Annotated in this window: 54 protein-coding genes and 1 tRNA gene (1 of these 55 running past the window's edge); 36 read left to right on the forward strand and 19 right to left on the reverse strand. The window is 67.2% G+C overall.

Annotated elements, in window-relative coordinates:
* Positions 1 to 103: 103 nt before the first annotated feature.
* Positions 104 to 1,072: a Fe2+-enterobactin ABC transporter substrate-binding protein gene (gene fepB / locus POR01S_RS01525; protein ID WP_007160301.1), complete on the reverse strand. Its 969-nt coding sequence runs from the start codon at positions 1,070 to 1,072 to the stop codon at positions 104 to 106.
* A 274-nt stretch (positions 1,073 to 1,346) separates the two neighbouring features.
* On the opposite strand from fepB, the gene POR01S_RS01530 reads away from it, so the two are divergent.
* From POR01S_RS01530 to dhbA, 4 genes are read left to right on the forward strand one after another with little or no spacing between them, the layout of a single operon-like run.
* A complete protein-coding gene (locus POR01S_RS01530; protein ID WP_222932025.1) occupies positions 1,347 to 2,534 on the forward strand; it encodes an isochorismate synthase in 1,188 nt (395 codons plus the stop codon).
* Positions 2,531 to 4,156 (forward strand): (2,3-dihydroxybenzoyl)adenylate synthase, encoded by a 1,626-nt coding sequence (locus POR01S_RS01535; protein ID WP_042133306.1) that lies wholly within the window; start codon positions 2,531 to 2,533, stop codon positions 4,154 to 4,156. Before POR01S_RS01530 ends, POR01S_RS01535 begins: the two co-directional genes overlap by 4 nt.
* 8 nt (positions 4,157 to 4,164) lie before the next feature.
* A complete protein-coding gene (locus POR01S_RS01540) occupies positions 4,165 to 5,028 on the forward strand; it encodes an isochorismatase (RefSeq protein ID WP_007160298.1) in 864 nt (287 codons plus the stop codon).
* A gap of 11 nt (positions 5,029 to 5,039) precedes the next feature.
* The gene (dhbA, locus tag POR01S_RS01545) at positions 5,040 to 5,795 is read left to right on the forward strand and encodes a 2,3-dihydro-2,3-dihydroxybenzoate dehydrogenase (protein WP_042133308.1); all 756 of its coding nucleotides are present in this window, start codon (positions 5,040 to 5,042) and stop codon (positions 5,793 to 5,795) included.
* Between the two features lie 732 nt (positions 5,796 to 6,527).
* Here the strand turns inward: dhbA and rapA are convergent.
* Complete coding sequence (rapA, locus tag POR01S_RS01550) at positions 6,528 to 9,362, reverse strand: RNA polymerase-associated protein RapA (RefSeq protein WP_042133310.1); 2,835 nt, start codon at positions 9,360 to 9,362, stop codon at positions 6,528 to 6,530.
* Between the two features lie 105 nt (positions 9,363 to 9,467).
* Here rapA and POR01S_RS01555 point away from each other — a divergent pair, with 105 nt between their 5' ends.
* The 4 genes from POR01S_RS01555 (at position 9,468) to POR01S_RS01565 (ending at position 11,044) form a co-directional block, all read left to right on the forward strand.
* Entirely contained in the window at positions 9,468 to 9,725 is a 258-nt protein-coding gene (locus POR01S_RS01555) for a hypothetical protein (protein ID WP_007160295.1), read from the forward strand.
* A gap of 2 nt (positions 9,726 to 9,727) precedes the next feature.
* Complete coding sequence (locus POR01S_RS01560) at positions 9,728 to 10,312, forward strand: alpha-ketoglutarate-dependent dioxygenase AlkB family protein (RefSeq protein ID WP_042133312.1); 585 nt, start codon at positions 9,728 to 9,730, stop codon at positions 10,310 to 10,312.
* Positions 10,309 to 10,467: a hypothetical protein gene (locus POR01S_RS23785; protein ID WP_007160293.1), complete on the forward strand. Its 159-nt coding sequence runs from the start codon at positions 10,309 to 10,311 to the stop codon at positions 10,465 to 10,467. Before POR01S_RS01560 ends, POR01S_RS23785 begins: the two co-directional genes overlap by 4 nt.
* 130 nt (positions 10,468 to 10,597) lie before the next feature.
* Positions 10,598 to 11,044, forward strand: a complete 447-nt coding sequence (locus POR01S_RS01565; RefSeq protein WP_007160292.1) for an Hsp20 family protein — start codon at positions 10,598 to 10,600, stop codon at positions 11,042 to 11,044.
* A gap of 66 nt (positions 11,045 to 11,110) precedes the next feature.
* Here POR01S_RS01565 and POR01S_RS01570 read toward each other — a convergent pair whose 3' ends face one another.
* Positions 11,111 to 12,019, reverse strand: a complete 909-nt coding sequence (locus POR01S_RS01570) for a LysR family transcriptional regulator (protein WP_042133319.1) — start codon at positions 12,017 to 12,019, stop codon at positions 11,111 to 11,113.
* Positions 12,020 to 12,110: 91 nt separating this feature from the next.
* Here POR01S_RS01570 and POR01S_RS01575 point away from each other — a divergent pair, with 91 nt between their 5' ends.
* From POR01S_RS01575 to aroQ, 6 genes are read left to right on the forward strand one after another with little or no spacing between them, the layout of a single operon-like run.
* A complete protein-coding gene (locus POR01S_RS01575; RefSeq protein WP_042133320.1) occupies positions 12,111 to 13,061 on the forward strand; it encodes a ketopantoate reductase family protein in 951 nt (316 codons plus the stop codon).
* The gene (locus POR01S_RS01580; RefSeq protein WP_042133321.1) at positions 13,058 to 13,453 is read left to right on the forward strand and encodes a VOC family protein; all 396 of its coding nucleotides are present in this window, start codon (positions 13,058 to 13,060) and stop codon (positions 13,451 to 13,453) included. Before POR01S_RS01575 ends, POR01S_RS01580 begins: the two co-directional genes overlap by 4 nt.
* Before the next feature lie 8 nt (positions 13,454 to 13,461).
* The gene (locus tag POR01S_RS01585) at positions 13,462 to 13,920 is read left to right on the forward strand and encodes a MaoC family dehydratase (protein ID WP_027601849.1); all 459 of its coding nucleotides are present in this window, start codon (positions 13,462 to 13,464) and stop codon (positions 13,918 to 13,920) included.
* Positions 13,917 to 15,149, forward strand: coding sequence for a CaiB/BaiF CoA transferase family protein (locus tag POR01S_RS01590; protein WP_042133322.1), 1,233 nt, complete (start codon positions 13,917 to 13,919; stop codon positions 15,147 to 15,149). The genes POR01S_RS01585 and POR01S_RS01590 overlap by 4 nt, the downstream gene beginning before the upstream one ends.
* Positions 15,146 to 15,964: a shikimate dehydrogenase gene (gene aroE / locus POR01S_RS01595; RefSeq protein WP_042133324.1), complete on the forward strand. Its 819-nt coding sequence runs from the start codon at positions 15,146 to 15,148 to the stop codon at positions 15,962 to 15,964. Before POR01S_RS01590 ends, aroE begins: the two co-directional genes overlap by 4 nt.
* 8 nt (positions 15,965 to 15,972) lie before the next feature.
* A complete protein-coding gene (gene aroQ / locus POR01S_RS01600) occupies positions 15,973 to 16,419 on the forward strand; it encodes a type II 3-dehydroquinate dehydratase (protein WP_027599901.1) in 447 nt (148 codons plus the stop codon).
* Between the two features lie 306 nt (positions 16,420 to 16,725).
* Here the strand turns inward: aroQ and POR01S_RS01605 are convergent, their stop codons facing one another.
* Positions 16,726 to 17,247 carry a cupin domain-containing protein gene (locus tag POR01S_RS01605; protein ID WP_027601852.1) on the reverse strand — a complete coding sequence of 174 codons (522 nt, stop codon included), beginning with the start codon at positions 17,245 to 17,247 and terminating at the stop codon, positions 16,726 to 16,728.
* 88 nt (positions 17,248 to 17,335) lie between these two features.
* Here POR01S_RS01605 and POR01S_RS01610 point away from each other — a divergent pair, with 88 nt between their 5' ends.
* Genes POR01S_RS01610 through POR01S_RS01635 form a run of 6 tightly spaced genes read left to right on the forward strand, consistent with a single transcriptional unit; the run spans position 17,336 to position 24,746 of the window.
* Positions 17,336 to 19,558: an ABC transporter substrate-binding protein gene (locus POR01S_RS01610; protein WP_042133326.1), complete on the forward strand. Its 2,223-nt coding sequence runs from the start codon at positions 17,336 to 17,338 to the stop codon at positions 19,556 to 19,558.
* Positions 19,555 to 20,532 carry an ABC transporter permease gene (locus POR01S_RS01615; protein WP_042133327.1) on the forward strand — a complete coding sequence of 326 codons (978 nt, stop codon included), beginning with the start codon at positions 19,555 to 19,557 and terminating at the stop codon, positions 20,530 to 20,532. Before POR01S_RS01610 ends, POR01S_RS01615 begins: the two co-directional genes overlap by 4 nt.
* 5 nt (positions 20,533 to 20,537) lie before the next feature.
* Positions 20,538 to 21,995: an ABC transporter permease gene (locus tag POR01S_RS01620; RefSeq protein ID WP_042133329.1), complete on the forward strand. Its 1,458-nt coding sequence runs from the start codon at positions 20,538 to 20,540 to the stop codon at positions 21,993 to 21,995.
* Entirely contained in the window at positions 21,992 to 23,644 is a 1,653-nt protein-coding gene (locus tag POR01S_RS01625) for an ABC transporter ATP-binding protein (RefSeq protein WP_042133330.1), read from the forward strand. Before POR01S_RS01620 ends, POR01S_RS01625 begins: the two co-directional genes overlap by 4 nt.
* Entirely contained in the window at positions 23,641 to 24,177 is a 537-nt protein-coding gene (locus POR01S_RS01630; protein WP_042133332.1) for a GNAT family N-acetyltransferase, read from the forward strand. Before POR01S_RS01625 ends, POR01S_RS01630 begins: the two co-directional genes overlap by 4 nt.
* A complete protein-coding gene (locus POR01S_RS01635; RefSeq protein WP_052382609.1) occupies positions 24,174 to 24,746 on the forward strand; it encodes a GNAT family N-acetyltransferase in 573 nt (190 codons plus the stop codon). The genes POR01S_RS01630 and POR01S_RS01635 overlap by 4 nt, the downstream gene beginning before the upstream one ends.
* Positions 24,747 to 24,970: 224 nt before the next feature.
* Here the strand turns inward: POR01S_RS01635 and POR01S_RS01640 are convergent, their stop codons facing one another.
* The 11 genes from POR01S_RS01640 to POR01S_RS01690 all read right to left on the reverse strand — a co-directional run bounded on the left by POR01S_RS01640 (position 24,971) and on the right by POR01S_RS01690 (position 36,407).
* Entirely contained in the window at positions 24,971 to 26,182 is a 1,212-nt protein-coding gene (locus POR01S_RS01640; protein ID WP_027599894.1) for an MFS transporter, read from the reverse strand.
* Positions 26,183 to 26,573: 391 nt separating this feature from the next.
* Positions 26,574 to 27,089: a DUF4142 domain-containing protein gene (locus tag POR01S_RS01645; RefSeq protein WP_027599893.1), complete on the reverse strand. Its 516-nt coding sequence runs from the start codon at positions 27,087 to 27,089 to the stop codon at positions 26,574 to 26,576.
* A 123-nt stretch (positions 27,090 to 27,212) separates the two neighbouring features.
* Positions 27,213 to 27,968 carry a hypothetical protein gene (locus POR01S_RS01650; RefSeq protein WP_027601858.1) on the reverse strand — a complete coding sequence of 252 codons (756 nt, stop codon included), beginning with the start codon at positions 27,966 to 27,968 and terminating at the stop codon, positions 27,213 to 27,215.
* Positions 27,968 to 28,162, reverse strand: coding sequence for a hypothetical protein (locus POR01S_RS01655; RefSeq protein WP_007159025.1), 195 nt, complete (start codon positions 28,160 to 28,162; stop codon positions 27,968 to 27,970). The genes POR01S_RS01650 and POR01S_RS01655 overlap by 1 nt, the downstream gene beginning before the upstream one ends.
* 94 nt (positions 28,163 to 28,256) lie before the next feature.
* Positions 28,257 to 29,498, reverse strand: a complete 1,242-nt coding sequence (gene alaC / locus POR01S_RS01660) for an alanine transaminase (protein ID WP_007159024.1) — start codon at positions 29,496 to 29,498, stop codon at positions 28,257 to 28,259.
* A gap of 146 nt (positions 29,499 to 29,644) precedes the next feature.
* Positions 29,645 to 29,968, reverse strand: a complete 324-nt coding sequence (locus tag POR01S_RS01665; RefSeq protein ID WP_037006984.1) for a TM2 domain-containing protein — start codon at positions 29,966 to 29,968, stop codon at positions 29,645 to 29,647.
* A 98-nt stretch (positions 29,969 to 30,066) separates the two neighbouring features.
* Complete coding sequence (locus POR01S_RS01670) at positions 30,067 to 30,639, reverse strand: ANTAR domain-containing response regulator (RefSeq protein WP_027599890.1); 573 nt, start codon at positions 30,637 to 30,639, stop codon at positions 30,067 to 30,069.
* Positions 30,640 to 30,650: 11 nt separating this feature from the next.
* Complete coding sequence (locus POR01S_RS01675) at positions 30,651 to 31,847, reverse strand: CmpA/NrtA family ABC transporter substrate-binding protein (protein WP_042133337.1); 1,197 nt, start codon at positions 31,845 to 31,847, stop codon at positions 30,651 to 30,653.
* Between the two features lie 244 nt (positions 31,848 to 32,091).
* Entirely contained in the window at positions 32,092 to 34,470 is a 2,379-nt protein-coding gene (locus POR01S_RS01680; RefSeq protein ID WP_042133339.1) for a penicillin acylase family protein, read from the reverse strand.
* Positions 34,471 to 34,615: 145 nt separating this feature from the next.
* Positions 34,616 to 35,395 carry a hypothetical protein gene (locus tag POR01S_RS01685; RefSeq protein WP_042133341.1) on the reverse strand — a complete coding sequence of 260 codons (780 nt, stop codon included), beginning with the start codon at positions 35,393 to 35,395 and terminating at the stop codon, positions 34,616 to 34,618.
* 43 nt (positions 35,396 to 35,438) lie between these two features.
* Entirely contained in the window at positions 35,439 to 36,407 is a 969-nt protein-coding gene (locus POR01S_RS01690; RefSeq protein WP_042133343.1) for an alpha/beta hydrolase, read from the reverse strand.
* A gap of 135 nt (positions 36,408 to 36,542) precedes the next feature.
* Between POR01S_RS01690 and aroC the strand changes: the two genes are divergently transcribed.
* From aroC to POR01S_RS01755, 13 genes are all read left to right on the forward strand, one after another.
* Positions 36,543 to 37,634 carry a chorismate synthase gene (gene aroC / locus POR01S_RS01695; RefSeq protein ID WP_042133345.1) on the forward strand — a complete coding sequence of 364 codons (1,092 nt, stop codon included), beginning with the start codon at positions 36,543 to 36,545 and terminating at the stop codon, positions 37,632 to 37,634.
* A 14-nt stretch (positions 37,635 to 37,648) separates the two neighbouring features.
* Positions 37,649 to 38,812, forward strand: coding sequence for an MFS transporter (locus POR01S_RS01700; protein ID WP_042133347.1), 1,164 nt, complete (start codon positions 37,649 to 37,651; stop codon positions 38,810 to 38,812).
* A 123-nt stretch (positions 38,813 to 38,935) separates the two neighbouring features.
* Positions 38,936 to 39,550, forward strand: coding sequence for a methylthioribulose 1-phosphate dehydratase (locus POR01S_RS01705; RefSeq protein ID WP_027599883.1), 615 nt, complete (start codon positions 38,936 to 38,938; stop codon positions 39,548 to 39,550).
* A complete protein-coding gene (locus tag POR01S_RS01710; RefSeq protein WP_007159014.1) occupies positions 39,547 to 40,098 on the forward strand; it encodes a 1,2-dihydroxy-3-keto-5-methylthiopentene dioxygenase in 552 nt (183 codons plus the stop codon). The genes POR01S_RS01705 and POR01S_RS01710 overlap by 4 nt, the downstream gene beginning before the upstream one ends.
* Entirely contained in the window at positions 40,095 to 40,781 is a 687-nt protein-coding gene (gene mtnC, locus POR01S_RS01715) for an acireductone synthase (protein WP_042133349.1), read from the forward strand. The genes POR01S_RS01710 and mtnC overlap by 4 nt, the downstream gene beginning before the upstream one ends.
* Before the next feature lie 249 nt (positions 40,782 to 41,030).
* Positions 41,031 to 41,243 carry a PLD nuclease N-terminal domain-containing protein gene (locus POR01S_RS01720; protein ID WP_026083979.1) on the forward strand — a complete coding sequence of 71 codons (213 nt, stop codon included), beginning with the start codon at positions 41,031 to 41,033 and terminating at the stop codon, positions 41,241 to 41,243.
* 96 nt (positions 41,244 to 41,339) lie between these two features.
* Positions 41,340 to 42,191: a polyamine aminopropyltransferase gene (speE, locus tag POR01S_RS01725; protein ID WP_027599880.1), complete on the forward strand. Its 852-nt coding sequence runs from the start codon at positions 41,340 to 41,342 to the stop codon at positions 42,189 to 42,191.
* A gap of 104 nt (positions 42,192 to 42,295) precedes the next feature.
* Positions 42,296 to 42,637, forward strand: a complete 342-nt coding sequence (locus POR01S_RS01730; RefSeq protein WP_007159010.1) for a ribonuclease E inhibitor RraB — start codon at positions 42,296 to 42,298, stop codon at positions 42,635 to 42,637.
* Between the two features lie 257 nt (positions 42,638 to 42,894).
* A complete protein-coding gene (locus POR01S_RS01735; protein WP_007159009.1) occupies positions 42,895 to 44,304 on the forward strand; it encodes a circularly permuted type 2 ATP-grasp protein in 1,410 nt (469 codons plus the stop codon).
* 62 nt (positions 44,305 to 44,366) lie between these two features.
* Positions 44,367 to 45,320 carry an alpha-E domain-containing protein gene (locus POR01S_RS01740; RefSeq protein ID WP_007159008.1) on the forward strand — a complete coding sequence of 318 codons (954 nt, stop codon included), beginning with the start codon at positions 44,367 to 44,369 and terminating at the stop codon, positions 45,318 to 45,320.
* The gene (locus POR01S_RS01745; RefSeq protein ID WP_027599879.1) at positions 45,317 to 46,117 is read left to right on the forward strand and encodes a transglutaminase family protein; all 801 of its coding nucleotides are present in this window, start codon (positions 45,317 to 45,319) and stop codon (positions 46,115 to 46,117) included. The genes POR01S_RS01740 and POR01S_RS01745 overlap by 4 nt, the downstream gene beginning before the upstream one ends.
* 98 nt (positions 46,118 to 46,215) lie before the next feature.
* Complete coding sequence (locus POR01S_RS01750; protein ID WP_027601867.1) at positions 46,216 to 46,953, forward strand: proteasome-type protease; 738 nt, start codon at positions 46,216 to 46,218, stop codon at positions 46,951 to 46,953.
* Positions 46,954 to 47,486: 533 nt separating this feature from the next.
* Positions 47,487 to 47,576: transfer RNA gene (locus POR01S_RS01755), tRNA-Ser, on the forward strand.
* Positions 47,577 to 47,649: 73 nt separating this feature from the next.
* On the opposite strand, the gene POR01S_RS01760 is transcribed toward POR01S_RS01755, so the two are convergent.
* From POR01S_RS01760 to POR01S_RS01770, 3 genes are all read right to left on the reverse strand, one after another.
* On the reverse strand, positions 47,650 to 48,462 hold the full coding sequence (locus tag POR01S_RS01760) for an HDOD domain-containing protein (RefSeq protein WP_007158998.1): 813 nt from the start codon (positions 48,460 to 48,462) through the stop codon (positions 47,650 to 47,652).
* A 184-nt stretch (positions 48,463 to 48,646) separates the two neighbouring features.
* Positions 48,647 to 49,375 carry a UDP-2,3-diacylglucosamine diphosphatase gene (gene lpxH / locus POR01S_RS01765; protein ID WP_042133353.1) on the reverse strand — a complete coding sequence of 243 codons (729 nt, stop codon included), beginning with the start codon at positions 49,373 to 49,375 and terminating at the stop codon, positions 48,647 to 48,649.
* Positions 49,372 to 49,866: a peptidylprolyl isomerase gene (locus POR01S_RS01770; RefSeq protein ID WP_007158996.1), complete on the reverse strand. Its 495-nt coding sequence runs from the start codon at positions 49,864 to 49,866 to the stop codon at positions 49,372 to 49,374. The genes lpxH and POR01S_RS01770 overlap by 4 nt, the downstream gene beginning before the upstream one ends.
* Before the next feature lie 146 nt (positions 49,867 to 50,012).
* Between POR01S_RS01770 and POR01S_RS01775 the strand changes: the two genes are divergently transcribed.
* Positions 50,013 to 51,701, forward strand: coding sequence for a glutamine--tRNA ligase/YqeY domain fusion protein (locus POR01S_RS01775; RefSeq protein ID WP_042133355.1), 1,689 nt, complete (start codon positions 50,013 to 50,015; stop codon positions 51,699 to 51,701).
* Entirely contained in the window at positions 51,701 to 53,086 is a 1,386-nt protein-coding gene (gene cysS / locus POR01S_RS01780; RefSeq protein ID WP_027601871.1) for a cysteine--tRNA ligase, read from the forward strand. Before POR01S_RS01775 ends, cysS begins: the two co-directional genes overlap by 1 nt.
* Before the next feature lie 147 nt (positions 53,087 to 53,233).
* Here the strand turns inward: cysS and rhlE1 are convergent, their stop codons facing one another.
* Positions 53,234 to 54,550, reverse strand: coding sequence for an RNA helicase RhlE1 (gene rhlE1, locus POR01S_RS01785; protein WP_042133360.1), 1,317 nt, complete (start codon positions 54,548 to 54,550; stop codon positions 53,234 to 53,236).
* A gap of 138 nt (positions 54,551 to 54,688) precedes the next feature.
* Here rhlE1 and POR01S_RS01790 point away from each other — a divergent pair, with 138 nt between their 5' ends.
* Positions 54,689 to 55,910, forward strand: the 5' portion of a protein-coding gene (locus POR01S_RS01790) for a metallophosphoesterase family protein (RefSeq protein WP_052382610.1). Its footprint extends 671 nt past the window's final position; 1,222 of the gene's 1,893 nt are visible here — the first part of the coding sequence; it begins with the start codon at positions 54,689 to 54,691; its stop codon lies off the right edge, out of view.

The following is a 55,910-nucleotide window of genomic DNA, read 5'->3' on the forward strand; positions in this document are numbered from 1 at the left end:
GCGATCACCAAAACACCGATGTCTTGTAGGATCGGCCGCATCGGCGGACCGCCATGGCCGCTATCAGACTGCTCGCCTAGAAACCTCACAGTAACTGTTCTGTTCAGGGCTTGGCGTAGCGCTGCTCCAGACGATCCAGCAGCAGGTTGGCGCTGTAGGGGTCGAGACGGAAGGTCTCGGCGCCCAGGGCTTCCACGCGGTTATCCTTGACCGCCGGCAGGTGCGCCAGCAGCGGATTGCTGCGTACCGCCTCGGCTTCCTTGGCGTCCGCGGCGAACAGCAGGAAGGTCTGGCCGGTGAGACCGGTGGCGACGTTCTCGCCGGCCAGCTGGAGGATGTCGTGGCGCTGCCCCTGGCTATGGCCGGTCTCCAGCCCCGCTGGCAGTTTCGCCAGGGTGAAGCCCAGGCTTTCCAGCAACTGGCCCTGGGAGGAGGCGGCGGTCCAGAGATTGGCCTGGCGCGTCGCCGGGTTGTAGACGAAGGCCGACACCGGTTGCGGCGGCAGCTGCAGGCGCGCCTTGAGATCGGCGACGCGCCGGTCGAAGTCGCCGACCACCTTGCGGGCGGCGTCCTCGCGGCCGGTGGCCTGGCCGAGCAGTTCCACCACCTGTTGCCAGCTGCGATTGTCGTAACCCACCACCAGCACCGGGGCGATGGCCTTGAGTTGCTCGACCAGCCGCAGCGCCGAGTCGTTGCCGGCGGCGCTGACCAGGATTAGGTCCGGCGCCTCGGCGGCCACGGCTTCGGCATTGGCCTCGCCGATATACAGCCGCTTCACGTCGCGCTGCCTGGCGACCGCGCCCCACTGGCGCAGGAAGCCCTGGTCATCGGCGAATCTGTTGTTGGGCGAGGTGGCGCCGCTGGCCACCACCGGCGCGCCGATGGCGAGCAGGGAGCCGGTAAGGGTGACGCTGGTGGAGACGATGCGTTGCGGCTTGGCCGGCAGGGTCACCTGGCTGCCGTCGGCGCTGATCTGCCGCGGCCAGTCCGCCGCCTGAGCGGGACCACCCAGGGTCAGGGTGGCGACCGCCAGAGTGGTGAGAATGCGAAACACTGACAACAAGCTGAACATGGACGCCTTCCAGTTGTAAGATAATCACTCTCATTTTCAAAGAACCACCCCCTGGGCAGCAAGTCGTTCCTTTCCAGTAGCCGACAGGGCCAGGGCAGGAGCCGTGGATCCGGTACCTGCCGGCGCTCTGCCAAGTGGAGATTCACCTGAGATTTCAATGGGTTGCTGGCCATTCGGCGAGATCGTTCGGTCCCTAACGAATTGACTTTCCGGCAGGCAACCTTTAGCTTCTGCTTATTGATAAGCATTATCATTCGTGTAGAGGTCCATCGAAATGACGAGCAAGAGGGCTGAGGTGGTCGGCGGAGTCGTTGCCGATCGTCGGGAACAGGCCGCATTCCTGTTCCAGTCGGGTGATCGCGTCCTGCAGGGGCGGGGCATCTGTGCCCGGGTCGAGACACCGGCCAGTGGCGGCGCGCATCGGGACAGCCTGTTCCTACACGCCGTGGATGAGGCCTTCGCCCGTGCCCGCCAGGCCGGCATCGCCGAGCCGGTGATCATGGGTGCCATTCCCTTCGATACCACCAGGCCCTCCTGCCTCTATGTGCCTCGGGAGCATGCCTGGACTGCGCGCCCGGCGCCGGTCAGCAGCGCAGGGGTTGCCCCGGCGCAGGTGCGCGAGGTGCGCAACCTGCCCAGCGCGGACGGCTTCTGCCTGGCGGTGGAGGAGGCCATCGAGGCCTTCCGCCGTGGCGAGCTGAGCAAGGCGGTGCTGTCGCGCATCCAGGAGATCCGCCTGGCCGAGCCTGCCGACGTGGAGACCATCCTCGCCAATCTGGCGCGGCAGAATCCTACCGGCTATCAATTCCGCATCCCCACCGCCGAGGGCGGCGAGCTGGTCGGGGTCAGCCCCGAGTTGCTGGTGCGCAAACAGGGTGCCCAGGTCCATACCAATCCCCTGGCCGGTTCGGCCAGGCGCCGCGCCGATCCGCAGGAAGACCAGCGCGTCGCCCGCGAGTTGCTGGAGTCCAGCAAGGACCACTACGAACATCGTCTGGTGATCGAGGACATCCGCGAGCAGCTGGCGCCGCTGTGCAGCCGGCTGGACGTACCCGAAGGCCCCTCGCTGCTCAGCACCAACGCCATGTGGCACCTGTCCACCGCCATCGACGGCGAGCTGGCCGACAGCCGCACCTCGGCGCTGCAACTCGCCTGCCGCCTGCATCCGACCCCGGCGGTGTGCGGCTTTCCCACGGCCGCGGCGCGCCAGTTGATCCAGCGCATCGAGCCCTTCGACCGCGGCCTGTTCACCGGCATGGTCGGCTGGTGCGATGCCCAGGGCAACGGCGAGTGGGTGGTCACCATCCGCTGCGGCACGGTGCAGGGCGACTGGCTGCGGCTGTTCGCCGGTGCCGGCATCGTCGAAGCCTCCGACCCCGCGGCGGAGTGGGCCGAGGTTACCGCCAAACTGGGCACCATGCGTGCCGCCTGTGGATTGCTCGACGAGGAGAACCCCACGTGAGTCTGGAATTCACCCACTGGCCGGACGACCTGGCGGCGCGCTATCGCGCCCTGGGTTACTGGCTCGACCTGCCGATGACCGAGATCCTGGCGCGCAGCCGCGCGGCCCTGCCGGACGCGCCGGCGATCCTCTGCGGCGAGCGGCAGCTGAGCTATGCCGAGCTGGACGAGCGCTCCAGTCGCCTGGCCGCCCACCTGCAGGCCGCCGGGCTGCGCCGCCACGACACGGCCCTGGTGCAGCTGCCCAACGTGGCCGAGTTCTACGTGGTGTTCTTTGCCCTGCTCAAGGCCGGCATCGCCCCGGTCAATGCGCTGTTCAGCCACCAGAAGCTGGAGTTGCTCGCCTATGCGCAGCAGATCCAGCCCCGGTTGCTGATCGCCTGCAGCGAGCACAACCTGTTCCGCGACGACAACTTCCTCGCCGAGTTGCGCGACGTGGCGCCGGGCCTCGGCGAGGTACTGCTGGACGGCGCCGACGACGCGCGCAGCCTCCAGCAGCGCCTGGATACCCCGCTGGACGGTTTTCAGCTGACGCCCACCGCCGGTGGCGAGGTGGCCTTCTTCCAGCTATCCGGGGGCAGCACCGGCACGCCCAAGCTGATCCCGCGCACCCACAACGACTACTACTACAGCCTCAGACGCAGCGTCGAGATCTGCCGCCTGAGCCCGGCGACGCGCTTTCTCTGTGCGCTGCCGGCGGGCCACAACTACACCCTCAGCTCGCCCGGCGCGCTGGGCGTCTTCATCGCCGGCGGCTGCGTGGTCATGGCCCGCGATCCCGAGCCGCTGCGCTGCTTCGCGCTGATCGAACGCCATCAGGTGGACTGGGTGGCCCTGGTGCCACCGGCGGTGGCGCTCTGGCTGCAGGCCGCGGCCGCGCCCGAGCAGCGTGCGCGACTCGCCAGCCTGCGCGTGGTGCAGGTGGGCGGTGCCAGCTTCGCCGAAGCCCAGGCCCGCCGCGTGCCCGAGGAGCTGGGCTGCCAGTTGCAGCAGGTGTTCGGCATGGCCGAAGGCCTGGTCAACTACACCCGCCTCGACGACGAACCCGAGCGCATCTTCACCACCCAGGGCCGGCCCATGAGCCCGGATGACGAAGTGCGCATCACCGACGAGGACGGCAATCCCGTGCCCGACGGCGAGCCCGGCCTGCTGTCCACCCGTGGCCCCTACACCTTCCGCGGCTACTACCGCAGCCCCGAGCACAACGCCCAGGTGTTCGACGCCGAGGGCTTCTATTTCTCCGGCGACGTGGTCCAGCGCGATGCCGCCGGCGACCTCAAGGTGGTCGGGCGGGTGAAGGACCAGATCAACCGCGGCGGTGAAAAGATCGCTGCCGCCGAGATCGAGGGCCTGCTGCTGCGCCATCCCGGCATCACCCACGCGGCCCTGGTCGCCATCGCCGACGACTTGATGGGCGAGAAGAGCTGCGCCTGCCTGGTGGTGAGCGATCCGGCGCTCAAGCCGGTGGCGCTGCGCCGCTACCTGCGCGAGCAGGGCGTGGCCGAGTACAAGCTGCCCGACCGTTTCCAGTTCCTTGACCAGCTGCCGCTCACCGCCGTCGGCAAAATCGACAAGCGCCGCCTGCGCGAGCAGCTGCAGACCCCATCCACCGAGCGTTCCTAAGGTTTCCCATGGCTATTCCCCGTCTTGCCTCCTATCCCTTGCCCCAGCCCGACGGCTTCCCCGCCAACAAGGTGGACTGGACGCCCGTGGCCGATCGCGCCGTGCTGCTGATCCACGACATGCAGCGCTATTTCGTCGAATTCTATGGCGACGACAGCCCGCTGATCGATCAGGTGGTGGCCAACATCGCCGCCCTGCGCGCCTGGGCCGATGCCCAGGGCGTGCCGGTGGTCTATACCGCCCAGCCCACCGACCAGCCGCCGGCCGATCGCGCCCTGCTCAACGACATGTGGGGCCCGGGCCTGACCCAGGCCGATCCCGCGCTGCAGCAGGTGGTGGACGCGCTGGCGCCCAAGGCTGACGACGTGGTGCTGACCAAGTGGCGCTACAGCGCCTTCCACCGTTCCAATCTGCAGGACCTGATGACCGAATGGCGGCGCGATCAGCTGATCGTCTGCGGCGTCTATGCCCATATCGGCTGCCTGACCACCTGCACCGATGCCTTCATGAGGGATATCCAGGCTTTCCTGATCGGCGACGCCGTGGCCGACTTCAGCGAGGAAGAGCACCGCATGGCGCTGCGCTACGTGGCGACCCGCTGCGGCAGCACCCTGAGTACCGCCCAGGTCACCGGCGCGGGTGCGGCCGTGCTCGATGAAGCCTGGCTGCGCGCCCAGGTCCAGCCGCTGCTGGACGCCGATGATGAAGCACCGGCGCTGGACGACAACCTCACCGATTTCGGCCTGGACTCGGTGCAGGTCATGACCCTGGTGGGCGAGTGGCAGAAGCGCGGTCTGCCGGTGACCTTCGCCGATCTCGCCGCCCAGCCGACCCTGCAGGGCTGGCTGGACCTGCTGCGCGCGCGCGCCTGAGGAATCTGCTGATGACGCAACTGGATTTCACCGGCAAGCGCGTCTGGGTGACCGGCGCAGGGCAGGGCATCGGGCTGCAGGTAGCGCGGCGCTTCCAGGCGGCGGGCGCCGAGGTGATCGGCCTCGACCGGCAATTCGCCGAGGGCAGCTATCCGTTCCGCACCCAGCTACTGGACGTCGCCGACGCGGCCCAGGTGGAGGAAGTCTGCCAGGCGCTGCTGGCGGAAGAGCGCCGCCTGGACGTGCTGGTCAATGGCGCCGGCGTGCTGCGCCTGGGCACCAGCGACAGCCTGAGCCTGGACGACTGGCAGGCGCTGCTGGACGTCAACGTCTCTGGACCCTTCTACCTGTTCCGCCAGCTGGTGCCGCTGTTCAAGGCCCAGGGCCGGGGCGCCATCGTCAACATCGCCTCCAACGCCGCCCATGTGCCGCGCCTGCAGATGGCCGGCTACTGCACCTCCAAGGCGGCGCTGGTGTCCCTGAGCCACTGCGTGGCCCTGGAACTGGCCGGGTCGGGCGTGCGCTGCAACGTGGTCTCGCCGGGCTCCACGGCGACCCCCATGCTGGCCGGCATGCTCGGCTCGCCCGAGGGTTATCAACGCCTGGTGGACGGCCTACCGGAAGACTTCAAGCTGGGCATCCCGCTGCGCAAGATCGCCCAGCCCGACGAGATCGCCAACACCGTGCTGTTCCTCGCCTCGGACCTGGCCAGCCATATCACCATGCAGGACATCGTGGTGGACGGCGGCGCGACCCTGGCGGCGTGAGAGGTTTTCGTCGGTTGGGTTGAGCGCCAGCGAAGCCCAACACGGCGGGTTCGACTCCGCCTGTTGGGCTTCGACGATGGGGCTGTCTCAACCCAACCTACGGCTTGCCTCGCGACCGATCCCGGGCTTGCCGCGGCAGAAGAAGCTGAACGCCTGCTCTCATAGCCCCCTCTCCCCTCGGGAGAGGGTTGGGGTGAGGGCGCCCCTCGCTAGGGAGCCCAGTGGAAAAGACTGCGCCGTTTTCCACGCTACGTGGCCGAGCGGTGCCGTAGGTTGGGTTGAGCGCCAGCTAAGCCCAACGCGATGGGTTCGCCCCCGCCTGTTGGGCTTCGACGATGGGGCTGTCTAAACCCAACCTACGGCTTGCCTCGCGACCGATCCCGGGCTTGCCGGGGCGGAAAATCCTGAACGCCTGCTCGGATAGCCCCCTCTCCCCTCGGGAGAGGGTTGGGGTGAGGGCGCCCCTGGCTAGAAAGCCCAGTGGAAAAGGCTGCGCCGTTTTCCACGCTACGGACTCAAAGATACGGCGGTGAACCGGGGCTCGACCGCTGGCAGCGGGAGAGTAGCCAGGTTGGTCTGAGTGATAGCGAAGCCCAGGGTATTGTCATGAAACGCATCGCGGCCATGGGCCGCTCCTACAGTCTGTGCTCAACCTGTAGGAGCGGCCGCATCGGCGGACCGCCATGGCCGCGATTGGTATTGCTGAAGAGCTTCGCTAACGAAGCCCTCCACTCAACCCGCCACCAGCACCCGGATCGCTTCCAGGCGCAGCGAGGCCTTGTCCAGGTAGGTCAGGCCTTCTTCGCGTTGCTGGCGCAGGCGGTCGATCTCGTCCTGGCGGACGCTGGAATTGACCGCGCGCAGGGCTTCCAGGCGGGCGATCTCTTCGTCCATCCCCGACAAATAGGCCTGGCGGGCCTTGGCCACGCGTTCCTCGTGGCGGGGCAGGGCTTTGCCTTCGCCACCGCCGATCAGCTTGGCCAGGGAGTCGCGCTGGGCCTGGACGAACTTGTTGGCACTGGTGCGCGGCACGCTTTCCAGCTGATCGTTGAGGGTCTCGAAGGCCACCCGGGCAGCCAGGTCGTTGCCGTTGGCGTCCAGCAGGCAGCGGATCGCCAGCGGCGGCAGGTAGCGGCCCAGTTGCAGGGCGCGCGGCGCCACCGCCTCGCTGATGTAGATCAGCTCCAGCAGCACGGTGCCCGGCTTGAGCGCCTTGTTCTTGATCAGCGCCACGGCGGTGTTGCCCATGGAGCCCGACAGCACCAGGTCCATGCCGCCCTGGGCCATGGGGTGCTCCCAGGTCAGGAACTGCATGTCTTCGCGGACCAGGGCCACGTTGCGGTCGTAGGTGATGGTCACGCCTTCGTCGTCGCCCAGGGGGAAGCCGGCGTCGAGCATCTTCTCGCTGGGCTTGAGAATCAGGGCGTTGTCGGAATGATCTTCGCTGTCGATGCCGAAGGCGTTGAACAGCTCTTCCATGTACATCGGCAGGGCGAACTGGTCGTCCTGTTCGAGGATGTCCTCGACCAGTTGCTCGCCGGCACCGGCGCCGGATGAATTGAGTTCCAGCAGGCGGTCACGGCCATTGTGCAGCTCGGCTTCCAGCGTTGCGCGCGCCTGGGCGCCCTGTTCCAGCAAGGCCTGCCAGGTGGCGTCGTCGCCACCGGCCAGCTGCTCGTCGAGCTCGCTGGCGAAGCGCGCCTGCAGGGCGCTGCCGGTGGGCGAGGTGGCCAGGAAGGCGTTCAGCGCCTGGTGGTACCACTGGAACTGACGCTCCTGGCGGCTGCCTTCGAGGTAGGGCACGTGCAGCTGGATGGTGTGGCGCTGACCGATCCGGTCAAGACGGCCGATGCGCTGCTCCAGCAGGTCCGGGTGGGCCGGCAGGTCGAACAGCACCAGGTGGTGGGCGAACTGGAAGTTGCGGCCCTCACTGCCGATCTCGGAGCAGATCAGCACCTGGGCGCCGAATTCCTCGTCGGCGAAGTAGGCGGCGGCGCGGTCGCGTTCGAGGATGCTCATGCCCTCGTGGAACACCGTGGCCGGGATGCCGGACTTCAGGCGCAGGGCGTCTTCCAGGTCCAGGGCGGTTTCCATGCGCGCGCAGATGACCAGCACCTTGTGCGGCTTGAGCGCCTTGAGGGTGTCGATCAGCCACTCGACGCGGCCGTCGTGGCGCCACCAGCGGTCGTTGTCGTCTTCCGGGGCGAATTCGGTTTCCGGCTGCAGCGACTGGCCGGGCATGACGCCCTCGTCCAGGTAGGCATCCGGGAAGGGCAGGGCGTGGGCGTGCAGCTCGCGCTCGGGGAAACCCTTGACCGCGGCGCGGGTGTTGCGGAACAGCACGCGGCCGGTGCCGTGGCGATCCAGCAGCTCGCGCACCAGGCGCGCGCGGGCCTCGGCATCGCCGGCGGCGGCAGCGTTCAGCAGGGTCTCGCCTTCCTGGCCGAGGAAACCGCCGATGGCGTCCTGGGCGGCCGGGCTGAGGGCGCCGGCGTCGAGCAGTTCCTGCACGGCTTCGGCCACCGGGCGATAGTGCTGGGACTCCTGCTGGAAGGCGGCGAAGTCGTGGAAGCGGCTGGGATCGAGCAGGCGCAGGCGGGCGAAGTGGCTGTCCTGGCCCAGTTGCTCGGGCGTCGCGGTCAGCAGCAGCACGCCGGGGATGACCTCGCCCAGTTGCTCGACCAGGCTGTATTCGCGGCTGGCGCCCTCGGGGTGCCAGACCAGGTGGTGGGCTTCATCGACCACCAACAGGTCCCAGCCGGCGGCGAAGGCGGCATCCTGGGCCTTTTCGTCACGCACCAGCCAGTCCAGGGAGACCAGGGCGAGCTGGGCGTCCTCGAAGGGGTTGCCCTCTTCGCTGGCCATGAAGCGCTCGGCGTCGAACAGCGCCACTTCCAGGTTGAAGCGGCGGCGCATCTCCACCAGCCACTGGTGCTGGAGATTTTCCGGGACCAGGATCAGCACGCGGCTGGCGCGACCGCTGAGCAGCTGGCGATGGATCACCAGGCCGGCTTCGATGGTCTTGCCCAGGCCCACTTCGTCGGCCAGCAGGACGCGCGGCGCGACCCGGTCGGCCACGCTGCGGGCGATGTGCAACTGGTGCGGGATCGGCTGGGCGCGGGCGCCGCCCAGGCCCCAGAGGCTGGATTGCAGCAGGCGGTTGCGGTGCTCGTGGGTGTGGTAGCGCAGGCCGAACCAGGGCAGGGGATCGATCTGCCCGGCGAACAGGCGGTCGCTGGCCAGGCGGAACTGGATGAAGTTCGACAGCTGGGCCTCGGGCACGCTGCGTGCCTCGCGCTCGGCGGTGAAGCCGTGGTACGTCAGCAGGCCGTCCTCTTCGGAGACCTCGCGCACGGTGAGCTTCCAGCCCTCGAAATGGGTCACCTCGTCGCCCGGGGCGAAGCGCACCCGGGTCAGCGGGGCGTTGCGCTGGGCATACTGGCGCGTCTCACCGGTGGCTGGATAGAGCACCGTGAGCAGGCGGCCGTCCAGGGCCAGGATGGTTCCCAGGCCCAGTTCGGCCTCACTGTCACTGATCCAGCGTTGTCCCGGTTGATGTGACGCCATGTGGAAGCTTCTCCCCAGCTATCAAAAAGCCGGCTATTTTAGCGAAAGCGGAGTCAGAAGCCTAACGCGCTCTTTGCCGCAGTCCGCGAATTCGAGGTCCTCGTCATGATCCCCATCGTTCCGCCCCTGGGCGTGACCCCACCCAACCAGCTGGATCCGGCGCCCGTGCGCCCCGTGGTCGCGCCGGTGACGGCACCTGCCGAAACGGCGCACGCCCCGCTGGAGGACGAAGCGACCCTGGATCGCGAGGCGCGCCGCCGCCGCCGGCAGCGCGAAGCCCTGCGCCAGGGCCTCGGCGCCGAACGTGCCCAGGCCCTGGAAGAGCCGGAGCAGGTGGGCGCCCAGGTGGATCTGCGGGTCTAGCCATGCTCGAGCGCCTGGAGCTGGACGACGCCGAGCTGGCCTTCCACCCGCACTGGCTATCCCCGGAACGAGCCGATGCCTGGCTGCAGCAGCTGGACGCCGAAACCCCCTGGAGCCAGCCGCAGGTGCGGGTGTTTGGCCGCTGGCACCCGGTGCCGCGACAGGTCGCCTGGTATGCCGACCCCGGGGTGGTCTACGGCTACGCCGGCCTGGATCACGCCGCCTTGCCCTGGACGCCGCTGTTGCAACTCATCCGTGAAGCCGTCGAGGCGGCCTGCGGCCAGGCCTTCAATGGCGTGCTGCTCAACCGTTACCGCGACGGCCAGGATTCCATGGGCTGGCACAGCGACGACGAGGCCAGTCTCGGCACCAATCCGCTGATCGCCTCGCTCAACCTGGGCGCCGCCCGGCGCTTCGACTTCCGCCGCAAGGGCACCAGCCGCATCGGCCATTCCCTGGAACTGGGTCACGGCAGCCTGCTGGTCATGGCCGGCGCGACCCAGCATCATTGGCAGCACCAGATCGCCAAGACCCGCAAAGCCAGCGGGTTGCGGCTGAATCTCACCTTTCGCCGGATAGCGACATGAGCGACGACAGCAATCTCATCGACTTCACCACCGAGCGCGGCAAGCGCATCCACGACCTCAAGGAGCGCCGGCTGCAGGAGGTGCGCTCGGCCTTCGAGCAGGCGCTGCCGCTGACCGCCGCCAAGAAGAAAAAGCGCAAGCCGAAGAAGAAATAGCGGGCAGTACCGTTCGTCGGGATTCGCCCTTGAAATTTTGTGGGGGATTCCTATCTAGGTTCATGCGGGATGCCGAAGTCGGGTCCCGCAGGCAACACCGAAACTTGCTGAACCTATCAGGAGATTCACCATGAGCAACGTACTGTCCCTGGCCCCGCTGTTCCGTCATTCCGTCGGCTTCGACCGGTTCAACGACCTGTTCGAATCCGCTCTGCGCAACGACGCTGGCAGCTCCTATCCGCCCTACAACGTCGAGAAGCACGGTGACGACCAGTATCGCATCGTGATCGCCGCCGCCGGCCTCCAGGAAGATGACCTGGAGATCGAAGTCGAGCGTGGCGTGCTCACCGTCAAGGGTGGCCGGCGCGAAAACAGCGCCGAGAGCGTGACCTTCCTGCATCAGGGCATCGCCCAGCGTGCCTTCAAGCTGTCCTTCCGCCTCGCCGACCATATCGAGGTGAAGGGTGCCGATCTCAAGCACGGCCTGCTGAGCATCGAACTGGTGCGCGTGATCCCGGAAGAAGCCAAGCCCAAGCGCATCGCCATCGCCGGCCAGCGCCCGGCTCTGGACAACTGATCGTCCAGGCGTCCTGCCTAAAAGCCCCAGCCCCGTGCTGGGGCTTTTTCGTTTGCGGCCCCGGCGCTAGCGGCCCTGGCCGAAGAGCTCCAGCAGCACCCCGCGCAACCAGCGGTTGCCGGCGTCCTGGTGATAGCGCGCGTGCCAGTGCTGCCTGACCGCGAAGCCTTCGATCGGCACCGGGCATTCGTGGACCCTGAGGCCATAGGTCTCCGCCAGGGTGGTGCCGATGTGCCGCGGCAGGGTGACGATGAGGTCGGAGGTGCCGACCACCGCGCCGACGCCCAAAAAGCCCGGTAGCTCCAGCACGATGCGGCGCTGCACCCCGGCGCGTACCAGACCCGCTTCCAGCAGCTTCTGCCCGGTGCCGGCACTGACCAGCACATGGCCCTCCTCGGCGTAGGCCGTGGCCGTCAATCGCTCGCCTAGGCGCGGATGGCGGGCGCTGACCAGGCAGACCCAATCCTGGGGAAACAGCAGTTGCTGATAGAGGCTGCCGCCCAGCCAGGGAATGAAGCCGATCGCCAGGTCCGCCTCGCCGATCTCCAGGGCCTGCTCGGTATTGCCGTCGATCCGCGCGATCTCCAGCCGCACCCCGGGCGCCATCTCGCGCAACTGCGCCAGGATCCGCGGTAGCAGGGTGATGTGGCTGGCATCGCTCAGGCAGAGGCGAAACAGCCGCTGGGCGGTGGCGGGCTCGAAGGCGACCTCCCAGGCCACCAGCCGGCGTAGGGATTCGAGCACCTCGCGACAGGGGGTGATCAGGGCCTCGGCCTGGGGCGTGGGCTTCATGCCGCCAGGCGTGCGCACGAACAGCGGATCGCGCAGCTGCTGGCGCAACTTGCCCAGCCAGAGGCTGATGGTGGGCTGGCTCTGACCCAGCTGTTCGGCGGCCCGGGTCACGCTGCCGGTGCGATAGAGCACCTCGAACAGCATCAGCAGCTTGGGTTCGGGCAGGCCGTCCGTCGGCAGCATTATCAGCATTCCTGATGGGCAAATTGGACTCTTTGTATAGCTCAATAGCAGACGCGGGCCTAGGGTAGGGCGAAAACAAGGAGCCCGATCCATGAAAATCTGCATCCTCGGGGCCGGCGCCCTGGGCAGCACCTTTGGCGCCTGGCTGAGCGAGGCGGGGCACGAGGCCTGGCTGCTCAATCGGCCCAATGCCCATATCGCGGCGGTCGCCCGTGACGGCCTGGACATCGAGACCGCCGAGGGCCGTCGCCGGGTCCAGGTACGGGCGGCGATGAGCGCCGAGACGGTCGGGGTGGTCGACCTGGTGGTGGTGCTGGTCAAGTCCTTCGCCACGGCCGAGGCCATGCGCCAGGCGCTGGCGCTGGTCGGTCCCGAGACCCTGGTGCTGTCGCTGCAGAACGGCCTCGGCCACGAAGAGCTGCTGGCCGAGATCGTCGGCCCGGAGCGGGTGATCGCCGGCAAGACCTATGTCGGCGGGGTGCTGCTCGGCCCGGGGCGGATCCGCAGCGGGGTGGCCGGCAAGCAGACCCTCATCGGCGAACTCGACGGCCAGCTCACCCCACGGGTGCAAGCGGTCGCCGAGGCCTTTGCCGGCGCGGGGCTGGCCACCACGGTCAGCGCCAACATCCGCGGCACCCTGTGGGACAAGCTGCAGGTCAACGTCGCCACCGGGGCCCTCACCGGCATCACCCAGCTCACCTACGGGCAGCTCTATAGCGAGCCGCTCTTGCGCGACACCGCCTTGCAGGCGGTCGCCGAGGCCATCGCGGTGGCCCGCGCCGCCGGGGTCGAGCTGGGCCTGCAGGAACCGGAAGCCGCCTGGCAACTGGCCCGCGAAGGGCTGGCGCCGTCGTTCAAGACTTCCATGCTGCAAAGCCTGCAGAGGGGCTCCATCACCGAAATCGACTTCATCAACGGCGCGGTGGTGCGGCTTGGCCAGCAGTACCGCGTACCGACCCCGGTCAACGCCACGCTGGTCGCCTGCATCAAGGGCATCGAGCGCGCCCTGGCCGATCGACAACAAGAGGACGCCACATCATGAGCATTCCCAAGGCCTATCTGGAACACGTGGCCATCTGGGTGAAAGACATCCACTGGCACATCCGCTTCTTCCACGAGGTGTTCGGCATGACCCTGCGCGAGGTGCAGGGCACGGTCGAGGAGCCCACCCAGTACTGGACGCTGGGCGGTATGCAATTCATGAGCAAGTCGGATTTCGCCGGCCCCGAGGGGCGCCTGGGCCACCTGGGGCTGATGTGCGAGGACCTCGACGCCGCCCTGGCCGCCGCCCGGCGTTTCGAGGGTGTGGAGCAACTGCCCCAGGGCTACAACTGGCTGCGCCTGCCCGATGGCCTGGCGCTGGAATTCATCCAGGCCGTGCCGGCCCGCGCCGTGCACGACGCCCTGGCCGTCAACGCCCGTCAAGCCGAGTGACAGCGACCATGACCGTACAAGAAAAATATTTCGAGGACGCCCGCGAAGGCGACGAGGCGATTACCCCGAGCTACCTGGTCACCAAGGAACGCATCCTGGCCTATGCCGACCTGACCGGTGACCACACCCCGGTCCACGTCGATGAGGCCTATGCCAATGCCAGCCACTTCGGCGGCCTGGTCGCCCATGGGCTGATGGGGCTGTCCATCGCCGACGGCCTCAAGACCCAGTGCGACTATCGCTTCCTGCCGGGGATGTCGCTGGGCTGGACCTGGGACTTCCTCCTGCCGATCCGCGTCGGCGACGAATTGCACGTGAAGATGCGCGTCGGGTCAATGAGACCCAGCAAGAGCAAGCCGGGCTGGGGCATCGTGGTGCTGCCATCCGAGCTGATCAACCAGAAGGGCGAGGTGGTCCAGCGCGGCGAGCACCGCCTGATGGTGCCGCGGCGGGAGGGCGCCCTATGAGCCAGCCACTGCCGCTGCAAGGCCTGAGGGTCATCGACTACAGCCACTTCCTCGCCGGTCCCTATGTGGGGCGCTGCCTGGCGGCGCTGGGCGCCGAGGTGATCAAGGTGGAACGTCCCGGCAGCGGCGATGCCGGGCGCCAGCACGCCTTCGTCCTCGACGACCAGCAGAGCGGCTACTTCCTACAACTCAACATGGGCAAGCAGGGCGTCAGCGTCAACATGAAGGACCCGCGCGGCAAGGCCTTCATGCAGCAGCTCTGCGACAGCGCCGACGTCTTCATCGAGAACTACCGGCCCGGCGCCCTGGACAGGCTCGGCCTGGGTTACCAGGAGTTGTCCGCGCGCAATCCGCGCCTGGTGTACTGCTCGATTTCCGCCTACGGCCACACCGGGCCCGATGCCCATCGCGCCGGCTTCGGCCTGATCGCCGAGGCCAAGAGCGGCATCATGCAGATGGTCGGCACGCCGGGCGAGGCACCACCATTACTGCGCATCTCCCTGGGCGACATGTACACCGGCGCCCATGCGGTGGCCGCCATCAACGCGGCGCTGCTCGGGCGGGTCACCAGCGGCCGCGGCCAGCACATCGACATGGCGCTGTATGACACCCTGGTGTCCATGCACGAGTACGCCGTGCAGTGCTACACCCTGTCCGGCGGCGAGATCCTGCCGCAGCAGACCGGTCACGACATGCCCACCTCGACCCTCTATGGCGTCTTCCGCGCCCAGGACGGCGACCTGGTGATCGCCGCCCAGGTGGACGACTCCTGGAAGCGCTTCGCCGCCCTGATCGAACAGGACGCGGGCCAGCCGGGTTTCGGCAGCGACCTGCGCTTCCACACCTCCACCGGCCGCAACGCCCATCGCGAAGTTATCCTGCCCATCGTCAAGGCCTGGGTGGCGGCCAATCCGGTCGCCCGGCTGCTGGCGCTGCTCGACGAGATCGACGTGCCCTGCGCCAAGGTGCAGCGCATCGACGAGGTGATCGAGGATCCGCAGATCAAGGCCCGCGGCATGATCCAGGAGCAGCAGCACCCGCGCTTCGGCACCCTGCGCATGCCCAATCTGCCATTCCGCTTTTCCGACTGCGACACCACCATCCAGCAGGTGGCGCCGGATCTTGGTGAGCACAACGCCGCCGTGGCCCGGAGCCTGGGCTACAGCGCGGAGGAGATCGCCCAGTTGCAGGCCGATGGCGTGCTCTTCACCCAGGAGATGCCGGCATGACCGACCACTACGCGGTGATCGGCCGCCCGATCAATCACACCAAGTCCCCCCTCATCCATGGGCTGTTCGCCGCGACCAGCGGCCAGGACCTGGAGTACGGTGCCATCGAAGGCTCGCTGGAGGATTTTGCCGGTGACGTGGCGCGCTTTCGCGCCCAGGGCGGGCGGGGCATGAATGTCACGGCGCCCTTCAAGCTGCAGGCCTTCCAGCTGGCCACCGAGCCCAGCGAGCGGGCGCGCCTGGCCAAGGCGGCCAATGCGCTGAAGTTCGAGGGGGAGCGGGTGCTGGCGGAGAACTTCGACGGCATCGGCCTGCTGCGCGACATCGAGGTCAACCTCGGCCAGCCGCTGGCCGGCAAGCGGGTGCTGCTGCTGGGCGCCGGTGGCGCGGTCCGCGGCGCCCTGTTGCCCTTCCTCGCGGCCGGGCCGGCGGCGCTGGTGATGGTCAATCGCGATAGGCAGAAGGCCGCAGGGCTCGCCCAGGAGATCAGGCATCCGCTGCTGAGCGTAAGCAGCTACGAGGCCCTGCAAGGGGAGAGATTCGACCTGGTGATCAACGCCACCTCGGCCAGCCTGGTCGGTGAGCTGCCACCGGTCCCGGCCGACGTCTTTGCCCAGGCGGCGCTGGCCTACGAACTGGCCTATGGCAAGGGGCTGACGCCCTTCCTGCGCCTGGCTCAGGAACAGGGCGTGGCGCAACTGGCGGACGGCGTGGGCATGCTGGTCGAGCAGGCCGCTGAAGCCTTCGCCTGGTGGCGCGGCGTGCGCCCCGAGACCCGGCCGGTCATCGACCGGCTGACCCTTCCCCTGACATGAGCGATCCCATGAAGATCCTGATGCTGCACGGTATCAACCACAACATGTTCGGCAAGCGCGATCCGGTGCAGTACGGCACCGTGACCCTGGCCGAGATCGACGCCAGGCTGGCGGCCCTCGGTGCGGAATTGGGGGTGGAAATAGAGTCCTTCCAGAGCAACCACGAAGGGGCGATGGTGGAGCGCATCCACCAGGGCTACGAGGAGGGCGTCGACGGGGTGCTGATCAACGCCGGCGCCTGGACCCACTACAGCTACGGCATCCGCGACGCCCTGGCGATCCTTACCGTCCCGGTGGTGGAATTGCACATGTCCAACATCCATGCGCGGGAGAGCTTTCGCCATCACTCGGTGTTCGCCGAGATCGTGCTGGGGCAGATCGCCGGCTTCGGCGTGGACAGCTACCTGCTGGCACTGCGCGCGGCGGTGAGCGCGGCCCAGGCGCGTAGGGCCTGAGCCGCCGACTCCCACCCCGAGGAAAAGGGAGCGCTCCCACAGATCCCGCGTAGGGTGGAAAACCGCGCAGCGTTTTCCTCGCACCAAGGTGTTGGCTGAGGCCCTGCAGGCTATCGCGGCCATGGGCCGCTCCTACACTGTAGGAGCGGCCCATGGCCGCGATAAAGCAGGGTAGGGAGGCACCGCTTCTCTCGGCATGAGAATCAAGCCGATGCTCGCCACAGCCGGAGCAGGTATCGGGCGCCAATTGCAACTGGTTGAGAAGTCCCGCGTTGGCGCGGATGGAGGCGGGGAGTCGCAACGGATTCAAGGGCACTCGTCGTCCTTTTTGCGCGATATCGCCTCACCCGTATGCGGCCCCAGTTCCCGCTTGGGACAGTCCTGCCACTGCTTGTCCCCCAGACCGGCGGTGTATTCCGGATGCAGCGGATAGTGCAGGCGGTTGTCCGCCCGGCTGGTGTCGCCCACCACCAGCAACTCCACCGGCTCGTCGGTCTCGTTGATGAAGGTGTGGGCGACGCCATCCCCCGCCTTGAAACCCACCCCGTCGCCCGGCTTGAGGCGCTGGAGGTGACCGTCGATCCAGGCGGTGGGGTGGCCCGAGATCACATAGATGAATTCGTCTTCGGTGGCCTCGGCATGGGGCCGCGAGGTGCGGCGACCGGGTGGCAGCCATTCGTGGTGGATGCCCAGGCGGGCGAAGCCGAAGTGGCGGCCGAAGGCGGCACCCAGGGAAAAGCGCTCGTCACTGTCGGCATAGCCGGGGCCGTCGGGCGCCTGGAGCTGGGACCAGTGGACGATCTTGTCGAAATCTTTCCGGGATTGCATGGGGTGCTGCGCCTCGCGGGAAAATAGCTCAAGCTTAGCCGGTTAGGCGGACGCTGCCGCCTCAGGTCCCTTTCGGTGCAGGAACGCGATGCCCAGACTGTCCAGACAACTCCTCGCACTGCTGACCCTGGCGCTGCTCGGTGGCTGTTCACCCGATACGCCGATCAACAGCCCCTACCGCGCCGGAGCCGAAGGTCAGAATACCCTCTATACCGCCTTCACCACCCGCTCGCCGAAGTACCTCGATCCGGCCAGTTCCTATTCCGGCGACGAGACCAACTTCACCTACAACATCTATGAACCCCTCTACGGCTACCACTACTTCAAGCGGCCCTACGCGCTGATCCCCCGCGGCGCCGAGCGGGTGGTCACGCCTTACTACCTGGATGCCCAGGGCCGGCGCCTGCCGGACGACGCACCGGCCGCGCAGATCGCCGAGAGCGTCTACGACATCCCCATCCGCCGCGACGCCCGTTATGCGCCCCATCCGGCCTTCGCCCGCGATGCCCAGGGCCATTACCGCTACTTCCCGATCCAGCCCGCCGACCTGGCCGATCGCTACCAGATCCCCGACTTTCCCGAGACCGGCAGCCGCGCCCTGACCGCCGCCGACTACGCCTACGGCCTGCGTCGCCTGGCCAGTCCGCGGCTGGTCTCGCCCAGCTACGCCATCTTCGCCGAGCATCTGGTCGGCATGCAGGCCTTCGGGGACGGCCTGCGCGCCGCCGACAAGTCCCTGCGCGCCGGCCTGCCCAGGGGCGCGCCGCTGCCCTGGCTGGACCTGCGCCAGGGCGAGCTGCCCGGGGTCGAGGTGCTGGACGACCACACCCTGCGGCTGCGGGTGATCGGCAAGTATCCCCAGTTCAACTACTGGCTGGCCATGACCTTCGCCGCGCCGGTGCCCTGGGAGGCGGATCGCTTCTACAGCCAGCCGGGGATGGCCGAGCACAACCTGGGCTTCAACAGCTGGCCGGTGGGCACCGGACCTTATCGCCTGGCCGAGTCCATCCCCAATCGCCGCCATGTGCTGGAGCGCAATCCCAACTACCACGCCGATCCCTATCCCTGCGAAGGGGAGCCCGAGGATCGCGAACAGGGCCGGCTGGACGACTGCGGCAAGCCCATGCCGCTGATCGACCGCGCGGTGTTCAGCCTGGAAAAGGAAGGGGTGCCGCTGATGGGCAAATTCATCCAGGGCTACTACGACACCCCCCAGGTCGAGCGCGGCGAATATGGCGTGGCGCTGCGCACCAAGGCCGGTGATTCGGCCGATTCCGCCGAGCTCTACCGCGAGCGTGGCCTCAAGTTGCCCACCGCGGTGGAGGCGTCCAACTGGTACCTGGGTTTCAACTGGCTGGATCCGGTGGTGGGGCAGGGCGCAACGCCCGAGCAGCAGGTGCGCAATCGCAAGCTGCGCCAGGCACTGTCGATCGCCTTCGACTGGGAGAGCTACATCACCGTCTTTCTCAACGGCAACGGCCTGGTCGCCAATGGCCCTCTGCCGCCGGGCGTGCTGGGCTATGAAGCGCCGCCGGCCGGCAGCAACCCGGTGGTCTATCGAATGGTGGATGGCAAGCCCGAGCGGCGACCCATCGAAGAGGCCCGACAGCTGCTGGCCGAAGCCGGCTATCCCGATGGCCGCGATGCCAGCAGCGGGCGGCCGCTGATCCTGCAATACGACGCCCAGACCAGCGGCGACAGCGCCATGTTCGACTGGATGCGCCAGCAGACCGCCAAGCTGGGCATCCAGCTGGAACTGCGCGGCTCGGACTACAACAGATTCCAGGACAAGATGCGCAAGGGCGCGGCGCAGATCTTCTTCTGGGGCTGGAACGCCGACTATCCCGATGCCGAGAACTTCCTGTTCCTCTTCTACGGTCCCCAGGGCAAGGCCAAGCACGGTGGCGAGAATGCCGGCAACTACAGCAATGCCGAATACGACCGGCTGTTCGAGCAGATGAAGAGTCTCGATGACGGACCGGAAAAGGTCGCCCTGATCCGGCGCATGGTCGCCATCGTGCAGCAGGACGCGCCCTGGCTGTTCGGCTGGAATCCCCTGTCGGCCGGGGCCTATCAGCAGTGGGTCTACAACGCCAAGCCGACCCAGATGGTGCGCGATCAGCTGCGCTATCTGCGCCTGGACCCGGCGCTGCGCGAGCGCAAGGTGCTGGAATGGAACCGGCCGGTGCTCTGGCCGCTGTGGCTGCTGCTGGGGCTGGGGCTGCTGCTGATCTGGCCGGCCTGGCGCAGCCTCCGGCGGCGTGAGCGCCAGACCGCCTTTGGCGACGGCCACGGGGAGGGGCGGCCATGATCGGCTATCTGCTGCGGCGCCTGGCCTATGGCGTGCTCATCCTGATCGGCGTGAATCTGCTGACCTTTCTGCTGTTCTTTACCGTCAACACCCCGGACGACATGGCGCGCCTGGCCATCGGCGGCAAGTACGTCACCGCCGAAGCCATCGAGGACTGGAAGGCGGAGCACGGCTACGACAAGCCGCTGCTCATTAATACCACCCGTGAAGGAATGGAGCAGCTGACCGATACGCTCTTCTTCGAACGGTCGGCCAGTCTGCTGGTGTTCGACTTCGGCACCTCCGACAGCGGCCGCGACATCGGCCGGGAGATCGCCGAGCGCGCCGGCCCGAGTCTGGCGCTGGCGCTGCCGACCTTCGTGCTCGGCCTGGCGGCCAGCGTCGGCTTCGCCCTGCTGCTGGTATTCTTTCGTGCCAGCCGGCTGGACTTCTGGGGCGTGGTGCTCTGCGTGGTGCTGCTGTCGATCTCCTCGCTGTTCTACATCATCGCCGGCCAGTGGCTGTTCGCGAAGACGCTGCGCCTGGTGCCCTTTTCCGGCTATGAAGAAGGCTGGAATCTGTTGCGCTTCCTGGCCCTGCCGGTGCTGGTGGCGGTGATAGCCGGCCTCGGCAGCCAGGCCCGCTTCTATCGCGCGCTGTTTCTCGAAGAGATCGGCAAGGACTATGTGCGCACCGCCCGCGCCAAGGGCCTGGCCGAGCGCCAGGTGCTCCTGCGCCATGTGCTGCGCAATGCGGCGCTGCCTATCCTCACCGGGGTGGTCTCGGCCATTCCCTTGCTGATCATGGGCAGCCTGATCGCCGAATCCTTCTTTGGCATTCCCGGCCTGGGCAGCTACACCATCGACGCCATCAACGGCCAGGACTTCGCCGTGGTCCGCACCATGGTGTTCCTGGGGTCGGTGCTCTACATCGTCGGCCTGATCCTGGCGGACCTGTCCTACACCCTCGCCGATCCGCGTGTTCGCTTCAGGTAGCCGCCATGCCGAAATTCGTCTTGCTCTGGACCGACCTCGCCCTCTACCTGCTGGTGGCCGGCAGCCTGATCTACGCCTGGCGCGCGCGTCGCCAGCCGGCCCTGCGCGCCAGTTGGCGCCGGGTGCTGCAGGATGCCCCGGCGATGAGCGCGGCCGTGGTGCTGGCCAGCTTCGTCGCCATCGCCCTGCTGGATTCGCTGCACTACCGGCCCCAGTTACCCGCGACGCCTGGCGCCACGGCGCCGATCTACTCGCCCACGGTGCTCTCGGCCCTCGACGGCCTGCTGGCCGAGACCAGCCTGACCCAGCGCGAGAAGACCTATTCGGCGCCGCTCGCCACCCACCAGTTCACCAAGGAAACCCTGGGCACCAGCGCCGAGGGCGCGCCGCTGCGGGACTTCCCCCGCCTCAAGCATGCCGGCACCACGTTGCGCGATCCCGCTACCGAGTGGCGGGGCGATGTCCTCAAGCGGCTGACGTTGGGCCTGCTCGGCGGTCTGGCGCTGGCCCTGGCGACTGCCGCCCTGGCCGCGGCACGGCTGCGCGAGCCGGGTGGCTTAGCCAGCCGCTGCGGACTCATCCTCCGCGGCCAGACCGCCACGCCCTGGCGCGCCATCCTGCTGACCTGGCTGGGCGTCTGCCTGGTGTCCGGCAGCGTGATCGCCCTGGCCAGTGGTTACCACGTGCTGGGCACCGACGGCACCGGCAACGACGTCCTCTACCAGTCGCTCAAGAGCATCCGCACCGCCTTCGTCATCGGCAGCCTGACTACCCTGGCCATGCTGCCACCGGCCATCGTCTTCGGCCTGGCCGCCGGTTACTTCAAGGGCCGGGTGGACGACGTCATCACCTACCTCTACACCACCCTGACCTCCATCCCCGGGGTGCTGCTGGTAGCGGCCTGCGTGCTGATGATGCAGGTGTTCATCGACCGCCATCCGGAGCTGTTCGACACCGGCGCGGCGCGCGCCGACCTGCGTCTCTTCATGCTCTGCCTGATCCTCGGCCTCACCGGCTGGGCCGGCCTCTGCCGCCTGCTGCGCGCCGAGGCGCTCAAGCTGCGCGAGCTGGAATACGTGCAGGCGGCGCGGGCCTTCGGCGTTTCCCACTTCACCATCCTGCGCCGGCACCTGCTGCCCAACGTCTTCTACCTGGTGCTCATCACCCTGACCCTGGAATTTTCCAGCCTGGTGCTCTACGAGGCGGTGCTCTCCTACCTGGGCATCGGTGTCGATCCGACCATGAATTCCTTCGGCTCCATGATCAACGACGCCCGCACCGAGATGTCCCGCAGCCCCATGATCTGGTGGAACCTGTTCAGCGCCTTCGCCTTCATGCTGGCCCTGGTGCTGGCGGCCAACCTGTTCGCCGACGCCGTGCGCGACGCCTTCGATCCGCGCAGTCGCCGGCTGAGATCCGCCTGGCTCAGGCGCCTTCCCGGCCAGGGCGAGGTGCAGCCATGACCCCGGTGCTGGAGATCCGCGACCTGGAGATCCTGGTCGACGGCGAGGAGGGCACGCGCCAGGCGGTGCGCGGCCTGAGCCTGGCCATCGCCCGCGGCGAGACCTTTGCCCTGGTCGGGGAATCGGGCAGCGGCAAGAGCGTCACCGCGCTCTCGCTGTTGCGCCTGCTGCCGCCTTCGCTGGGTATCGCCCGGGGCGCGGCGCTGCTGACCGGCACCGACCTGCATCGACTGCCGGAAGGCCGCCTGCGCGAATTGCGCGGCGGGCGCGTCGGCACCATCTTCCAGGAGCCCGCCACCAGCCTGAATCCGGTCATGCGCATCGGCGAGCAGATCGAGGAAACCCTGCGCGCCCATACCGCGCTGCGCGGCGCCGCCGCCCGCGCCCGGGTGGTGGAATGGCTGCGGCGGGTGGGCATTTCCGAGCCGGAGCGACGGATCGACGACTACCCCTTCCAGTTCTCCGGTGGCCAGAAACAGCGCATCATGATCGCCCTGGCGCTGGCCGCCGAGCCGGATCTGCTGATCGCCGACGAGCCCACCACGGCGCTGGACGTCACCGTCCAGGCGCAGATCCTCGCGCTGCTGGCCGACATCCAGCGCGAACTGGGCATGGCCATCCTGCTGATCACCCACGACCTGGCGGTGGTGCGCCAGGTGGCCCATCACGTGGCCCTGATGCGCCACGGCGAGATCGTCGAGAGCGCGCCGGCGGCGGAATTCTTCCAGGCGCCCCGGCATCCCTATGCCCGCGAGCTGTTCGCCGCCATTCCCACCTTCGCCAAGCGCGGCCAGACCCTGGCAGGAGTACCCCGCACCTTGCCCGCGCGAACCCCGGGCGAGTGCTTGCTGGAGGTACGCGACCTGGCCGTGCACTATCCGATCCGCCGGGGCGCCTGGGGCCGGACTCGGGACTGGGTCAGGGCGGTGGACGGGGTGAGCTTCGACCTGCACGCCGGCGAGACCCTGGCCCTGCTGGGCGAATCCGGCTGCGGCAAGACCACCACCGGCAAGGCGCTGCTGCGGCTGCTCGACGGGCCGCGCATCGGCGGCAGTGCCCGCCTGGGCGGCGCAGAGCTGCTCACGGCCGATGGACGCACCCTGCAACGACTGCGCCGGCAGATCCAGATCGTCTTCCAGGATCCCTTCGCCTCCCTGGATCCGCGCATGCGCATCGCTGCCACCCTGGAGCAGGGGCTGCTGGCCCTGCGCCCGGAACTGGACGCCGCCGAGCGCCAGAGACGTGCCGCCGCCCTGGTGGAGCGGGTCGGGCTGCCGGGGGACACCCTGCAGCGCTTTCCCCATGAATTCTCCGGCGGCCAGCGGCAGCGCATCGCCATCGCCCGGGCGCTGATCGTCGAGCCGCGGGTGCTGGTGTGCGACGAACCCACCTCGGCGCTGGACGTCTCGGTGCAGGCGCAGATCCTCGATCTCCTGCGCGAACTTCAGGCGGAGCGCGGCCTGGCCTATCTGTTCATCACCCACAACTTTGGCGTGGTCGAGTACCTGGCCGATCGTATCGCGATCATGGACGGCGGTCGCATCGTCGAACAGGGCAGCGCCGAACGGGTGCTGCGCGCGCCCGCTCACGCCATGACCCAGCGCCTGCTGGCCGCCGTGCCGCGCCTGGAATTCGGGACCTCGCCATGAATTTTCCACCGCGCATCGCCCTGGCCGACTTCGAGCTGGTGTGGCCGCAACCGCGCCTGGCCGCGGCCTTCGCCGACGCCCTGAACTGGAGCTATGCCGAGCACCGCCGCTTCCTTGGCTGGGCGCGCGAACAGACCAGCGTCGCCCAGGCCCGCGACAGCCTGCTCGCGGCCCGCGGCGCCTTCACCCTCGCCCAGGGCGAGAAACGCTACTTCCTGGTGCGCGGTGACGAACTGCTCGGCTGCCTGGGGCTCACGCCACTAGACGGCGGGCGGCGCTTCGAGATCGGTTACTGGCTGCACAGCCTGCATACCGGGCAGGGCCTGATGACCGCCGCACTGCGGTATTTCGTCGAGCAGCGGGGCACGGCGGGGTTCTTTCTCACCACCTCGGCCGCCAATGACGCCAGTCAGCGCCTTGCCGAACGGGTCGGTTTCCGGCGCGTCCGGGTGTTGGAAAACGATCGGGAAGGTCCGGACGGACAGCGCTGCGCCACCTGGGTCTACGAATTGCCGCCGCAGGTGCAGCCATGACCGCCCTGAGCGTTCCGCTGCAGTATCCACCGCGCTTCGCCGTGACCGAGGCGGTGGAACTGATCGACCTGACCCTGGCCGATCCCGCCGCGGTGGCCGACTACTACCGACGCAATCGCCAGCACCTGGCGCTGTCGATGCCGCGGCGCTCCGATGCCTTCTATACCCTGGCGCAGTGGCAGGGGCAGTCTGCCGCCTACCGCGCCGGAGGACCGGGTCTGAGCGAGTTGCGCCTGGTGCTGCGAGCGGGCCCGCTGGTCATAGGCACGGTGAATTTCAGCCAGATAGTTCGAGGGGGTTTCCAGGCCTGCTACCTGGGCTACGGCCTGGATGCGGCCTGGCAGGGGCGGGGGCTGATGCGCCAGGCCGTACGCCTGGGGCGGGACTTCGTCATCGCCGAGCTGGGCCTGAACCGGATCATGGCGAACCATCTGCCGGAGAACGTCCGCAGCGCCCATCTGCTGACCGAGCTCGGCTTCGAGCGCGAGGGCCTGGCGCGGCGCTATCTGGAGATCGACGGGGTCTGGCGGGATCACGTGCTGACCAGCTACGTGCGTTCCGCCCCCTGAATGAAAACCGGCGGCCCCTGGCCGCTGGTTTTCATTCAGACCCTGTTCTAAGTCTTGCGAGCTAGCGACAAACAAGGCCTCGGCGGCCCCGCGAAAATGGCTGAGGAAGCGGATCGGACCCGCGCTCGGGTTTACGAGCGGTAAATGAGCATTCCGACCGGGCTGGCGACCCAGGGCATTTTCAACGCGGTTTGGCCGACGCGCAGCAGGCTTTGAATAGGGTCTCAGACCCGCGCTGCGGTAACGGCAGCCGAGCCCCAGGTGGTGCGCCAGCGGCGCTTGACGCTGAGCAGGCCGAACCAGGCGAGCACGCCGAGGGCGGCGAACAGCCAGAGGCCCAGTTGATAGTCGCCGGTAGCCTGCTTGACCGCGCCCAGGCCGGCGGTGAGGGCGAAGCCGCCGATGCCGCCCGCCATGCCGATCAGCCCGGTCATGACGCCGATTTCCTTGCGGAAGCGCTGGGGCACCAGCTGGAACACCGCGCCGTTGCCGGCGCCCAGGCTGAGCATGGCCACCACGAACAGCGCCAGGGCCGCCATGGCGCTGGGCAGGTGGAAGCCCACGGCGGCGATGCAGATGGCCGCCACGGTATACATGCCGAGCAGCGCGCGGATCCCGCCGATGCGGTCGGCCAGGGCACCGCCCAGGGGCCGCATCAGGCTGCCGCCGAAGACGCAGGCGGCGGTGTAGTAGCCGGCCACCACCGGCTCCAGGCTGTACTGGTCATGGAAGTAGCCGGGCAGGGTGCTGGCAAGGCCGAGGAAGCCGCCAAAGGTCACGCTGTAGAAGAACATGAACCACCAGCTGTCCTTGTCGTTCAGCGCACGACCGTAGTCCACCAGCTTCTTGGGCGCCGGCCGTTCCGGGGCGTTGCGGGCGCAGAGCACGAAGACCACCAGGGTCAGGATCAACGGGATCAGCGCGAAGCCGAATACGTTGGTCCAGCCAAAGGCCTTGGCCAGCGCCGGGGCGAAGAGGGCGGCGAACACCGTGCCGGAGTTGCCGGCGCCGGCGATGCCCAGGGCCTTGCCCTGGTGCTGCGGCGGATACCACTGGGAGGCCAGCGGCAGGGCGACGGCGAAGGAAGCACCGGCGAAGCCGAGGAACAGGCCCAGCACCAGGGTCTGCTCATAACTGTGCACACCGTGCTGCCAGGCCACCAGCAGCGCCAGGATCACCACCACCTGGCCGATGATGCCGGCGGTCTTGGGTGACAGCCGATCGGCGACGAAGCCCAGGATCAGACGCAGGACGGCACCGGCGAGAATGGGCGTGGCCACCATCATGCTGCGCTGCTGGGTGGTCAGCTGCAGGTCGGTGGCGATCTGCACGGCCATGGGACCGAGCACGTACCAGACCATGAAGCTCAGGTCGAAGTAGAGGAAGGCGGCGAACAGGGTCGGCGCATGGCCGGCTTTCCAGAAACTGGGACTCATGGAGGCACCTCGGGCACGTCACGGGCATGAAAAAGGCGCCAGTCACCCTTGCCCGTTGCCGGGAGGTGAACTGACGCCTTTGTCGGTTGGGTGACCGCCGTTGGCCACCCCTGCCGAGGTCTTTGCAAGAGCGAAGCCAAGTTGAGTGAGCCCAGTGTTAGCTGGGGATCGCGATATTGGTAGCGTCTGAATCGGTCAAGGCGCTGCACAAGAATTGAGCGCCGTCACGGCGGGTTGCCCCTTGTTGGCGCTTACGAAGTAGTGCGGGCCGGGTTCGGATCGCGGCCATGGGCCGCTCCTACAGGTACGGTAGCGGCCCATGGCCGCGATAGGCTGCAGGAAAAGGCCGTGGCGATCACTCGCCACGGCCTTTTCTATTGGGATGACGCTATTACTTCGCGTACTTGGTCTGCAGCGCCTTGGCTTCCTGGAGGTGGTGCTCCAGCTTCGGCAGGGTCTTCTCGGCGAAGGCCTTGAGCGCGGCGTCATCGCCGGTCTTGGCTTCGTTGCGGAAGATCTCGATGGTCTGCTCGTGGGCCACGACCTGGTTGTTGGCATAGGAGCGGTCGAAGGAGTCGTCACGCACCTGCAGGATCATGGCCTTGGCCTTGTCCATCAGCTCGGCGTCGGTGGAGACTTTCAGCTTCTTCTCCTGGGCCAGGCTCTTGAGCTGCTCGTTGGCCTTGGTGTGGTCGTCGATCATGCTCTGGGCGAAGGTCTTGATGTCCTGGGACTTGCTCTTGTCCAGGGCCAGTTTGGCCGCTTCGATCTCGGCGATGCCCTTGGCCGAGGCGTCGTCGACGAATTCGGCCGGAGACAGCTTGTCGGCGGCCTGGGCCAGGCCGGCACCGGCAGCCAGCAGGATGGCGAGGGACAGGCTGGAGGCTTTCTTCAGCATGGGCGTCATGGACGTGCTCCTGATTTTCTTGGGCAGTAAGGGAAGGGGCTCACCGCTGTGCGGTGAACGCGCCTGCAAATGGGACCTGCCCAAAAAGTCATACGTTCCCTGAAGAAAGTGCGCGAAGCCAGATCAGGCGCGGCTTACGCTTGAGCGAAACGCTTCATAGGCGTCGAAATCGAAGCGTGTTGCCGAGACGATCTGGCTCTGTTTCAGGGTCAGGTAGATGTCCTTGCCCTTGTCCGCATAGTGGGTGGTGAAGGTCACCCAGAGTTTGTCCTTGTCGCGGTAGCCGCTCATGATCGGCTTGATGCAGACGTCCTGGTCGGCGCCTTCCGTTTCGCTCGGCTCGCCCAGGGTGGTGATGCGACCGACGTACACCTTGCGCTCCTCCAGGGTCAGCATCAGCGTCTCCTTGTTGATGGAGGCGGTCATCAGCAGATCGTCCAGCGGACTGTCCTTGAGAATGCCGGCGAGGATGAAGGTGCGGTAGTTGTCCTCGCTCAGGCCGTACTTGTGCTTGATGGTCCAGCGCGCCTGCGTGGCCCAGGCCGTGGGAATCAGCAGGGCGGTCACCGTCACCAGCAGAATCCAGGCGGCCTGCAGCGGATCTTCCAGGGTGCCGGTGCGGCGCAGCAGCTCGGCGAGACCGGCGAAGTAGTCGAGGGAAAAAGTCCGCTCACCCCAGGACCAGCTGCGCCCCTGCACGATTTGCGCGACGCCCAGGTGCAGGATCACGGCGAGCAGGGTGCAGAACAGGCCGAAGCGCGCGCTCTGCAGATAGAGGTACTGGCCCTCGTAGCGATGCAGGCGGTAGAAGTACAGCGGATGCTTGTGGCAGACGAGAAAACCGCTGACCAGGATCGGCAGGAGCAGCAGCAGGAACATCAGCGGTTGATGAGCCGCCGGGCGCGGTCTAGGTCTTCCTTGAATTCGGGGGAGTCGAAGATCTCCGCCGGATCGATGCGCAGGGTACCGCGACCGACCACGCGCATGGACTTGTAGGAGTTGTTGATGCTCGCGGCCAGCTTGAGATCGTCCGCGGAGGGCGATTTGAGCAGATTGAACAGGCCTTTCAGCATGGCGATATCCCGGGAGGTCAATAGCGGCTTATAGCTTGGAACACCCGGACTGACAAGCATTCGCCGCGCCGCCGGTCGACGGCGCGGCGAAGACTCAGGCCGGCTCGACGCCGGATTTGCGCGCGGCCGCCTTGGGTAGCAGGCCGTCGGCACGGAACATCTGCTTGATGCCGCGCACCGCCTGGCGGATGCGGTCCTGGTTCTCGATCAGGGCGAAGCGCACATGGTCGTCGCCATAGTCACCGAAGCCCAGTCCCGGCGAGACGCAGACCTTGGCCTCGGCCAGCAGCTTCTTGGCGAATTCCAGCGAACCCAGGTGGGCATAGGGCTCGGGAATCTTGGCCCAGACGTACATGGAGGCCTTGGGGTTCTCCACCATCCAGCCGGCTTCATGCAGGCCGCGCACCAGTACGTCGCGGCGCTGCTGGTATTGCTGGGCGATGTCGCGCACGCACTGCTGGTCGCCTTCCAGAGCGGCGATGGCCGCCACCTGCAGCGGGGTGAAGGTGCCGTAGTCGTGATAGCTCTTGATGCGCGCCAGGGCGGCGACCAGCTCGGGATTGCCGACCATGAAGCCGATCCGCCAGCCGGCCATGTTGTAGCTCTTGGACAGGGTGAAGAATTCCACCGCGATGTCCTTGGCGCCGGGCACCTGCATGATGGAAGGCGCCTGCCAGCCGTCGAAGACGATGTCGGCGTAGGCCAGGTCGTGCACCACCAGCACGTTGTAGCGCTTGGCCAGTTCCACCACGCGCTCGAAGAAATCCAGCTCCACGCACTGGGCGGTGGGGTTGGAGGGGAAGCCGAGGATCATCATCTTCGGCTTGGGAATGCTTTCGCGGATGGCCCGCTCCAGTTCGGCGAAGAAGTCCATGCCCTGCACCAGGGGCACCGAGCGCACCTGGGCGCCGGCGATCACCGCGCCGTAGATGTGGATCGGATAACTCGGATTGGGCACCAGCACGGTGTCGCCGGCATCCAGGGTGGCCAGCATCAGGTGCGCCAGGCCTTCCTTGGAACCGATGGTGACGATGGCTTCGCTGTCGGCATCGATCTCCACCTGGTAGCGGTCGCGGTACCAGTGGGAGATGGCGCGTCTCAGGCGCGGAATGCCCTTGGAGCTGGAGTAGCCGTGGGTGTCTTCGCGCTGGGCGACCTGGCAGAGCTTCTCGACGATGTGCGGCGGAGTCGCCCCGTCGGGATTGCCCATGGACAGGTCGATGATGTCCTCACCGCGACGACGCGCGGCCATCTTGAGTTCGGCGGTGATGTTGAAGACGTAGGGGGGCAGGCGATCGATGCGCGCAAAGCGGCGCACAGGACTGGAATCAGTCATGCGTTCCTCGAAGTACGTAAGCGCCCGGAACCGTCCGAGCGACGTGGGTCACAGGAGGTGACCTGCAGCGGACAGTAGCCGCAGGTCGCTGCGCTTGTCGAGGAAAAAATCAGCGGGGCGCCGCCGGCGAGGCGCTCCGGTGCGGATCAGAGCGCGTGACCGGCCTGCAGCGCCGCCACTTCCAGTCGCGCCTGCTGGCGCGCCTTGTCCTGGTGCTGCTGGATCATGCCGGGGATGAGGAAGGCATCGATCAGGCACCAGATCCCCAGGATGATCCAGGGAATGAAGAAGGTGACCCAGCCGAGCAGCGAGAGCACCAGCATGATGGCGGCGGTACCGGTGCGGCCGAGGTAGAAGCGATGACCGCCGAGCATGCCGAGAAAGAACCAGATCAGGTAGGCGGCGCCGGTGGATTTGCGCGCGTTGGCGACCTTTTGTTCGACCAGCATTTCGGCTTGCAATGAGCTCATGACAGACGTCCTTTTCGAGGGTGAATATCCAGGGGGCGCGGATAGTGCCACACAAAGCGGAGCCAGACCATTTCCCGTGGCGGGCTCCTGGCGCCGGTTCAGCCGAGCAGTTCGCTCATGGCGATGATCTGGTCGGCCACCTGGATCAGCTTCTGCTGCTTGCTCATGGCCTGGCGGCGCATCAGGGTATAGGCCTCGTCTTCGCTGCAGCCCCGCATCTTCATCAGCAGCCCCTTGGCCTGGTCGACCTTCTTGCGCTCCAGCAACTGCTGCTCGCGGGCCTGGAGTTCGGCGCGCAGGGCCTGGTCGGTCTCGAAACGGGCGCGGGCCACATCGATGATGGCCTGCAGGCGACTGGTCTGGATGCCTTCGACGATATAGGCGCTGACGCCGGACTGGATGGCCCGGCGCATCACCGCCGGGTCATGCTCGTCGGTGAACATGACGATGGGGCGCGGCCGGTCGCGGGTGACCAGGCAGACCTGTTCCATGACGTCGCGCCCGGGTGACTGGGTGTCGAACAGGATGACGTCCGGCCGCAGGGCCTCGATGCGTGCGGGCAGGTCGATGGTCAGACCGGATTCCTCGATGACCTCGAAACCGGCTTCGATCAGCGCGGCCTTGAGACGGCCGACCTGCTTGGGGGTGTCGTCGATGAGCAGGATGCGCAAGGTCGTTCTCCCTAGTAGTCGCTGAGCGCGTGGATGGCGAAGCTGCGGGCGTAACCGGCCGGATCGCTGCCGTCCCAGGTGCGACCGTCGAACAGGGTGCTGCTGCGCCGGGTCGGCGGTACCGCCAGCCCCAGGTCGGTGGCGGCCTGCCGGTACAGTTCGGTGCACTGCACGGCCTCGGCGATGGCCAGGTAGTCCGGCTCCTCGCGCAACAGGCCCCAGCGGCGGAACTGGGTCAGAAACCAGAGGCCATCGGAGAGATAGGGCGGATTGACCGCGCCCAGGCGATGGAAGGCCAGGGGGTGCTGGTCTTCCCAATGGCCATCGAGGCCGTCCTCGTAGTGACCGAGAAAGCGCTGGGCGAGCAGCGCCGCGTCGGTGTCCACGTAGTCGGCGCCGCTGATCAGCTGGGCGGTGCCCAGGCGATTCTCGCGACTTTCCTCGATGAAGCGACTGGCGTCGAGCAGGGTGCGGATCAGCGCCCGGGCGGTATTGGGATAGCGCTCGGCGAAGTGGCCGGTGCAGGCCAGCACCTTTTCCGGGTGGTCCGGCCAGATCGCCTGGGTGGTGGTCAGGGTGAAGCCCTGGCCGCGCGCCACGGCGGCGGCGCCCCAGGGTTCGCCGACGCAGAAGCCGTCGACCCGGCCGGCGGCCAGGTGCTCGGGCATCTGCGGTGGCGGCACCAGCGCGGTGCGCACGTCCTGCAGGGGATGGATGCCCTGGGCCGCCAGCCAGTAGTAGAGCCAGAAGATATGGGTGCCGGTGGGAAAGGTGTGCGCCAGGGTCAGCGGTCTGGCGTCCGGCTGGCGGATCCGCTCCACCAGGGAGGCCGTGTCCCGGACGCCTTCCCGGGTCAGGCTACGCGCCAGATTGAGGCTCTGACCGTTCTGCGCCAGGCTCATGAGCACCGCCATCGGCGTGGCGGGCGCGCCGCCCAGGCCGAGATGGGCGCCATAGACCAGGCCGTAGAGGCAGTGCGCGGCGTCGAGCTGGCCGTTGAGCAGGTTGTCGCGCAGCGCCGACCAGGAGGGCTGGCGGTGCAGATTGAGCGTCAGGCCATGGGGTTCGCCAAAGCCCTGGGTCGCCGCCACGATCAGCGAGGCAGCATCGCTCAGGGGCAGGAAGCCCAGGTTGAGCTCCGGCTTTTCCGGGGCGTCCGAACCCGCGACCCAGAGGTGCGCGGCGTGGGGGGAAGGCTGGGCAGGCATGGTGTCTCCGGCAACTGACAGACGCCAGGGCGCCTCTCTGTGCACCGCTATGGGCGTCTCGACTAGGGCCTGCACCATTATGGTGACAGGCGCGGCACCATCAACGGGCGCTTTCATTGCCAGGGCGCCTGCGGGACAGCGCCTTTGCAGCGGTCCGCGGCGCGGCGAACGAGGGCGACGCCGGCTGAGGTCGGTCAGAAGCGGGGCAAAACCCGCGCCAAGTCGCGGGTTGCCGGCGGTGGGACTACTTCTGTGGAATCAGCAGCAGGCGGTCGCGCCCATAGACGCGCTCCAGATTCTGCGGCTGCAGCGGCAGGCTCTGGTATTGCCCGCGGGTCCAGCCCTTGCCCGGGGTGCCGACCTGGCTCGCCTGCAGCGGTTCGGCCAGGCCGAAGTCCACCACCAGGCGCAGCGCCGGCGCCAGCCAGACCCGGTCGTTGCCGCCCCAGTGACTGGCGGTCAGGTCCAGGGTCGAGCCGTCGCCACCATAGGCGTTGCCGTCCTGGCGGTGCAGGCGGCCCCATTGCCAGCTGGCGCGATCGCTACCCAGCCGGACTTCGCAGGTGGCGACGGCCGCGGCCAGGGCGCGGGCGAAGATCGCCGGCTTGTCTTCGTGGGCGGCGGTGCTGACGTCATCCCAGTAGGGACTGTCGTCACGCGCCAGGAGGTGATCGACGATGGCGTTGTAGCCGGTGTCGCTGAGGGTGGTGAAGGCCTGCCAGGCCGGACTCCTGGTGCCACCCAGCTCGTCGGCGAAGGTCTGTTCGGCCAGGGCCTGGAGAAAGGCTTCGTAGAGCGCCGCGTCACCGGAGCCGGCGGCCAGGCGGCCGTCGAAGCCCTGCAGACGCCGCAGGGCCTCTTCCGCCTGCGGGCGCTGGCCCGCCGAGAGGGCGGCGATGGCCTGGCGCAGCGGCGCGGCGAAGCCGGGGGAGTCGAGCTGGGTCTTGAGCTTGGCGGCCAGGGTGGTGGTCTGGTCCTGCTGCAGGGCCATGGCGTCGCGGCCATCGAGGCGCGCCGAACGGCCGGCCAGTTGCGCCAGGCGCTCCTGACGCTCGGGGCCCGACCAGTTGCTGGACAGCTGCATGCCGTAGCCACGCGGTACCACGCGCTGGTTGGCGGCGCCCAGCCAGCCCTGGGCCGGATCCTGGTCATAGGGGTGCAGCATGGGATCGGCGTAGCCATCCCGGGCGTAGCGCTCGTCCCAGCCGGGCGAGGGCAGCAGACCCAGGCCGCTGCGGCGGTTGGGATAGCGCCCGGTCACCTGCCAGCCGATGTGCTCGGCATCGGCGAACACCAGATTCCAGTCGCTGGCGCGCAGGTCGCGAGCCAGTTCGAAGGCGCGCTCCACATCCTTGGCGCGGGAGAGGTCGAAAAGGGCGTCCAGGCTCTTGTCGGCTTCCAGGCGACTGCTGCGCAGGGCCAGGCCGTAGCCGTTGGCGTCCGGCGCCAGGGCCAGATTCAGCAGCGGACCGCGGGGACTGGTATAGAGCGTCTCGCGCCGCGGCTTTTCACCGCGGACGAAAAAGGTCTCCACCCGCTCGCCGGCCGGCTGCCACTGACCGCCGCTCTGCACCTGCAGGCGACCGCCCTGGCGTTGCAGGCGTTCGAGGTAGAGGTCCTGGCTGTCGCCCATCAGGGTCGCGGCGCCCCAGGCCAGCTTGCCGTTGTAGCCGTCGAGCAGCAGTGGCAGACCGGGCAGGGTGGTACCCACGGCCTCGAAGCGCGGCGCCCTCAGGGTCACCAGGGTAAAGGGCGACTGGCCGACGGCACTGACCTTGTCCACCGCGAGCAGGCTGCGGCCGCTGCGGGTGTGCCCCGGGGTGGCCGCCCAGGCGGTACCGGTGGGGCCGCCGAAGGGCGCCTGCTCCGCCAGTTGCCGCTGGACCTGCAGCAGGGCTTCGAGCCCTGGCAGCTGGCCGCGCAGATTCAGGCCGCGCAGCTTGGCGGTCTCCTCGTCCGGCAGGGGTTCGTCCGGGTAGGTGGGCAGGAGCCAGGCCAGGCGCTCGGGACCGACCTGGGTGGCCAGGGCCAGCGCCGCGGTTTCCTTGCGCAGGTCCACCGCCTGGGCGAAGTTGAGCAGTTCGAAGAGCAGGGCGCTGTCTTCGGCCTTCCAGTATTCGGCGCGGTAGTCGTGGCCATCCAGCTGGACCCGTTCGCCGGCGCGATAGAGATAGGCGTTGACCCCCCGGGCATAGACCTCGAAGAAGGCCTTCATCCGTGGCGAGGCGTTGCCGTAGGCCACCTGGGCGGCCTTGCGCAGGTCCACCGCGCGCATGAACCTGTCGCTGTCCAGGCGGCTTTCGCCGTAGGCCTCGGCCAGCCGACCCTGGGCCAGCAGGCGCAGCTCGACCATCTGCGCCAGGCGTTCGCTGGCATGGACGTAGCCGAGGGCGAACAGGGCATCGTGAAAGGTGGTGGTCTCGATCAGCGGCTGGCCGTCGGCATTGCGGCGCACCGAGGCGGTCTGCGCCAGGCCGCGCAGCGGCAGGCTGCCCTTGAGTTGCGGCTGGCTGCGGGTCGGCTGCTCTTCGCCGAGGTACTGGCAGCCGGCGAGGGCGGTCAGCAGGCCGAGGGTAGCGAGACGCAGGGGCGCGCGCGGGCGAAACAGGAGAGGCGAGACCATGAACAGCGGACACTCCGGGCGGATGGATGCGAACGGGTGGCTACGTTAGCAGGGTCCGGCGGGGGAGCAAGCCTCGGGCGAGGGGTGGCGCCTGGGCGCTGCCGACAGGTCGTCGGCAAGGGTGCCTGGCGCGGCACCAGACCGCTCAGCGCAGCGCCATCCAGATCAGCAGCGCGGCCTGGAACAGGCAGAACACCGCCAGGCAGCCGATGGCGAAGCGCAGCGAGATGTCATCGCGGCGATAGAGGGCGATGCGGTCCTCCAGCTGGCGCAGACTGGCATCGCGCTCGTCGATCACCCGGTCGCACTGCTCCAGCAGGGTGGCACCGTCCAGCAGCGACAGCAGCTGCACCTTGTCGGCATTCCAGTCCTCGCGCAGCTGGCTGACCCGGGCGGCCCGGCAGAGCTGCTGACGCTCGTCATCCGCCGCCGTCTCGACGGTGAAGCCCTGGGCGCCGAGCACGTGGTCGCGGCGCTTGCGGCTGTCTTCGTCGAGGGCGTCGCGGCGCGCCAGGGGCAGGTCCTGCACCCGGTAGTGGCTCCAGCGCAGGCGTGCCCAGGCGGCCGCCCGCGCCAGTATAAAGCGTCCCAGGCCGCGTTCTTCCGGCTCGATCTGCAGACCGCGCTCCGGGCCGAGGCGGATTTCGCCTTGGCGATGGTCGACCCAGACCTCCAGCACGTTCACCTCGCGGTGCAGCAGCTGACCGGGAATCTGCACCGTCAGCCGCAGCAGGCTTTCCTCGTCACCATGGCGCTCGACCAGGCCGAGTTGCACGAAGCGCAGCGGGCGCGCGCCGACCCGGCGATCCGCCGGCTGCGGCATCAGCCGCAGCAGCTGAAAGCGCTCCGGCGGCAGGCTGGCCCAGGGATGGGGCTCGTTGGGTGCGGCCTCGACGGCCGGTGATGCGTGATCGGGGGTGTCCACGGACGGGCTCCAGCGGGTGCGCCGCCTGGGCGCCTTTGCTGGCTTATCGGCCGGCGCGCGAGGAACCTGAGCGCGCGACGAAGGCGGTCACGCGCTCGACCAGCGCGCGGGCCAGGGGCAGGTTGGGATCGTCGTAGCTGGGCAGTTGCGCCTGGAAGTCCGCCGGGGTGATGCGCAGCATGTGGTTCATGCCGGCAATGATGGCCAGTTCCGCATCCGGTTTGGCGCGCTGCAGGGCGCGGGCATCGTCGACCTCCACCTGGATGTCATGGGTGCCCTGGACGATCAGCGCCGGCGCGTGGATGCCGGCGAAGGCCCTGGCCGGATCCTGGCGGAACAGCGAGATCAGATAGGGCTGGACGCTGGGGCGGAACAGCACCAGCAACTCCTTCGGCACCTCGGGCACCGGGGTGCCGCGCAGCAACTGGTCGATGATCCACTGGGCGCTGGCCAGGCCGGCCGGCGACAGCTTGCCCGCCAACTGCTCGCGCAGCACCACGTCGATGGGCCGGCCGCTGCCGGCCAGGGTCACTACCCCGGCGACCGGCACCTGGTCGGCCGCCAGACTGGCGATCAGGGCGCCTTCACTGTGGCCGAGCAGGATCACCGCGGAAAAGCGCGGATCGGCGCGCAGCAGCCGGATCCAGCCGACCAGGTCGTCGACATAGCGCTCCACGCTGAGGCGACTCTCGTCCGGCTCGGCGCTGCGACTCTCGGCCACGCCGCGCTTGTCGAAGCGCACGCTGGCGATCCGCTGCCGGCCCAGGGCCTCGGCCAGCCGCTGCAGGGCCGCGTTGCGCGCGCCGGGGGCGTTGCCGTTGCGATCGATGGGCCCCGAGCCGGAAACGAAGAGCACCACCGGTTGCGGCCTGTCGCTACGGGGCAGGATCAGACTGCCCTTGAGTACACCGCTGCCGGTGTCGAGCTGGAGGGGACGATAGAGCACGGGATCGGCCGCCGTGGCGAGGGCGGGCAGGGCGAGGCACAGCAGCAGGGAGAACAGCAGACGCATGGCGAGAAGGGCACCGGAGAGTTGGGGTGTGGGGGCCTATCCCGCACACAATCCGTGTAAAAGACCACGGCGCGTGTAAAATCGCCCATTCCCAATTTGAATCTATACCTTTCACCCGTAGCGCGGAGCCCTCGCATGTCCGGCAATACCCTCGGCACGCTGTTTACCGTCACCACCGCCGGCGAAAGCCATGGCCCGGCGCTGGTCGCCATCGTCGACGGTTGCCCACCCGGACTGCCCCTGGACCTCGCCGACCTGCAGCGCGACCTGGATCGGCGCAAGCCCGGTACCAGCCGCCATACGACCCAGCGCCAGGAAGCGGACGAGGTGGAGATCCTTTCCGGGGTCTTCGAGGGCGTCACCACCGGTACCCCCATCGGCCTGCTGATCCGCAACACCGACCAGAAGTCCAAGGATTACTCGGCGATCAAGGACCTGTTCCGCCCGGCCCATGCCGACTACGCCTACCACCACAAGTACGGCCTGCGCGACTACCGTGGCGGCGGTCGCAGCTCGGCGCGGGAGACCGCCATGCGCGTGGCGGCAGGCGCCATCGCCAAGAAGTACCTGGCCAGCCAGGGCATCCGGGTGCGCGGCTACATGAGCCAGCTGGGTCCCATCGAGATCCCCTTCAAGACCTGGGACAGCGTGGAAGAGAACGCCTTCTTCAGCCCCGATCCGGACCGGGTGCCGGAGCTGGAGGCCTACATGGACCAGCTGCGCCGCGATCAGGATTCTGTGGGTGCGCGCATCACCGTGGTCGCCGACGGCGTGCCGCCGGGGCTGGGCGAGCCGATCTTCGATCGCCTGGACGCCGAGCTGGCCTATGCGCTGATGAGCGTCAACGCGGTGAAGGGCGTCGAGATCGGCGCCGGTTTCGCCAGCGTCGCCCAGCGCGGCACCGAGCACCGGGACGAACTGACCCCGGAAGGCTTCCTGTCCAACAACGCCGGTGGCGTGCTCGGCGGCATCTCCTCCGGCCAGCCCATCGTCGCCCACCTGGCGCTGAAGGCCACCTCCAGCATCACCACCCCGGGGCGTTCCATCGACGTCCACGGCCAACCGGTGGATATCATCACCAAGGGTCGCCACGATCCCTGCGTGGGCATCCGCGCCACGCCCATCGCCGAGGCGATGATGGCCCTGGTGCTGATGGATCACCTCTTGCGTCACCGCGCCCAGAACGCCGAGGTGCGGGTGGGCACGCCCGTCCTACCGCAACTCTGATCAGCGGACGGACGATGCCGGTTCCCTATTGGCGGCTGTCGGGCTTCTATTTCGCCTACTTCGCGCTGCTGGGGGCCACTGCGCCCTACCTGGGGCTGTACTTCCACCATCTGGGCTTTTCCGGTACCGCCATCGGCCAGCTGGTGGCCATCCCCATGTTGATGCGGGTGCTGGCGCCCAATCTCTGGGGCTGGCTGGCCGATCGCACCGGCCGCCGGCTGAGCATCGTCCGCCTGGGCGCCGCCTGCACCCTGCTGTGCTTTTCCGGCATCTACCTGGGCCAGGGCTTCGCCTGGCTGGCGCTGATCATGGCCGGACATGCCTTCTTCTGGCATGCGGTGCTGCCGCAGTTCGAAGCCATCACCCTGGCCCACCTGCGCGACCAGCCACAGCGCTATGGGCGTATCCGCCTCTGGGGCTCCATCGGCTTCATTGCCGCGGTGGCGGGACTCGGCTGGGCCTTCGAATACGTCAGTCTGGATCTCTACCCGGCCTATCTGCTGCTGGTGATGGCGATCATCCTGCTCGCCTCGCTGGCGGTGCCGGGGGTCAAGGTCGATCCGGGCCAGCGCCCCGAGGCGCCGGCCGAGCCCTTCCTGACCACCCTGCGCCAGCCACGGGTGCTGGCCTTCTTCCTCGCCGCAGCGCTGATGCAGCTGTCCCACGGTCCTTATTACACGGTCTTCACCCTGCACCTGGAAGACCTCGGCTATGGCCGCGGCGTCATCGGCCAGCTCTGGTCGCTGGGGGTGGTCGCCGAGGTGCTGATCTTCCTGGTGATGCCGCAGCTGCTGGCGCGGCTGGCGCTCAACACCCTGCTGGTAGCCGCCTTTCTCATCGCCGCCGGGCGCTGGTTGCTGCTGGGCGCCTTGGCCGATCACCTGGCGGTGCTGCTGTTCGCCCAGTTGCTGCATGCGGCCACCTTCGGCTGCTTCCATGCCGCCGCCATCCAGTTCGTCCAGTCCCATTTCGACCGCCGCCGCCAGGGCCAGGCCCAGTCGCTCTATGCCGCCCTGTCCGGGGCTGGCGGGGCGCTCGGCGCGCTGTATGCTGGCTATGCCTGGCAGGTGTCCGGTGCCCTTGCCGCCTTTGCCGGCGCCTCCCTGGCGGCGCTGGCCGGGGCCTTCCTCATCCTCTTGTCCGTTAGGTCCAGTACGAAAAGTGCCTGCGCTTGGTGATGCTTCGTTGAAAAACACTTCGGAATGCTCATTTACCTCTCGTAAACTCCGCTTCCTCAGCGTTTTTCGCCTCGCCTGACCGTCGCTCGGCGACTTTTCGTACAGAACCAAGGAGAACCCTCCATGATCCAGCAGCGTGAGCAACTGGCCCGGGAAATCATCGACGCCGGTCGCTTCCTCTATGGTCGCGGCTGGTCGCCGGCCACCAGCAGCAACTATTCGGTACGGCTGTCCGACAGCCGCCTGCTGCTGACCGTGTCCGGCAAGCACAAGGGCCAGCTGGAGCTGGACGACATCCTCGCCACCGATCTCGACGGTGCGCCGCTGGAGCCCAAGAAGCCCTCCGCGGAGACGGCGCTGCACACCCAGCTCTATCGCTGGCAGCCGGAGATCGGCGCCGTGCTGCACACCCATTCAGTGAACTCGACGGTGCTTTCGCGCCAGCTCGAAGGGGATCGCCTGCTGCTGGACGGCTACGAATTGCAAAAGGCCCTGCACGGCGTCACCACCCACGAGGTGCGGGTGGAGATCCCGGTGTTCGACAACGACCAGGACATCCCGCGCCTGGCCGACAAGGTGCAGACCTGGCTGAACGTGCATCCCGACTGCGTGGGGTACCTGATCCGCGGACACGGCCTCTATACTTGGGGCCCGCGCATGGCCGATGCCCTGCGCCACGTGGAAGCCTTCGAATTCCTCTTCGAATGCGAACTCAAGACCCGGAGCCTGCGTCCATGAGCCGACTGACCGTCTACCACGATGCCGAACCGCGCCAGCCGCTGAAGGTGATCAGCGATGGCGAGCACATCGCCGCCACCCTGGCCGAGGTCGGGGTGCGTTTCGAGCGCTGGCAGGCCACCGCCCCGGTGGCACCCGGCGCCAGCCAGGATGAGGTGATCGCCGCCTACCGGCCGGAGATCGATCGCCTCATCCAGGAGCGCGGCTACCAGACCGTCGACGTCATCAGCATGCATCCCGAGCATCCGCAGAAGGAGGCGCTGCGCGCCAAGTTCCTCGAAGAGCACCGGCACAACGAGGACGAGGTGCGCTTCTTCGTCGCCGGGCAGGGGCTCTTCACCCTGCACATCGACGATCACGTCTACGCCGTGCTTTGCGAGAAGGACGACCTCATCTCGGTGCCGGCCGGCACCCCGCACTGGTTCGACATGAGCGAGTCGCCGTCCTTTGTCGCCATTCGCCTGTTCGACAATCCCGACGGCTGGGTGGCCCACTTCACCGGCGTCGACATCGCCCAGCGCTTCCCGCGCCTGGAGGTCGAGGCGTGACGATCAAGGCCATCCTCACCGATATCGAAGGCACCACCAGCGCCGTCAGCTTCGTCTTCGACGTGCTCTTTCCCTATGCCCGCGAGCACCTGCCGGCGCTGGTGCGCGCCCAGGCCGGGGAGCCGGCGGTGGCGGAGCAGCTCGACGCCGTGCGCGCCGAAGCCGGCGAGCTGGACGCCGACGTGGAGCGGGTGATCGCCATCCTCCTGGAATGGATCGCCACCGACCGCAAGGCCACCCCGCTCAAGGCCCTGCAGGGGCAGGTGTGGGAGCAGGGCTATCGCGCCGGCACCCTCAAGGGGCACGTCTATCCCGACGCGGTCCAGGCGCTGCGCCAGTGGCACGCGGCCGGGCTGCCGCTGTACGTCTATTCCTCGGGCTCGATACAGGCGCAGAAGCTGATCTTCGGCTGCTCGGAGCACGGCGATCTCTCCCCTTTGTTTTCCGGGTATTTCGATACCCTGACCGGCGGCAAGCGCGACGCCGCGTCCTATGCGCGCATTGCCTCGGCCACCACCCACGAGCCGGCGGACCTGCTGTTTCTTTCCGACGTGGTGGAAGAGCTGGATGCCGCGCGCCAGGCGGGTCTGCCGACCTGTGGCCTGGTGCGTGCCGGTGGCCAGCTCGGCGATCATCCGTGCGTGGCGTCCTTCGCTGACATCGATCTCGCGGCCTTCGCCTGAGAGCCTGGACAAAGGCTGCTGCGCGTCGGCCAAACGGCGTTGAAAATGGCTTCGGAATGCTCATTTACCGCTTGTAAACTCCGCTTCCTCAGCCTTTTTCGCCTTGTTTGTCTCTAGCTCGCGAGCCTTTGCCCTGGCTCTGAATACCCTCGGCCGGCGCCGCTGCCAAGCGAGCCGGCCGAACTCGACGCCGCTCTTGCCAGTCCCAATTGACGAGACCTGTGTCCTCGCAACGGGAGTCGCGACATGATCAATTCCACCATTGGCGGTGTACTGGGCTTCATCGTCTTCCTGCTCGACATCTGGGCCATCGTCAACGTCATCCGCAGTGACAGCACCAGCAACGCCAAGATCGGCTGGACCGTGCTCATCATCGTGCTGCCGGTGATCGGCCTGATCGCCTGGGCGGCCGCCGGCCCGCGCGGCAATCGCTCGGCCACCGCGCCCACCCACAAGGGTTAGCCAGCACAACACTGGAGCCTGTCACATCCAGCTCTTACAATGCCCGGCTTTTGGCCGGGCATTGCTCGTCTCGGCCTGCCACCTGCGGAGATCGACATGAGCGACTACCTGGAAACCCTCTACGACGGCTATGGCCAGCGCTTCACCGTCGAGCGCATGCTGCACGAGGTGCGCACCGAGCATCAGCACCTGGTGATCTTCCAGAACGCCGTGCTGGGCAAGGTCATGGCCCTGGATGGCGTGATCCAGACCACCGAGGCCGACGAATTCATCTATCACGAGATGCTCACCCACGTGCCCCTGCTGGCCCATCCGGCGCCCAAGCGGGTGCTCATCATCGGCGGCGGTGACGGCGGCATCCTGCGCGAAGTGGCCAAGCACCAGGGGGTCGAGCACATCACCATGGTCGAGATCGACGGTTCGGTGGTGGAGATGTGCAAGGAGCACTTCCCCGGCCATTCCGCGGGTGCCTTCGAGGATCCGCGGCTGAATCTGGTGATCGACGACGGCATGAACTTCGTCGCCAACACCACCGAGCGCTACGACGTCATCATCTCCGACTCGACCGATCCCATCGGCCCGGCCGAGGTGCTGTTCTCGGAGAACTTCTACCAGGCCTGCCATCGCTGCCTGAACGAGGGTGGCGTGATGGTGGCCCAGAACGGTACCCCCTTCCTGCAACTGGACGAGGTCAGGACCACTGCCGGCCGGATGTCCGGGCTGTTCGCCGACTGGCACTTTTACCTGTCAGCGGTGCCTACCTACATAGGGGGCGTCATGACCCTCGCCTGGGGCAGCAAGGACGTGACCTTGCGTCGGCAAGATGCCGAAACCCTGGCGCAGCGCTACAGTGATACAGGCATCCAGACCCGTTACTACACCCCGGAGCTGCATGCTGCTGCCTTTGCTCTACCTCGATACGTGCTGGAGGCCATCGGCAAGGCGTAAGCCCTGGCGGTCGCGGCACCGTTCGAGTTTTCAGCCGCGACTCGCCGGACGTCGGTAGCTACGCTTCGGCGAGAAGATCATCCGAACCAGAGGAGGGTTGTCCTATGTCCTTGTCGTTTGCCGATGATGTGAGCTTGAACCTGCTGCAGCGGATGAAGGAGGGCGGCTTCGATTTCGCCCGCTTCCATCCAATCGACTTCTTCGCCATCTTCGCCGATGAAGGCAAGGCCCGCATCGCTGCGGACCAGTTTCACGGCGAGTCCCTCAATGCCCAGGTGATGCCGCACGAAGAGGGGGGTTGGCATCTGCAGGTCAGCAAGGTGATGTTCGCCACCCACGCCACCATCGACGATTTCGAAAGCGATCTGGAAGCGGTGGTGGTGCCCCTGGGCGGCCAGCTCGACGGCTGGGGCGTGACCCAGGAAGTCAGCCGCAGCTCTGCCTGATCCAAGCCCTGCCGAGGCGGCATCCCGCCGGGGATGCCCGTCTCACCCTCTGAAATCACCCCGCCGCTCAATCATCGCACTTTCCGCCCGCCGCACCGTCTTAGGCTCATGACGGAAACGTTGCGGTGCATGCGCACGCTTACGTGCCTGGCTTTGGTGCACCGCGCGACCCGATGCCGCGCAAGAGCTTGATCTACAAGCCTCTTGCGCTGGCACGCGGCTTGCGAAGCTGCACCGTGGGTGACAAGGAGATCGGCATGAGCCGCCAACTGTATAACGAGATGTATGACGTCCAGGCGCAATGCCGACCGCACTATGGTCGCTATGCGCAATGGCTGAGCGAGACACCCCCGGAACTCCTGGCCCAGCGGCGGCGTGAAGCCGACCTGCTGTTTCATCGCGCCGGTATCACCTTCACCCTCTATGGCGACGAGCAGGGCACGGAGCGCCTGATTCCCTTCGATGCGCTACCGCGGGCCATTCCCGCCAGCGAATGGCAGATCATCGAGCGCGGCTGCATCCAGCGCGTCCAGGCGCTGAATCTCTTTCTCCACGACCTCTATCACGACCAGCGCATCATCAAGGCCGGGGTCATTCCCGCCGAGCAGGTGCTGGCCAACGACCAGTACCAGCTGGCGATGCAGGGACTGGACCTGCCAAATGGCATCTATGCCCATATCGCCGGGGTCGACCTGGTGCGCGATGGCGACGGTGCCTACTACGTGCTGGAAGACAACCTGCGCACCCCCAGCGGGGTGTCCTACATGCTCGAGAACCGCAAGATGATGATGCGGCTGTTTCCCGAGCTGTTCACCCTGGAGCGCATCGCGCCCATCGACCACTATCCGAATCTGCTGCTCGACACCCTGCGCAGTTCCACCCCGGTCAACAACCCCACGGTGGCGGTGCTCACCCCGGGGCGCTTCAACAGCGCCTACTTCGAGCACGCCTTCCTGGCCCGGGAGATGGGCGTGGAGCTGGTGGAGGGCGCCGATCTGCTGGTGCGCGACGAACAGGTGTTCATGCGCACCACCTCGGGCTTCCAGAAGGTCGACGTCATCTATCGCCGCCTCGACGACGCCTTCCTCGATCCCCTGGCCTTCAATCCGGATTCCCTGCTTGGCGTCCCTGGCCTGCTGGCGGCCTATCGCGCCGGCAACGTCATCCTGGCCAATGCCATCGGCACCGGGGTGGCCGACGACAAGTCGATCTATCCCTATGTCCCGGAGATGATCCGCTTCTATCTCAGCGAAGAGCCGATCCTCTACAACGTGCCCACCTGGCAGTGTCGCAAGCCGGACGAACTGTCCCATGTGCTGGCCAACCTGCCCGAGCTGGTGGTCAAGGAAGTCCATGGCTCCGGCGGCTACGGCATGCTGGTCGGCCCCACCGCCAGCAGCATGGAGATCGAAGCCTTCCGCGCCCGGCTCAAGGCCAATCCCAGCGCCTACATCGCCCAGCCCACCCTGTCGCTGTCCACCTGCCCGACCTTCGTCGAGAACGGCATCGCGCCGCGGCACATCGACCTGCGGCCCTTCGTGCTGTCCGGTCGCAAGACGCGCCTGGTGCCCGGTGGCCTGACCCGGGTCGCCCTGCGCGAAGGTTCGCTGGTGGTGAATTCCTCCCAGGGCGGTGGCACCAAGGACACCTGGGTGGTGCAGGACTAGATCGCCACAGAACAGTGGCCGCCCCGGCGGCCTCGCAAGGACCTTTGAAAGGCGACCCCACCATGTTGAGTCGTACCGCTGCCGATCTGTACTGGATGTCCCGCAACCTGGAGCGCGCCGAGAATCTCGCGCGGATGCTGGACGTCAGCTATTCGCTGTCGATGATGCCGCAGAGCGGGCAGGGCGGAGGCCTGGACGAGCTGGCCATGCCGCTGCTCATCACCGGCACCCTGGATGACTACCGGGAAAAGCACGGCGCTCTGCACCCCGAGCGCCTGCTGCATTTCTTCGCCCTGGACGAGCGCAACCCCGGCAGCATCTATTGCTGCCTGCAGGCCGCGCGCAGCAATGCCCACGCGGTGCGTGGACGCATCACCGCCGACATGTGGGAGAACGTCAACTCCACCTGGCTGGAGATGCGCGAGATTGCCGTCACCGGTCTGATCCGCTTCGGCATCAGCCGCTTCTGCGAATGGGTCAAGGAGCGCTCCCACCTGTTCCGCGGCGCCACCGTCGGCACCATCATGAGAAACGACGCCTATCGTTTCATCCGCCTGGGCACCTTCGTCGAGCGCGCCGACAACACCCTGCGCATGCTCGACGCTCGCTACCAGGTACTGGGGGAAGAGGAGGCGGAAGCCATCAGCGACGCCTCCGCCCGCGGCTTCTATCAGTGGAGCGCCCTGTTGCGCGCCCTGAGCGCCTTCGAGGCCTACACCGAGCTCTATCGCGATGCCCTCAACGTGCGCAATGGCGCCGAACTGCTGCTGTTGCAGGAAGACCTGCCGCGCTCGCTGCTGGCCTGCGTGATCGAACTGCACCGGGTGCTGGCCAGTCTGCCCGGCGAGAACGGCCGCGAGGCCAAGCGCCTGGCGGCCGGTCTCGAGGCGCGGCTGCGCTATACCAGCATCGATGAGGTGCTCGAAGAAGGACTCCATGCCTGGATCGGCGACTTCATCGTCCATGTCCGCCAGCTCGGCAGCGCCATCAATACCGCTTACCTGGAGACCGTATGAGACTCGCGATTCATCACGAAACCCTGTATCGCTACGCCGACCAGGTACGCGCCAGCATCCAGTACCTGCGGCTCACGCCCCAGGACGACGCCCGTCAGCGGATCCTCGGCTGGGAGCTGGCCTTGCCACGGCCGGCGCGGGCGCAGCGCGATCCCTTCGGCAACATCCTGCATGTGCTGACCCTGGATACGCCGCACGACGCCATCACCATCACCGCCAGCGGCCAGGTGGAGATCGACGAGACCTTCGAGGCGGAACCCTGCCAGGCCTCGGCCTTTCCCTTCCTGCGCCAGACCCGGCTGACCGAGGCCGACGAGGCGCTGACCGCCTTCGCCCGCGAGGTCTGCGACGGTCGCCGCGATCGCGACACCCTTATCCAGCTGATGGAGCGCCTGCACGAGCGCATGACCTATGTGCCCGGCTCCACCGAGGTGGACGGCAATGCCGCCCAGGCCTTCGCCAAGGGCGCCGGGGTGTGCCAGGACCATGCCCATGCCTTCCTGGCTTGCGCCCGCAGCCTGGGGATCCCGGCGCGCTATGTGTCCGGCTATCTGTGCACCGACGACAGCGCGCACCTCTCCAGCCACGCCTGGGCGGAAGCCTGGCATGACGGCGCCTGGTACAGCTACGACGTCACCAATCGCCTGGCCCGGCCGGAGCGGCACCTACGGCTGGCCATCGGTCTGGACTACCTGGACGCCTGTCCCGTGCGCGGCATGCGCCGCGGCGGCGGGGTGGAGCACATGGAGGCCAGGGTGCTGGTCGAGCCCTTGCAGCAGGCGCAGCAACAGCAATAATCGGCGCTGCCCATAGCAGACGAAAAGGCGGCCAGGGGCCGTCTTTTCTTTTGCTGTCGGGCGCTGTCGCGTCGACCGCTTCATCACCCGAGGTTTGCATGACCTATTGCGTCGCCATGAAACTGCAGGATGGCCTGGTATTCGTCGCCGATTCCCGCACCAATGCCGGGGTCGATAACATCGCCACCTTTCGCAAGCTGCACCTGTTCCGTATCCCTGGCGAGCGCCTGATCGTCATCCAGTCGGCAGGCAATCTGGCCACCTCCCAGGCGGTGATCAGTCTGCTGCGACAGCGCCTGGACAGCGAGCAGGACAACCTGCACGGCGTACCCACCCTGTACGACGCCGCCCGGCTGCTGGGGCAGACCCTGCGCGAGGTCCTGCAGCGCGATGCCGAGGATGCGCCCAGCGGTCACGGCCTGGACCTGAGCTGTTCCTTTCTGTTGGGTGGGCAGATCCGCGGCGCGGAGCCGGAGCTGTTCAATCTCTATCCCCATGGCAACTTCATCAGCGCCACCGAGGACACGCCTTACTTCCAGATCGGCGAGAGCAAATACGGCAAGCCCATCCTGGATCGGGCGCTGACCTTCGCGACGCCGCTGGAAGAAGCCCTGCGCTGCGCGCTGCTGTCCTACGACGCCACCATTCGCAGCAACCTGTCGGTGGGGCTACCGCTGGATCTGGTGGTCTATCCGCGTGATCGACTGGCGCAGGTCAGCAGTCATCGGATCGACGAACAGGATCCCTACTTCCAGGCCCTGCGCAAGGGCTGGGGGGAGGGGCTGCGTGATCTGCTGGCAGCCTTGCCGGCAGCGCCTGCGGATTACTGGCGCTAGGGATCAGCCAAAGAACCGCGAGAGGTTGGGGATGACCAGCACGACGGTGGTGACGATGAGGACGAAACTCGCCTGACGCCACTTGGGGACGGGATTCTTGAACATGACTCGGGGCCTTTATTGTTAGCTGTTTAGAGCCTTTACGTCTTCAGCGGGAAGCGCTTGCGCAACAGCGGCATGCAGTTACTGATACCCGCAGGCTTGAGCACTATCCAGTAGCTATAGAACATAAATTTCAGTTTTGTGGCGGTAACCGGCCAGGCGGTTATCAGAAATGTCGTACCAAGGGATTTTTCCTTTGCTTTCAGATGATTAGGAAAATGCGTGCGACGCTACCGTTGGTCGGAGGTATCAACGGTTTGGAGCGAGGGAGGAGCGACCAGCCGGTCATCCCGTGAACGGGGCAGGGCGCAGGCCCTTCCAGGTCGTGAATGCAAATGTATGAATCGATTGAAGAAAAAGCTTGCCATCGAAATCGCCTTTGCCTATAGTTGCGCGCCTCGGTGATGCAGATGCAGCCACTGAGCAAATCTGGTGAGGTGTCCGAGCGGTTGAAGGAGCACGCCTGGAAAGTGTGTATAGGAGAAATCTTATCGAGGGTTCGAATCCCTCCCTCACCGCCAGATTAAGAAAACCCCTGAGAGCCCAGCTCCAGGGGTTTTTTCTTGCCTGCGATTTGGCCAGGCCCTCCGGGGATCAGGCAGCCTGGGCAAAGGTCGCGGCGGTATCCCGGGCGTTGGGCAGCACGGCCGTCAGCTGTTCCAGGTCGATGCTGGCGAACAGCGGGCCGCTCAGGTCCTGCACCTTGCTGTCGCCGGCATTCTCGTGCAGCACCTCGGCCACGGCGACCGCCTGAGCCACGATCAGCGCATAGCCGTTGCCTTCCGGCGCCTGCAGCGGGCGGGCCTGATAGCCGATCGCATCGCGCAGCACCTGGGGCAGTTGCCAACGACGCGCCAGCTCGGCGCCCACTTCTGGATAGCCGAAGCCCAGTTGCAGGGTCTCGTCAGCGGCGCGATGGCTGCTGGCGGTGGCCCGACCGGCCAGGCTGGGGGCCAGCTCCGGCGCACCGCTCTGGATCAGCAGCTCGCCGATATCATGCAGCATGCCGCAGGTAAAGGCGGTTTCCTGGTCCAGGCCGGCCTGCTTGGCCAGCGGCTTGCACAGGCTGGCGACCAGGAAGCTGTTGTACCAGAAGGCCTGCAGATCGAAGCCGGGTGCGGCCTTGAAGCCGCCGGCGAAGGCCGAAGCCAGGACCAGGGTGCGCAGGGTGTTGAAGCCCAGGCGCAGGGCGGCGTCTTCGATGCTGGTGGATTCGCGGGCGCCGCGGAAGCGCGCCGAGTTGGCCAGGCGCAGCACCTTGGCGGCGATGACCGGGTCACGCGCCACGGTGCGCGACAGGGTTTCGATGCTGGTGTTGGGGTCGTCGAATTGCCGGATCAGGACCTGCGCCACTTCGGGGACGTTGGGCAGGTTGTGCAGCTGGGCAAAGAGGGTGTCGAGTTGCATGGGCGTCTCCGCGGAAAAGGGTTACATCTCCTTACACCCTCGTCATCGGTCGCCTGTGTGGATTTCTGTAGTCGCCATGTGACGATCGGTCGCAGCCCGGGCGACCAGGACCAGGTGGCCGCGCAGGATTGCCTTGCCGGTCAGGGACTTGCCGCACGCAAGCCAGGCTTGCCTGGCTGCGTCATTACCGTTCGTCGAGGGCGAAGTCGACCTGGCTCAGGCCCGCCGCGCTGGCTGCCAGCACCCAGCCGCGACGGTCCCAATCGCCCAGCACGATACGTTCGGCCGGCTGGCCATCGAGCAGCAGCTCATGGCGCGCGGGTCTGTGGGTATGGCCGTGGATCAGCGTGGTCACCCGGGCGGCGCGCATTTCCCGCTCGACCTCGGCCTCGGTGACATCGGTGATGTCCATGGCCTTGGCCCGGGTCTGCTGGCGACTTTCGCTGCGCAGCTTGCGCGCCAGCTGCTGGCGGCTGGCCAGCGGCAGGTGGCGCAGGACGAAGAGGGTGAGGGGGTTGCGCAGGATCCGGCGCAGCTTCTGGTAGCCCTCGTCGCGGGTGCAGAGGGTATCGCCGTGCATCAGCAGCACGCGACGGCCGTGGAAGTCGGCGATATGGCGATCCGGCAGCAGGCGGCAGGCAGCCTGGCGGCAAAAGGCCTTGCCGATGAGAAAGTCGCGATTGCCGTGCATCAGGTAGATGGCCGTGCCGCTGTCAGCCAGCTGGCGCAGGGCCGTGGCAATCTCCTGCTCGAAGGCACCCATGGCGTCGTCGCCGATCCAGGCTTCGAACAGATCGCCAAGGATGTACAGGGCCTCGGCACCGCGGGCGCGGGTTTCGAGGAGATGCAAAAACGCCCGGACCAGGTCCGGGCGTTGCGGTTCGAGATGCAGGTCGGAGACCAGTAGGATCACTCGACGATCTCGGCCTTCTCGATGATCACGTCTTCGCTCGGCACGTCCTGGTGACCGGCCTTGCTGGTGGTGGCGACGCCCTTGATGGCGTTGACCACGTCCATGCCTTCGACCACCTTGCCGAACACCGCATAGCCCCAGCCCTGGCTGGTGGGCGCGGTGTGGTTGAGGAAGGTGTTGTCGGACACGTTGATGAAGAACTGCGCCGAGGCGGAGTGCGGGTCCATGGTGCGGGCCATGGCGACCGTGCCGATCGCGTTGGAGACGCCATTGTTGGCTTCGTTCTTGATCGGGGCGCGGGTCGGCTTCTGCTTCATGCCCGGCTCGAAACCACCGCCCTGGACCATGAAGTTGCTGATCACACGGTGGAAGATGGTGCCGTCGTAGTGACCGCTCTTGACGTATTCCTTGAAGTTGGCCGCGGTTTCGGGCGCCTTGTCCTCGAAGAGTTCCAGGGTGATGACGCCGTGGTTGGTGTGCAGCTTGATCATGGCAGCGAATCCGTAGCTAAGGGGGACAGCATCCAGACCCGGCGAAGGCCTCAAGGGTTTCGCCGGGACTTGACGGGTTGGGCTATGATACGGGTTTACCTTTGCCCGGCCTACCCTGGCCGTGCGTCTGCCCAGTTAAGGATCCCATGAGCAAGCCGACTTCCGACTCGTCCACCGCCGCCAAAGCCGCCCCCGCGCATTTCCTGCGGCAGATCGTCCAGGCTGACCTGGACGCCGGCAAGCAGGCCAAGATCGTCACCCGCTTCCCCCCGGAGCCCAACGGCTACCTGCACATCGGCCACGCCAAGTCGATCTGCGTGAACTTCGGGCTGGCCAAGGAATTCGGCGGCGACTGCCATCTGCGCTTCGACGACACCAACCCGGCCAAGGAAGACCAGGAATACATCGACGCCATCAAGAGCGATGTGCATTGGCTGGGCTTCGACTGGGCCGGCGAGGTGCGCTACGCCTCCAGCTACTTCGACCAGCTCTACGCCTGGGCCGTCAACCTGATCGAACAGGGCCTGGCCTATGTCTGCGACCTCACCCCCGAGCAGGCCCGCGAATACCGCGGCAGCCTCACCGAGCCGGGTCGCAACAGCCCCTTCCGTGATCGTTCGGTGGCCGAGAACCTGGACCTGTTCGCCCGCATGAAGGCCGGCGAATTCAAGGACGGCGAAAAGGTGCTGCGCGCCAAGATCGACATGGCTTCGCCCAACATGAACCTGCGCGATCCCATCCTCTATCGCATCCGCCATGCCCATCACCACCAGACCGGCGATGCCTGGTGCATCTATCCGAGCTATGACTTCACCCATGGCCAGTCCGATGCCCTGGAAGGCGTGACCCACTCCATCTGCACCCTGGAGTTCGAGGACCATCGCCCGCTGTACGAGTGGTTCCTGGCCAAGCTGCCGGTGCCGGCGCAGCCGCGCCAGTACGAATTCGCCCGCCTCAACCTGAACTACACCGTCACCAGCAAGCGCAAGCTCAAGCAGCTGGTGGACGAAGGCCATGTGCACGGTTGGGACGATCCGCGCATGTCGACCCTGTCGGGCTATCGCCGTCGCGGCTACACCCCGGCCGCCATCCGCAACTTCTGCGAGATGATCGGTGTGACCCGCTCCAACGGCGTGGTCGACGTCGCCATGCTGGAATTCGCCATCCGCGAGGACCTGGACCAGAACGCCCCGCGCGCCATGTGCGTGCTGAAGCCCCTCAAGGTGGTGATCACCAACTACCCCGAGGGCCAGGTGGAAAACCTGGAACTGGCACGGCATCCCAAGCAGGACCTGGGCGTGCGCCAGCTGCCCTTCACTCGCGAGCTGTACATCGACCAGGGCGACTACGAAGAGAATCCGCCCAAGGGCTACAAGCGCCTGGAGCCGGGTGGCGAGGTGCGTCTGCGCGGCAGCTACGTGATCCGCGCCGACGAAGCCATCAAGGACGCCGACGGCAAGGTCATCGAGCTGCGCTGCAGCTACGATCCGGACACCCTGGGCAAGAACCCCGAAGGCCGCAAGGTCAAGGGCGTGATCCACTGGGTGCCGGCCGAGGGTAGCGTGGAGTGCGAGGTACGCCTCTACGATCGCCTGTTCCGTTCGGCCCAGCCGGAGAAGAGCGAAGAGGGCGGCAGCTTCCTCGACAACATCAACCCCGAGTCCCTGGTGGTGCTCAAGGGCTGCCGCGCCGAGCCGTCCCTGGCCCAGGCCCAGCCGGAAGACCGCTTCCAGTTCGAGCGCGAGGGCTACTTCTGCGTCGACCTCAAGGATTCGGCGCCCGGCAAGCCGGTATTCAACCGCACCGTGACCCTGCGCGATTCCTGGGGGCAATGATGGCGCTGCACCTCTACAACACCCTGACCAAGACCAAGGAAGCCTTCACGCCGCTGGTGCCGGGGCAGGTGCGCATGTACGTCTGCGGCATGACCGTCTATGACTACTGCCACCTGGGCCATGGCCGCAGCATGGTGGCCTTCGACGTCATCACGCGCTGGCTGCGCCATAGCGGCTATGACCTGACCTACGTGCGCAACATCACGGACATCGACGACAAGATCATCAACCGCGCCAACGCCAACGGCGAGCCCTTCACCGACCTGGTGGCGCGGATGATCGAGGCGATGCACGAGGACGAGGCGCGGCTGAACATTCGCAAGCCCGACCAGGAGCCGCGCGCCACCGATCATATCGACGGCATGCACGCCATGATCCAGACCCTGATCGACAAGGGCTACGCCTATGCCGCGGGCAATGGCGACGTCTACTACCGGGTCAATCGCTTCGCCGGCTACGGCAAGCTGTCGCGGCGGCGCGTCGAGGACCTGCGCATCGGTGCCCGCATCGAGCCGGGCGAGGCCAAGGAAGATCCGCTGGACTTCGTGCTGTGGAAGGCCGCCAAGCCGGGCGAGCCGAGCTGGCCGTCGCCCTGGGGCGCCGGGCGTCCGGGTTGGCACATCGAGTGCTCGGTGATGTCCACCTGCTGCCTGGGCGAGACCTTCGACATCCACGGCGGCGGCAACGACCTGGAATTCCCGCACCACGAGAACGAGATCGCCCAGAGCGAGGCGGCCACCGGCAAGACCTACGCCAATGCCTGGCTGCACTGCGGGATGATCACCATCAACGGCGAGAAGATGTCCAAGTCGCTGGGCAACTTCTTCACCCTGCGCGAGGTGCTGGAGAAGTACCACCCCGAGGTGGTGCGCTACCTGCTGATCGCCAGCCACTACCGCAGTCCGATCAACTATTCGGAAGACAACCTGCGCGAAGCCAAGGGCGCCCTGGAGCGTTTTTACCACTCGCTCAAGGGGCTGCCGCAGGCTCCTGCGCAAGGCGGCGAGGGCTACGCCGAGCGCTTCGCCCAGTGCATGGACGACGACTTCAACACCGCCGGTGCCTGTGGCGTGCTGTTCGAGCTGGCCCGCGAGATCAATCGCCTGCGCGAGAGCGATCCCGCCGCGGCGGCCGGCCTGGCCGGACGTCTGCGCGAACTGGGTGAGGTGCTGGGCGTGCTGCAACTGGAGCCGGAAGCCTTCCTGCGCGCCGATGCGGCGGGCCGGGTGGATGCGGCCGAGGTCGAGGCGCTGATCCAGGCGCGCCTTGCTGCTCGTGCGGAAAAGAACTGGGCGGAATCCGACCGCATCCGCGACCAGCTCACCGCCCTGGGCGTGGTGCTGGAAGACGGCAAGGGCGGCACCACCTGGCGCCTGGCGGAGTAGGTCTGCGATCAGGCGGATGACGGTTCTGCGTCATCCGCCTGTCTGGCCTGGTCCACCATCCCCGGAAAACGCTACGCGGTTTTCCAGGCTACGAGGTGCGGGGCCGTAGGGTGGACAACGGCGCAGCCTTGTCCACCCTTCCTGGGCTCAGGGCTTCTTGCGCGCCTTGCCGAAACCCGGCGTCTTGCGCACCGACTTGACCTTGGGCTTGCCGTCTTCCACCCAGCGGCCCAGGGGCTTGTCGGATACCGGACCGCCCACCTTGGGTTTCTTCGGCTTCTTGGGTTTCTTCATGACCAGGCCGCCCGGGCTGGTCTGGGGCACTCGATGGTCGGGGATGAAGTCCGGCTCGTCGCGGCGCATGAGGATCTGGCCGATCAGGGTCTCGATGGCCGCCAGCTGCTCCACTTCATCGGCGCATACCAGGGACACCGCCTGGCCCTGGTTGCCGGCGCGGCCGGTCCGGCCGATGCGGTGGACATAGTCTTCCGCCACGATGGGCAGGTCCAGGTTGACCACCAGCGGCAGGTCCTGGATGTCCAGGCCACGGGCGGCCACGTCGGTGGCGACCAGGATGTCGGCCTCGCCGGCCTTGAAGCGGGCGAGGGAGCGCAGCCGCGCGGGCTGGGGCTTGTCGCCATGGATGGATTCCGCCGCCAGCCCCTCGGACTGCAGCGCCTCCACCAGTTGCTCCACACCCTTGCGGGTCTTGGCGAACACCAGCACCTGGCCATGGCGACCGCTGCGATAGAGGTGCAGGAAGAGTTCGGTCTTGCGCTTCTTGTCGACCGGCACCACCCACTGCTTGACGGTGACCGCGGCGGTGTTGCGCGGACTGACGTCGATAGTCTGGGGGTCGCGCAGCACCGGGGCGGCCAGCTGACGCACGGCGTCGGAGAAGGTCGCCGAGAACAGCAGGGTCTGGCGCTTGCGCGGCAGCATGACGAACAGCTCGCCCAGTTGCCGGGAAAAGCCCAGGTCGAGCATGCGATCGGCTTCGTCCAGCACCAGCAGCTGTACCTGGTCGAAGCGCACGGCGTTCTGGTTGAACAGGTCGAGCAGGCGCCCAGGGGTCGCCACCAGCACGTCCACGCCCTTGCGCAGCTTCATCATCTGCGGATTGATGCTCACGCCACCGTAGGCCACGGCCGTGCGCAGGGGCAGGTGCTGGGCATAGTCGCGCAGACTGGCATGGACCTGCTCGGCCAGCTCGCGGGTGGGGGTGAGGATCAGGGCGCGAATATGGTTGGGCGCCACCGCCGGGCCTTCCTGCACCAGTCGCTGCAGGAGCGGCAGTCCAAAGGCGCCGGTCTTGCCGGTGCCGGTCTGGGCGGCGGCCAGCAGGTCGCGACCGGCCAGCACCGCCGGGATGGCCTGGCGCTGGATGGGCGTGGGGGAGCTGTGCTCCAGGGCGGTGAGCGCCTGCAGCAGCGGATCTATGAGGCCGAGGTCGGCAAAGGTCATGACAGGCCCGGATGGCGTCGAAAAGGGAGCGAATTCTAGGCCGACTGTGAAGCGCGCTCAAACTTTGTAGCCAGGCGGCGGCTGCAGCCGGAATCCCGGCACGGCATAGTGGTCAGTTGCGTGGCTACAGGAGACCCCATGAGCGCTACCCCTACCTTGCCCCCGGTGTTGGCCGGCCCTTTGCTGCGGCGCACCGAAGCGTCCCGGTTGCTGCTGTGGCTGGTGACCCGCTCGGCCGAGACGCCCGTGCCGCGGCTGTGGCAGGGGGCGACCGAGCTCGGCGTGCAGGGGGAGACCCAGTGCCTGCGCCTGGGCGAGCAGGCCTACCTGCAGCTGATCGAGGTCCGGCCGGACACCGAGTTGCCCACGGACACCTTCCTCCGCTACGACCTGCAGCTGAGCGCCGGCGGAATCCGCGACTGGGCGCCGCATCTGCTCTCCGCCGAGGGCGAATTGCCGCGCTTCGTCCTGCGCGCGCGTTTCGATCATCTGCTGCATGGCTCCTGCCGCAAGCCCCACCATGCCTCGGCCGATGGCCTGATTGCCGTGGATCGCCTGCTGCAGGGCTGCACGACACCCGAGGAGTCGCCGGCGGCGCTGCTGCTCACGGGCGACCAGGTCTATGCCGATGACGTCGCCGGGCCGATGCTGCTGGCGGTGCAGGCGCTGATCCGCCGCCTCGGGCTCTATGGCGAGGACCTCGAAGGGGCGGTGGTGGCGGACAGCGAGGCGCTGATGGCCCATGCCGCCAACCTCTACCACCGCGAGGACCTGCTGCCGGCCTTCAAGTCCAACCGGGCGCTGCGTGAGAAATTCTTCGGCGGGGTGGAGAAACCCATCTTCACCTCCACCAATGCCCACAACCACCTGGTGACCCTGAGCGAGGTGCTGGCGCTCTATCTGCTCTGCTGGTCGCCGACACCCTGGACGCTGATCGAGGTGGTGCCACCGGCGCTCGACGCCAAGGACGATGAGCGCTACGCCGCCGAGTCGCGCTGCATCGAGGGCTTCGTCGCGACCCTGCCTCAGGCGGCGCGGGCCCTGGCCGGGGTGCCGACGCTGATGATCTTCGACGACCACGACGTCACCGACGACTGGAACCTCTCCGCCCGCTGGGAAGAGACCGCCTACGGCCATCCCTTTTCCCGGCGCATCCTCGGCAATGCGTTGCTGGCCTACCTGCTCTGCCAGGCCTGGGGCAACGCCCCGGAAGCCGTGGCCGAACCCCTGGCGGCCACGGCCCGGCTGCTGGACACGGCGGGTGACGACGGCAAGCTGGAGTGCCCGACGCAGAACGCCTGCATCGACGACTTGCTGCGCTTCCAGGGCTGGCACTACGTGCTCAAGACCAGCCCGCCGC

It is taken from the genome of Pseudomonas oryzihabitans NBRC 102199 (assembly GCF_000730625.1).
In the GTDB taxonomy this organism is placed as follows: domain Bacteria; phylum Pseudomonadota; class Gammaproteobacteria; order Pseudomonadales; family Pseudomonadaceae; genus Chryseomonas; species Chryseomonas oryzihabitans.

Coding starts and splice junctions, on each gene's coding strand:
- POR01S_RS01735 (WP_007159009.1), top strand. CDS start 42,895: ATGAGCCGCCAACTGTATAACGAGATGTATGACGTCCAGGCGCAATGC.
- POR01S_RS01575 (WP_042133320.1), top strand. CDS start 12,111: ATGAAAATCTGCATCCTCGGGGCCGGCGCCCTGGGCAGCACCTTTGGC.
- POR01S_RS01700 (WP_042133347.1), top strand. CDS start 37,649: ATGCCGGTTCCCTATTGGCGGCTGTCGGGCTTCTATTTCGCCTACTTC.
- POR01S_RS01620 (WP_042133329.1), top strand. CDS start 20,538: ATGCCGAAATTCGTCTTGCTCTGGACCGACCTCGCCCTCTACCTGCTG.
- POR01S_RS01635 (WP_052382609.1), top strand. CDS start 24,174: ATGACCGCCCTGAGCGTTCCGCTGCAGTATCCACCGCGCTTCGCCGTG.
- POR01S_RS01590 (WP_042133322.1), top strand. CDS start 13,917: ATGAGCCAGCCACTGCCGCTGCAAGGCCTGAGGGTCATCGACTACAGC.
- POR01S_RS01645 (WP_027599893.1), bottom strand. CDS start 27,089: ATGACGCCCATGCTGAAGAAAGCCTCCAGCCTGTCCCTCGCCATCCTG.
- POR01S_RS01605 (WP_027601852.1), bottom strand. CDS start 17,247: ATGCAATCCCGGAAAGATTTCGACAAGATCGTCCACTGGTCCCAGCTC.
- POR01S_RS01650 (WP_027601858.1), bottom strand. CDS start 27,968: ATGTTCCTGCTGCTGCTCCTGCCGATCCTGGTCAGCGGTTTTCTCGTC.
- POR01S_RS01585 (WP_027601849.1), top strand. CDS start 13,462: ATGACCGTACAAGAAAAATATTTCGAGGACGCCCGCGAAGGCGACGAG.
- speE (WP_027599880.1), top strand. CDS start 41,340: ATGAGCGACTACCTGGAAACCCTCTACGACGGCTATGGCCAGCGCTTC.
- POR01S_RS01565 (WP_007160292.1), top strand. CDS start 10,598: ATGAGCAACGTACTGTCCCTGGCCCCGCTGTTCCGTCATTCCGTCGGC.
- POR01S_RS01675 (WP_042133337.1), bottom strand. CDS start 31,847: ATGCCTGCCCAGCCTTCCCCCCACGCCGCGCACCTCTGGGTCGCGGGT.
- POR01S_RS01555 (WP_007160295.1), top strand. CDS start 9,468: ATGATCCCCATCGTTCCGCCCCTGGGCGTGACCCCACCCAACCAGCTG.
- POR01S_RS01745 (WP_027599879.1), top strand. CDS start 45,317: ATGAGACTCGCGATTCATCACGAAACCCTGTATCGCTACGCCGACCAG.
- POR01S_RS01530 (WP_222932025.1), top strand. CDS start 1,347: ATGACGAGCAAGAGGGCTGAGGTGGTCGGCGGAGTCGTTGCCGATCGT.
- rapA (WP_042133310.1), bottom strand. CDS start 9,362: ATGGCGTCACATCAACCGGGACAACGCTGGATCAGTGACAGTGAGGCC.
- POR01S_RS01750 (WP_027601867.1), top strand. CDS start 46,216: ATGACCTATTGCGTCGCCATGAAACTGCAGGATGGCCTGGTATTCGTC.
- POR01S_RS01630 (WP_042133332.1), top strand. CDS start 23,641: ATGAATTTTCCACCGCGCATCGCCCTGGCCGACTTCGAGCTGGTGTGG.
- POR01S_RS01655 (WP_007159025.1), bottom strand. CDS start 28,162: ATGCTGAAAGGCCTGTTCAATCTGCTCAAATCGCCCTCCGCGGACGAT.
- fepB (WP_007160301.1), bottom strand. CDS start 1,072: ATGTTCAGCTTGTTGTCAGTGTTTCGCATTCTCACCACTCTGGCGGTC.
- POR01S_RS01625 (WP_042133330.1), top strand. CDS start 21,992: ATGACCCCGGTGCTGGAGATCCGCGACCTGGAGATCCTGGTCGACGGC.
- alaC (WP_007159024.1), bottom strand. CDS start 29,498: ATGACTGATTCCAGTCCTGTGCGCCGCTTTGCGCGCATCGATCGCCTG.
- POR01S_RS01730 (WP_007159010.1), top strand. CDS start 42,296: ATGTCCTTGTCGTTTGCCGATGATGTGAGCTTGAACCTGCTGCAGCGG.
- POR01S_RS01570 (WP_042133319.1), bottom strand. CDS start 12,019: ATGCTGCCGACGGACGGCCTGCCCGAACCCAAGCTGCTGATGCTGTTC.
- POR01S_RS01705 (WP_027599883.1), top strand. CDS start 38,936: ATGATCCAGCAGCGTGAGCAACTGGCCCGGGAAATCATCGACGCCGGT.
- POR01S_RS01690 (WP_042133343.1), bottom strand. CDS start 36,407: ATGCGTCTGCTGTTCTCCCTGCTGCTGTGCCTCGCCCTGCCCGCCCTC.
- POR01S_RS01770 (WP_007158996.1), bottom strand. CDS start 49,866: ATGATCAAGCTGCACACCAACCACGGCGTCATCACCCTGGAACTCTTC.
- aroE (WP_042133324.1), top strand. CDS start 15,146: ATGACCGACCACTACGCGGTGATCGGCCGCCCGATCAATCACACCAAG.
- POR01S_RS01710 (WP_007159014.1), top strand. CDS start 39,547: ATGAGCCGACTGACCGTCTACCACGATGCCGAACCGCGCCAGCCGCTG.
- POR01S_RS01740 (WP_007159008.1), top strand. CDS start 44,367: ATGTTGAGTCGTACCGCTGCCGATCTGTACTGGATGTCCCGCAACCTG.
- POR01S_RS01760 (WP_007158998.1), bottom strand. CDS start 48,462: ATGCAACTCGACACCCTCTTTGCCCAGCTGCACAACCTGCCCAACGTC.
- POR01S_RS01680 (WP_042133339.1), bottom strand. CDS start 34,470: ATGGTCTCGCCTCTCCTGTTTCGCCCGCGCGCGCCCCTGCGTCTCGCT.
- POR01S_RS01540 (WP_007160298.1), top strand. CDS start 4,165: ATGGCTATTCCCCGTCTTGCCTCCTATCCCTTGCCCCAGCCCGACGGC.
- cysS (WP_027601871.1), top strand. CDS start 51,701: ATGGCGCTGCACCTCTACAACACCCTGACCAAGACCAAGGAAGCCTTC.
- POR01S_RS01610 (WP_042133326.1), top strand. CDS start 17,336: ATGCCCAGACTGTCCAGACAACTCCTCGCACTGCTGACCCTGGCGCTG.
- POR01S_RS23785 (WP_007160293.1), top strand. CDS start 10,309: ATGAGCGACGACAGCAATCTCATCGACTTCACCACCGAGCGCGGCAAG.
- rhlE1 (WP_042133360.1), bottom strand. CDS start 54,550: ATGACCTTTGCCGACCTCGGCCTCATAGATCCGCTGCTGCAGGCGCTC.
- POR01S_RS01615 (WP_042133327.1), top strand. CDS start 19,555: ATGATCGGCTATCTGCTGCGGCGCCTGGCCTATGGCGTGCTCATCCTG.
- POR01S_RS01560 (WP_042133312.1), top strand. CDS start 9,728: ATGCTCGAGCGCCTGGAGCTGGACGACGCCGAGCTGGCCTTCCACCCG.
- POR01S_RS01580 (WP_042133321.1), top strand. CDS start 13,058: ATGAGCATTCCCAAGGCCTATCTGGAACACGTGGCCATCTGGGTGAAA.
- POR01S_RS01665 (WP_037006984.1), bottom strand. CDS start 29,968: ATGAGCTCATTGCAAGCCGAAATGCTGGTCGAACAAAAGGTCGCCAAC.
- POR01S_RS01640 (WP_027599894.1), bottom strand. CDS start 26,182: ATGAGTCCCAGTTTCTGGAAAGCCGGCCATGCGCCGACCCTGTTCGCC.
- POR01S_RS01775 (WP_042133355.1), top strand. CDS start 50,013: ATGAGCAAGCCGACTTCCGACTCGTCCACCGCCGCCAAAGCCGCCCCC.
- aroC (WP_042133345.1), top strand. CDS start 36,543: ATGTCCGGCAATACCCTCGGCACGCTGTTTACCGTCACCACCGCCGGC.
- aroQ (WP_027599901.1), top strand. CDS start 15,973: ATGAAGATCCTGATGCTGCACGGTATCAACCACAACATGTTCGGCAAG.
- dhbA (WP_042133308.1), top strand. CDS start 5,040: ATGACGCAACTGGATTTCACCGGCAAGCGCGTCTGGGTGACCGGCGCA.